Consider the following 56,756-nt stretch of genomic DNA (forward strand, 5'->3'; position numbering starts at 1 on the left):
TCAGCAACCTGCAACAGTCACTGCGGCTGGTTCAGGATGAGCTGCGCCTGACCGAGCCGCTGGTGGCCAAAGGCGCGGCGGGGCAGGTGGAGGTGATCCGTCTGCGCCGCCAGGTCAGTGACCTGCGCGGCAAAATTGATGAGGCGCGTAACGACTATCTGGTCCGCGCCCATGAGGAGCAGGTGAAGAACAATGCGGAGCTGGATGCGCAGTTGCAGGTCGCGGCAGGCAAAGAAGATCAGCTGACGCGCGCCACGCTCTACTCGCCGGTGCGCGGTATCGTGAAGGATATTCAGGTGACCACCGTCGGCGGCGTGCTGGAGCCGGGCGGCAAGCTGATGGAGATCGTGCCGCTGGAAGATCAGCTGCTGATTGAGACGCGGATTAATCCGCGGGATATTGCTTACATCCGCCCCGGTCTGGCGGCGATTGTAAAAGTCACCGCCTATGACTCCTCCATTTATGGCGATCTGCCCGGCGAAGTTGAAACCGTCTCGCCCGATACGTTGCAGGATGAGGTCAAACGCGACCAGTATTACTATCGCGTCTACGTCCGCACCCAGAAAGCGGAGCTGACCAACCGCGCGGGTCGAAAATTCCCGATTGTGCCCGGCATGGTAGCCAATGTGGAAATCAAAACCGGTCAGAAATCGGTGATGGATTATCTGCTTAAGCCTCTGAATAAAGTTAAAGAATCGCTGCGCGAGCGCTGAAAGGCAGCGGCGCAATATTGCTTCAGACGCTTAATTACGGTGATAAATTAACATGGCGGATATTTGCGCTGAGGCCAGGCAAAGCGTGCTGAATTTAACGATATGTGCGGTGAACAGGCGCAGTTAATTTAACCCGCTAAAACAGGTTTACAAAGATATAGCGATGCGGCCAGGCAGGGGCAAAAAAAATGCCGGGCAAACTGCCCGGCGGGAATAAATAAGTTGTACATCTCATTCGGGGAGAATGAAGGTAATAACGGAATAAATGATGATAGCGGGATCTATTCTATTACCTGATAAGCTAAGAGTTTTATCATTCAGTGCTTCAGATTACTCTTATATAAACTGTTGATAACAAACAGATGAAAATCAGATTGGCGATTCGTGCGCTATTTTTATCCATCCGTGCTGGCTAATAGTTCCCCTCAATTTACACTTAGAAATAACTATTTCTACTGATGAAACACTTTTGGCGATTTAGTAGCATTTTCTGGGTGGATTATTGCCCGCCATATAATAACAATGGCCTGCCGACTGAATTTTAAGCATTCAGTTCGCAGTGGCAAATAATAAAAGGCACACAACAGAGGGTAATAACATGAAACGTCGCGTTCTCTCCCTGGTGATCCCTGCAATGCTGGCGGCAGCAGGATCAGCAAGCGCAGCTGAGATCTACAACAAAGACGGCAACAAATTAGACCTGTTCGGCAAAGTCGATGGTCTGCACTATTTCTCTGACAACGATAGCTCAGATGGCGACCAGTCCTACGTGCGTTTTGGCTTCAAGGGCGAAACCGAAATCAGCGACCAGCTGACCGGCTACGGCCAGTGGGAGTATCAGGCGGCGCTGAACAACGCCGAGTCTGAAGGCACCGCGAACAGCTTTACCCGTGTGGGCTTTGCTGGCGTGAAATTTGGTGATGCGGGTTCATTCGACTACGGTCGTAACTACGGCGTGGCCTACGACATCGGCGCATGGACCGACGTGCTGCCGGAGTTCGGTGGCGATACCTATGGCGCGGATAACTTTATGTTCCAGCGCGGCAACGGCATGGCGACCTACCGTAACAACAACTTCTTCGGCCAGGTAGAGGGCTGGAACTTTGCGGTGCAGTATCAGGGTAAAAACGGCAACAACACCGAATCCGCCAATGGCCGTGACGTACTGGGTCAGAACGGTGACGGCTGGGGTCTGAGCACCACTTATGATCTGGGTTCAGGCTTTGGCATCGGTGCGGCGGCTTTCCAGTCTGATCGTACCAACGATCAGAACGGCGCGGTTGCTGGCGTGCTGGGACGTGGCGATAAAGCAGAAGCCTATACCGGCGGTCTGAAATATGACGCGAACAACATCTACCTGGCGGCGATGTATTCACGTGCCTATAACGCGACCCGTTTTGGTAGCCGCGATGCCTCTGCCTTTGGTTATGCGGATAAAGCGGATAACTGGGAACTGGTTGCGCAGTATCAGTTCGACTTCGGCCTGCGTCCTTCTCTGGCCTATGTCACCTCACGCGGCACCGATGTGCAGAACTGGGGCAAACAGAACCTGAAAAAGTATATCGACGTTGGCGCGACTTACTACTTCAACAAAAACATGTCCACCTATGTTGATTACCAGATCAACCTGCTGGACGACAACGCCTTCACCGACGCCGCCGGTATCAATACCGACGACGTAGTGGCTCTGGGACTGGTTTACCAGTTCTGACGGGTCAGGGAGCGCGGCTACGGCTGCGCTCCTGCCTGCGGTTTCGCGCTGACCTCTTCAGCGCTTCGCCATTTCTTCGCCTGCGGCGCGGTTGTCACTGACGACACCACACTGCCAAATCGTGCCCCTTCAAATGCCACCCCTGCCAGGGTGAACGCTGAAAAGCTCAGCCAGTGCTGCCAGGCTGACTGCCACATCGTGGAATTTTTCATTCTGCACCTCCCGGAGATAAACACCGTTTCAACAGTGCAGAATTCATGCCAGCTATACCGCTCTCACAGCCACAGACTTTACGCCCGCTTTGGTACACTTTGCGCGCCTACCCGGATCGGGCTGCCCCATTCCGGTGCAGGCGTGCCGGTTAATGGCGCGGCCGTGAGAGAGTCATGTGACGCAGACGGCGCTGATGCCAGACTTTATAGCTACTGAAGATAAACAGACCCAGGGCGATGGCCAGAATCGCGTAAATCATCTGCTGCTCCTTAATTGGTTAAAAGGTTGTCGCCGGACTAAAGGCGAAGAGAGAGTCGATAGTCGTGAATACTGTCGTGATTCAGGAAAAGATTCAACTCTCTTTAAGTCTCTTTACCCGAAGTTTATGCTTTGTAGCAGAATTGAATAATGGGTTACAAGTGAGGAATGATGCGTTCTCAGATTAATCTGCTGTTTATAATAATTTTAACGTTTTTGTTAGCAGCATGTGACAAGCCAGCCGCGACACCCTCAATGGTGCTGGAAGGGAAAACCATGGGCACGGTCTGGCGGGTGAGCCTGGCAGGGGTGGATAGCGCCCGTCACGCGGAGCTACAGCAGCGCATTCAGCAGCAGCTGGACGCTGATGATGCGGAACTCTCTACCTGGAAACCGACCTCGGTCCTGTCGCGCTTCAATCAAAGCCGTGACCTGACGCCGCAGCCGGTAAGTGAAAATATGGCTGATATTGTCACCACCGCGCTGCGGATTGGCAAAAAGACCGGTGGGGCGATGGATATTACCGTCGGACCGCTGGTTAACATCTGGGGCTTTGGTCCGGTAAAACAGCCCGACCATATGCCCGACGCGGCACAGATCGCCGCCGCGCGGGCGCAGACCGGCCTGCAACATCTGCGGGTAGTGCAGGGCGCTGAAGGGCAGTGGCTGCAAAAAGATCTGCCCGACCTCTATGTCGATCTCTCTACCATGGGTGAAGGCTTTGCCACCGATCATCTGGCGCGCCTGATGGAGCAGCTGGGGATTAACAATTATCTGGTCTCGGTGGGCGGGGCGGTGCTGAGTCGCGGCCTCAACGCGCAGCAGCAGCCGTGGCGGGTCGCTATCCAGAAACCCACCGATCGTGAAAATGCGGTGCAGGCGCGTGTCAGCCTCCAGGGGCATGGCATCAGCACCTCCGGCAGCTATCGCAACTATTATGAACTGGATGGCAGACGGATTTCCCATGTGATCGATCCCGCCACCGGACGGCCGATTGAGCATAAGCTGGTCTCCGCCACGGTGATCGCCACCACCGCGCTGGAAGCGGATGGCTGGGACACCGGGCTGATGGTGCTGGGCACGGAAAAAGCTAAAGCGCTGGCGCTCGAACAGCACCTGGCGGTCTATCTGATCAGCAAGCAGGGTGATAAGTTTGTCAGCTGGATGTCGCCGCAGTTTGCCGCATTCCTGATCCCCGCTGAATCTCCCGGAGGCCCCTGATGTTAGATCTCTTTAGTGAAGAACAACCCTGGCAGGAGCCGCTGGCTGAAGGCGCGGTGATCCTGCGGCGTCGTGCCCGCGAGGACGCAGAGACGCTTTACCAGCAGATAATGGCGATTGCGGAACAGAACCCGTTTGCCCATCGCATCACGCCGGGCGGCCATCGCATGTCGGTGGCGATGACCAACTGCGGCGACTTTGGCTGGTCCGTGGATTCACGCGGCTACCACTATCAGCAGCAGGACAATCTGAATGGCCGCAAATGGCCGGCGATGCCGCCGCTGTTCCGCAGCCTGGCGCAGCAGGCGGCAACGGAAGCGGGCTTTCCCGGCTTTAATCCCGATGCCTGTTTACTTAACCGCTACGAGCCGGGGGCAAAGCTGACGCTGCATCAGGATAAAGATGAGAAAGATCTGCGTCAGCCGATCGTTTCGGTGTCGCTGGGCCTGCCGGCGGTCTTTCAGTTTGGCGGCTTTGAACGTGGCGACAGCACGCAGCGGGTGCTGCTGGAACATGGCGATATTGTGGTGTGGGGCGGGCCTTCCCGCCTGCGCTATCACGGTATCCTGCCGCTCAAGGCTGGCATCCATCCGCTGGTGGGAGCCTGGCGCTATAACCTGACCTTTCGCCGCGCCTTTTAACCGGCAGCCGCGGCAGCGGGGCAGTGCGAATAACTATTGCTATCATTTCGCATCCCATTACACTGCATGCTGTTTTTTCGCTGCCGGGTAGCCTGCATGACGTTGTTGAGCGTTGTTTTTCGCCAGTTCCGCTGGCCCTTTATCGCGGTAATCGCGCTGACGCTGTTAAGCGCCGCGCTGGGTATTGGCATGATCGCCTTTATCAACCGTGAAATGATCGTCGCCATTAACAGCTCTTTTGCGGTGCTGCCGCAGTTCCTGTTGCAGCTGGTGCTGCTGATGGCGGTGACGCTGGGCGCCCAGCTGGCGCTGACAATGCTGGGACATCAGTTTGTCTGGCGACTGCGCGGCGAGTTTATCAAACGTATTCTTGATACCCGCGTTGAACGCATCGAGCAGCTTGGCAGTGCGCAGCTGCTGGCGGGACTCACCAGCGACGTGCGGGCGATTACCCTGGCCTTTGTGCGTCTGCCGGAGCTGTTTCAGGGCATTATTATTACTCTTGGCTCCGCCCTCTATCTGGCCTGGCTGTCGCCGAAAATGCTGCTGGTGACCAGCCTCTGGCTGGCTGTCACGCTGGTGGGTGGCTGGATGCTGGTGTCGCGGGTCTATCAGCACATGGCAAAGCTGCGGGAAATTGAAGATAACCTCTATCGCGATTACCAGACGGTGATTGAAGGGCGCAAAGAGCTACAGCTCAACCGCGCACGCGCGCAGCAGGTCTATGACAGCGTCTATCAGGAGGATGCGCGCGCCTGGCGGCACCATATCGTGCGGGCCGACACCTTCCATCTCAGCGCGGTGAACTGGTCAAATATCATGACGCTGGGCGCGATTGGCATGGTCTTTTTTATGGCCAACAGCCTGGGCTGGGCCAATACCGCCGTCGCCGCCACCTTTTCCCTGACGCTGCTATTTTTACGCACGCCGCTGCTCTCCGCGGTCGGCGCGTTACCGACGCTGCTCAGCGCCCAGGTGGCGTTTCGCAAGCTCAACGCTTTTGATCTCGCCCCCTATCAGCCCGAGTTCCACACCGGTTCCGCATCCGCTGAGTGGCAAACCCTGGAACTGCGTGACGTCTGTTTTCATTATGGTGAGAACGGCTTCCAGGTCGGCCCGATTAACCTGACCCTGCGCCGGGGTGAACTGATATTTCTCATCGGCGGCAACGGCAGTGGAAAGTCGACGCTGGCCATGCTGCTGACCGGCCTCTACCAGCCTCAGTCCGGTACGCTGCTGCTGGATGGCAGGCCGATAGCGGCAGCTGAGTTGGATCTGTGGCGCAGTCAATTCTCGGCGGTCTTTACCGACCTGCATCTGTTCGATCGGCTGCTGGGGCGGGGCGGGCAGCCCGCTAATCCGGCGCTGGTGCAGCAGTGGCTGGAAAGGCTGAAGATGCAGGACAAGCTGAAGATTGAGGGCAATAAGGTGCTGAATCTGCGGCTCTCCAAAGGGCAGAGCAAGCGGCTGGCGCTGCTGCTGGCGGTGGCTGAAGAGCGTGACGTGCTGCTGCTGGATGAGTGGGCGGCGGATCAGGACCCCCATTTCCGCCGTATCTTCTATCGTGAACTGCTGCCGTGGTTGCAGCAGGCGGGCAAAACGGTATTTGCCATCAGCCATGACGATCACTACTTCATTCATGCCGACCGGCTGCTGGAGATGCGTGAGGGCAGGTTAACTGAGCTGACCGGCAACGAACGCGATCTCGCCTCGCTCGATTCCGTGCAGCGAACCGATACCGGACTTTAAGCTCAGCGGACAGCGTCCAGTCTCATCAGCCAGATTCATGCCGATGCACGATCCGGGTGATCACCCGGTTCTCGTGCCAGAGATATTCGGCATGCAGCAGGGTTCCCGCCGGGTAATCCGCGCGGAACGGTTGCGTCAGACGCAGGATGGCGCGCTGCTGCGCAGTGTCCACTGAAACCAGCTCCGCCTGATGAAACTCCATCGGCTGATGCAGCCGTGGCCACAGGGCTTTGTAGAGGCTCTCTTTCAGCGAGAACAGCAGGGTCGCGGCGGCGCTGAACCTCATCGGCAACGTCTGTAGCCGCTGCTGCTCCTGCTGGTTCATCAGCATATCCGCCATCTCCTCTGCCGTTCTCTCTGACATCACCTGTTCGACATCCACGCCGAGAGCATAAGGCTGACGACTTACCGTCAGCACCACCAGATCGTTGCTGTGCGACAGCGACGCCTGAACGCCGGCGGGCCAGCAGGGTGAGCGGTCGGGCGCATTGGTCAGGATAAAATCAGCGATCCCCAGTTCGGCCATCACCGACCGCACCAGATAGCGGCTGGCGAGGTACTCGGCGCGCCGTTTGCTGACCACCTGTTGCAGCCGGGGAGGCAGCGGGATGCCCCAGGCGTCAAAAAGCGCGTCATGGTAGTTTTGCGGGTCGAAGTGACTCACCGCCAGCCAGGGCTCGTCGCGGTTCAGCTGCCGGGAAAGGATAAAGCCGCCAGCGACCGGCGGCAGAGGAATGTCGGGATAGCGCATGCAGAGCCATGATTAAAGCGAAAAAGGCATTAAATCAGGCGTTCCGGCTCAGGGCAAGCCAGCTGCGGGGATCAGTCGTTGGGTGGAATGGCAAACGTCTTCAAAGAAACAACAAAATGGTGGTGGCCTTTGCTGATGCGTGCACCACGGTCACACCAGTGACTCGCCAGGCGGAAGAAATCGTCGCTGCCGATGTCATACGCCAGTTCCACTTTGCTAATGCCTGAGTGCAGTAACGCCTCTGCGTCCTTCAGGCTTTTCGCTTTGATCGCCATAAAAATTATCCATCAATTTTTGGGGACTCCAGAGTAAGCAACTTCTGTGACGGTTTTGTTTCAGTTTGATGAAATGGTGGGGCGGGGTGCTGTTTTTGTGAGGCCGATCGACGCTGGCTGCAAGTGTTAACCTGCTGAAAGAATGAATCATGTTACCGGTCGCCGGAAGTTTTCTGATAGTTGAGTAGCCGACAGAGAAAGGGCCACGTCAGACGCGGCCCCGGTGGGTTACTTCTGGTCTGGCGGGGAAGGTTGCTTGTCGCCGGACTCAGGTGCTTCGGTTGGATCGTCTTTTTCGATAAATGTCATGAACTCTCCTGTTATTACCCACGTAAAGTGAAGTATAGGCCGGATTTCGGGAGAGGGGGCAAGAAAAGGGAAGACGGGATGACAGAAATGAAAAAAGCAGCCTTTGCGGGCTGCTTTCAGGGAATTTGGTCGGCACGAGAGGATTTGAACCTCCGACCCCGGACACCCCATGACCGTGCGCTACCAGGCTGCGCTACGTGCCGAACACTGGAGGATTAGTCTACTGGTTCCTGCACTGAATGCAAGATACCGGTCGTCTATTTGCCTGATAATTAATCAGTTAGCGATAAACCGCTTCTCTTCCGTCAACACCTGCAACAGCAGCGTCAGTTCCGGCTTGTGATCTTTCAGCGCATTGCCCTTGGCGTCATAAGCGCGATAGCTGCCGTTATTGTTCAGCACCAGCGTCACCTGCGGCGTAGTAATCACCAGCTTATTCTCTTCGCTGCTCACCACCCACTCATGGCGACGACGCGCCGCGAAAAGATCTTCACCCTGCGAGTAGTTCACCGGATTGGTTCGCACATGCAGCAGACGCTGCATCAGCGTGGTCATCACATCCTGATGATCAGAGAGGCGATCCACCGTTTGTGCCGGCGTATCCGGCCAGTGGATCACTAACGGCACCTGCAAGGTCTGACGGTTGCCCGCGCTGTCAGGATCCCCCTCCAGCGCCAGACCACGCTGCGCGGTAATCACCACCACCGTATTCTTCAGCAGATCGCGCGCCTGAAGTTGGTTAAGCACCGCATGGATCTGCTCATCCACCGCCGGGGCCTGGCGCAGGTAGCTGCGCTGACGCGCTTTCGCATTATCCCCGGTCACGTCCGGGCCGTTCAGGGCAACCCATGAGAACCACGGTGCCTGACTGCCATTCTGCTTATCCAGCCAGTTCTGCCACTGCGCCACGGTACTGGCGTTGGACTGGCTGGTGGTCGCTGGCAGTGAATAATCCGTCAGCAGCGCCTGCCGGTAGAGCGGCGGATTAAAGCCCTCTGAAGAGAACAGACCAAACTGATAGCCCTGGGTGCTGAGCGCGCCGAGCAGTGCCGACGGCGTACGTGACGCCAGAATACCGTTCATATAGCTGGAGGAGATACCGTAGAACAGGCCAAACAGCCCTTTCTCTGGCGTATCACCCGCGCTGTAGTGCTGAGTAAAGCGCACGTTCTCACTGGCAAACTGATTGAGTTCCGGCAGCGCTTTCGCCAGCGTGGCGTTGTTCAGACCATCCACGGTCAGCACCAGCAGGTTATTGCGGGTGCCGGCATCGCGGAAGGTAATGTCGCTCAGCGGATACTCCACCGCCACGGCTTCCGGGTCGCCCTGCTGAATCAATCGGCGCTGATACTCCTGCGCATCCAGCAGGCCATGACGCTCAAGGAAGCGACGGGCCGTCATCGGATAGGAGAGCGGCAGGTTGGCGCGCTGCATGGTAATCGGGCGATAGAAATTGGCATCGGCCCAGATATACATCAGATGGCTGGCAAAGAAGGCACAGATAAACAGCACGGCGATTGGCTTACCAAACGAACGGCGGTTCAGGCTGCGCAGTTTCTGCCAGCTCCAGGTGGCAAACAGCATCTCCACCAGGAAAATCAGCGGCACGCTGATAAACATCAGCTGCCAGTCGCGCGCCATCTCGCTCTGATCGGGGTTGATCACCAGCTCCCACACCACCGGATTGAGGTGCAGATGGAAGCGGCTGAACACCGCGCTGTCGACCATCACCAGCGTCAGCCCGGCGGTAGCCACCACCGCGGATAACACCCGCATCAGCCGTTGCGACATCACCACAAAGGTCAGCGGGAAGATAATCAGCAGATAGGCGGCAAAAACGATAAAACTGAAGTGGCCAACCCAGCTGGTATAGGCGTAGATGCGCCCCGCCAGCGAAGAAGGCCAGTCGGCGACCAACAGGTAGCGACTGCCTAAAATCAGCGCGAAGAAGATGTTAAACAGAGCAAACCAGTGCCCCCAGCTAATCATCTGGGAGACTTTTTCGCGGTAGCGCTGCCGGTTGGTTACCATATTATGAAATCAAATCAGCAAATTAATGGGCGTTATCGTCACGCACCGACGCCTGGAGGGCATCGGCAAAAGAACGGGCCAGGGAGCGACGCTGCGCCGGAGCGACATCGCTATTGATTAAGTTAGTCACCATATTTCCCAGTACCATCAGGGAGAGATCGGTGGGGGCTTTGTCCTTGTGCAGGACCTGGGCCATTTCCGCGAGGAGTTGTTCCACGCGTTCGTCACTGTAACGGGATGATTGTGCCATATCGTCGTCTGAGCTCATTTCAAAAGGCGATATATTACCGGAACAGCGCGCTTTTTTCTGCAAATTTATCGAAAGCGCACCGTTCGCCCCCTGCATGGTGTTGAAAGCCGATGCTGGCGGTGTTTGAATACGCGCCTGTGCTAAAAGGAGAGTCTACCATGAGTCTGGATATCGACCAGATTGCCCTGCATCAGTTAATTAAACGCGATGAAAACCAGCTGGAACTGGCGCTGCGAGATTCGCTGCTGCCCGCCACCAACACGGTCAGCGCGATGGTGGAGGAGTTACACCGGGTCTACAGTGCGAAAAGCAAAGCCTACGGCCTGTTTAACGCCGGGAGTGAACTGGCCGACGCGCTGCGTAATTGTCGCCAGGGCAACGATGATTTTCTGGCATTTAGCCGGGCTGCCACCGGTCGTCTGCGCGACGAGCTGGCAAAATATCCGTTCGCTGAAGGCGGCGTGGTGCTGTTTATTCACTATCGCTATTTGGCGGTGGAGTATCTGATGATTGCCGTGCTGAACAGCCAGTCCAGTATGCGCGTCAATGAGCAGATGGACATCAGCAGCACCCACTATCTGGACATCAATCATGCCGACATCGTGGCGCGCATCGATTTAACGGAGTGGGAAACCAACCCAGAGTCGACCCGCTATCTCACCTTCCTGCGTGGTCGCGTCGGGCGTAAAGTGGCTGACTTCTTTATGGATTTCCTCGGTGCCGAAGTGGGCCTGGACACCAAAGCGCAGAACCGCGGGCTGTTGCAGGCGGTGGATGACTACTGTAGCGAGTCCGATCTGGATAAGCAGGAGCGACAGAACTATCGCCAGCAGGTTTACAGCTACTGCAACGAGCAGTTGCAGGCGGGCGAGGAGATTACGCTGGAGGAGCTGTCAGGCGAGCTGCCGCCGCTGGGTGAAAAGAGTTTCCAGGCCTTTACCCAGGAGCAGGGGTATGAGCTGGAAGAGAGCTTCCCGGCCGATCGCAGCACGCTGCGTCAGCTGACCAAATTTGCCGGCAGCGGCGGGGGACTCACCCTCAACTTCGATGCGATGCTGCTCGGCGAGCGCATCTTCTGGGACCCGGCCACTGACACCCTGACCATCAAAGGCACGCCGCCGAACCTGCGCGATCAGCTTCAGCGTCGCACCGGCAGCAAATAAAAAAACCGGGCCTGGCCCGGTTTTTTAGTGCGCGTTGCTCACTGGCAGGCGCGCAGCAAAATAAAAGGGCCGGTTTCGCAACCGGCCCTTCTACATTTCAACGTAATTCGCGATTAAGCGCGAACGAAGTCGATGTGAAACAGTTTTGGCTTGAACGGGTGACGCTGAACAGCCTGAACTTTCACTTTGGTTTCTTTACCGTCAACTGACAGGGTCAGCACTTCGTCGTAGAAACCTGGCTTAGCTTGCAGGTTCATTACGGAGTCGTGATCCAGGTCGATGGCAACAGCCGCTTCAGAACCACCGTAGATGATGGCCGGGAAACGGTTTGCTGTACGCAGGCGGCGGCTCGCACCCTTACCCTGCTCTTTACGTTCTACTGCATTGATAGTGAACATTAATACGTCTCTTTATTTAATTCCTGCTACAGGCGACCCAGTAACAGGCAGGTTATTCAATACCGCTGATGCACATGCAAAAGCGGGCGGCAGTATAGCCGTTATGCCAATGGGTAGCAAACGATATACCCGTCTGCCTACCGCGCATTGCCTTTGTCGCGCTTATCGCAGCTCATTGGCGCGGCGATAGCGGCCCTGATAATCAAACATCTTCTCGCGGATTTGCCAGAACTGGCCTTTGGCCCGCGCCACCACAAAGTCGGGGTGGCGCAGCAGGGGTTGCAGCGCCACAACGTCCGCGGCGGTCTGCCAGCCGAGCGGTACGCCAGGCGCGCGCTGATGCGGTCGCATAAACAGCTGTTCAAAGGCTTTGCGCTGGGCCGGCGTCTGGAGCCGGAACCGTTCGCTGACGCTGGTGCCGTCCTCATCGTAATAGGTGGCTTTCAGCCACTCGCCTTTGGCGTCACGACCCTGTTCCAGCGTCATGCCACCGCAGCGCAGCACCAGCGCATCCTTGAGTTTCAGGGCCGCTTTCAGCATATCGTCGGGGTCGACCAGAATTTTGTCGCACTGGTGACAGCGCCGGGCGGCAATATCATTTTCCGCGCCGCAGTCGGGGCAGCTTTTGAAGCGGAAGCGGTAGTCGCACTGTTCGCGCTCGCCCTCATCATCTTCCAGCACACCCTGGCAGCGCCGGCCAAAATGCTCAATCACCATGCCATCTTCGGTCGCTTTGCCCCAGAAGGTGTTGGCGAATCCGCAGGCGGGGCAGAACACCTGCACCGGCTGATTATCGCTGGCCCCTTTGGGCGCGCCCACTTCCGGGGTAAAGAGATCGTGCGGATTACCGGCGTAGTCGAGGATCAGGCAGCTGGTTTTACCGGGCGACAGTCGCAGCCCGCGTCCGACGATCTGCTGATAGAGACTCACCGATTCGGTCGGTCGCAGAATAGCGATCAGATCGACGTGCGGCGCGTCGAAGCCGGTGGTCAGCACCGCGACGTTGACCAGAAATTTCAGCTGCTGCGCTTTAAACGCCAGAATCAGGGCATCGCGCTCTCTGGCCGGGGTCTCAGCGGAGACCAGCGCGCTGTTTTCCGGCAGCAGCCGCAGGATCTCCCGCGCATGTTCCACGGTGGAGGCGAAGATCATCACCCCCAGTCGATCTTCGGCGAACTCCACAATCTGCCGGATAATGTGAGGTGTGACGCGCTGCTGCTGCTTCAGCTCACGATCGAGATCGGCTTCGCTGAACAGGCCATTCGCCTGCGCCGTCAGGCGGCTGAAATCATACTGCACCACCGGCATATCCAGCCGTTCCGGCTCCACCAGAAACTGATGCTTGATCATGTAACGCAGTGGCAGCTCATAGATACAGTCGCGGAACAGCGACTTTTCATCGCCGCGCACCATGCCATGATAGTGAAACTGGTAAATCCAGCCTTTACCGAGGCGGAAGGGCGTGGCGGTCAGCCCCAGCAGACGCAGCTGCGGATTGTGCTGGCGCAGATGGTTGAAGATCTGCTGATACTGGCTCTCTTTATCATCGCCGATGCGATGACACTCATCGACAATCACCAGCGAAAAGGCGCTGTCGAACTGGTCGAGATTCCGCGCCACCGACTGCACGCTGCCAAACACCACTTTGCGCTGGCTCTCTTTGCGCTGTAAACCGGCGGCAAAAATATCCGCCTCCAGCCCGTACGCCTGATATTTGCTGTGGTTCTGCGCCACCAGCTCCTTGACGTGCGCCAGCACCAGCACCCGGCCACGCGCCAGCCGTGCCAGCTCGGCGATCACCAGACTCTTGCCGGCACCGGTCGGCAGCACAATAACCGCAGGCTCCTGATGACGACGGAAATGGGCGACGGTGGCGTTAACTGCATCCTGTTGGTAGGGACGTAAGGTAAAAGACATGACGATCACTTTTGCAAAACCGGCGGTAATTATGCCATGAAAGTGCGGTAAACGCGCTGTCAGGCTGGCGCGGATCACGTTATACTTCCCGCACATTTTCAACGGTTAACCAGGCCGTTTCAGATTCCCTCCGCAGTAACAGGCAAAACGAATTCATGCGACTCGACAAATTCATCTCTCAGCAACTGGAAGTCAGCCGTGCCATCGCCCACCGCGAGATCCGCGGTCAGCGTGTCACCGTCAACGGCGAAGTGGTGCGCGATACCGCGTTTAAACTGCTGCCCGACCACGAAGTGGTCTATGACGGTAACGTGCTGCATATGCAGACCGGTCCCCGCTACTTTATGCTGAACAAACCGCAGGGCTACGTCTGCTCAACCGACGATCCCGACCATCCCACCATCATCTATTTCATCGAAGAGCCGATGGCGTTCAAACTGCACGCGGCGGGGCGTCTCGACATTGACACCACCGGCCTGGTGCTGCTGACCGATGATGGCCAGTGGTCACACCGCATTACCTCGCCTCGTCATCACTGCGAGAAAACCTACCGGGTGACGCTGGAGTCGCCGGTTAGCGAGGAGACGGCCGCGCAGTTCACCGCGGGCGTACAGCTGCATAATGAGAAGAGCCTGACCAAACCGGCGCAGCTGGAGGTGATTACCCCGACTGAAGTGCTGCTCACCCTGAGCGAAGGGCGGTATCACCAGGTGAAACGGATGTTTGCGGCGGTAGGGAATCGGGTGACTGAACTGCATCGCGAGCGGATTGGCGACATCGTGCTGGACGCCGATCTGGAACCGGGTGAATACCGGCCGCTGACCGAAGAGGAGATCGCCAGTATCGGTCTGCCTAAAGAGCTACAGGCAAAATAAACCGCCACGCCAGCGGTAGCGGTCTGGTCTGCAATCACAACGGCAGGAGAAAGAGTGCGTAAGGAAAAGAATTCGCCGATAGGGTTAGTGGTGATCCTCGGTCTGTTAGCCATGCTGATGCCGCTGTCGATTGACATGTATCTGCCGGCGATGCCGCAGATTGCGCGGGAATTTGGCGTCTCTGCCGGTAGTGTGCAGATGACGCTTAACCTCTATATTCTCGGTTTCGCGATAGGTCAGCTGGTCTACGGGCCGCTGGCCGACAGCTACGGCCGCAAGCCGGTGATTGCGCTCGGCACGCTGATCTTCGCGGTCGCGGCGGCGGCCTGCGCGCTCTCCCAGTCGATCGACCAGCTGATTACCATGCGCTTCCTGCACGGGCTGTCGGCTGCCGCAGCCAGTGTGGTGATCAATGCACTGATGCGTGACAGTTACTCGAAAGAGGACTTCTCGCGCATGATGTCCTTTGTGATGCTGATCACCACCATTGCCCCGCTGCTGGCCCCGATCATCGGCGGCTGGCTGCTGTTGATCTGGAACTGGCACGCCATTTTCTGGGCGCTATCGGCGGCGGCGATTGTCACCACGCTGCTGGTGACCACCCAGATCCGCGAAACCCTGAAGCCGGAGCAGCGACAGCGCTTTCACCTGCGCACCACGCTGGGCAATTTCGTGACGCTGTTCCGTCACAAACGCGCCTTCAGCTACATGCTGTCGAGCGGCTTCTCCTTCGCCGGACTTTTCACCTTTCTCAATGCCGGCCCGTTTGTCTACATCGAGCTGAACCACGTGTCGCCGCAGAACTTTGGTTACTACTTTGGCCTCAACGTGGTGTTTCTGTTTTTGCTGACGCTGCTCAACAGCCGGGCCGTACGGCGTTTTGGCCCGGTGGCGATGTTCCGGCTGGGTCTGCTGATCCAGTTCTGTATGGGGATCTGGCTGCTGCTGGTCAGCGCCTTGAACCTCGGCTTTTTACCGCTGGTAATGGGCGTGGCGCTGTTTATCGGCTGCGTATCGATGGTTTCGTCAAATGCGATGGCGGTGATCCTGGATGAGTTTCCTCATATGGCAGGCACGGCGTCATCCCTGGCGGGCACGCTGCGTTTTGGCGTCGGGGCGCTGGTCGGCGCGCTGCTGTCGCTGGTGAGTTTTAACAGCGCCTGGCCGATGGTGGCAACCATCGCGCTGTGCGCCACACTCTCTCTTCTGCTGTTTTTCTACGCTTCACGTCCCCGCGCCGCGTCCCGATAACCGGGCGCGCTGCTCTCTCTGCACCTCGCCGCCTGACGGCGAGGTTGCTGCGCTGTTTGTTTCTATAATGTGAAAACTTTTAGATAAAAAAGTAATCATCTTGCATCTAAAATGATTGTTAACAGCGGTTGAACGCGGTACATATAGCCTGAAGTGCGAGGTAAGTCGCAAAAATGCGCTTCGGCGAGCTGCGCAGAGCGGCAGGGTGATACCTGATGCCAGGGGCCCGACGCCCTGAAATCGCGGCATTTTCCCGGTGGCGTATCGCCGGTTGCGACATGAATTCTTCTGGGGATACCTAAACTATGCTGCAACTTTCGATTGTGCATCGTCTGCCACAGCGTTTCCGCTGGACCCGCGATCATCACAGTGCCATCGATAGCGATGACACCACCCCGGATGAGCTGGACTTTATTGCGCTGCGTCTGCTCAGTCATGATGGCATTCCGGCGTGGGAGATCCTGCAACAGCTCAAAGAGGTGCTGGCGGATATTCAGGTTGATTGCACCGTGGCCGAGTGCGAAGGGCAGCCCTGTCTGTTTATCCTGCGGCGTGACGAAAGCGCCACCAACTGCTGTCTGAAAAACCAGGGCGTGGCGATCGCTGAAACTTTTATCGCGGGTTGAGCGACAGCGGTGGCCGCAGAGCGCGGGGATAGCGCGCCGGGAGCGGAAGGAGCCCTCTCCCGGCGGTTTAAGCCCGCTGTTGCATCAGGCGTTGTGCCGCCGGAAATAGTCTATCAGCCTCTCCGGGCGCAGCGGACGGCTGAAAATATAACCCTGTAGATGGGTTACGCCACGATTGACCAGCCAGGCGGCCTGCTCGCCGGTTTCGACTCCTTCCGCCACGCTTTTCAGGTTCAGTTTCTTCGCCAGCTGTAACACGGTATCCAGCACCGGTGAGGTCAGGTTCTCTGTGCCGATACTCTGCACGAAGCCGCGATCGATTTTCAGGTAATCAAAGGCGTAGCGCTCCAGATAGATCAGCGCACTGTGTCCGGTACCAAAATCATCAATCGCAATATGGATCTGCTGCTGATGCAGCCAGTCAAACAGCTCGCCGACATTCTCATCGCGCACCATCGCGCGTTCAGTGATTTCAAACACGTAGTTAAAATGACCGGCGGGCATGGTATCAAGCCAGCGCAGCACATCCTGACGAAAGCCGCTGTCAGCAAGATGCAGCGGCGAGATGTTCAGGCTGAGGCTGGCGTGACGCGGTATGGTGTGGCACAGCAGATGCGCGTCGCGCGCCACCAGCTGAAACAGATGGCGGGTCAGCGGAATAATCAGGTTTTGCGACTCCGCATAGGTAATAAACAGGTCTGGTGCAATCGCTCCCTGGGTCGGATGGGTCCAGCGCAGCAGCGCCTCCATGCCATAAGGCTGACCATCATGCGAAGTGACCAGCGGCTGATACTCTACGTGGAACTCCCCGCGCTTCATCGCCTGAATCAGCTCCCGGCCGGGCCGCCGGACAATCGACAGCAGCAGCCAGCAGCCGCCCGTCACCAGCAGCGACAGCAGCAGGCTGCTCAGCAGAAGGGTCTGATAATCACTGAACGCCAGGGTAGAGCCGTAGAGCACAAACCGCAGCGGATAGCCGGTCAGCGCCAGCTGGCGCAGCGCGGGGGGCAGATGCAGCGTCTCTGTGACGCCTGACTGCCAGCTGGTTAAGGCATCATGATCTGTCACCAGCGCGATGCCGCTAATCTCCGGCCGCGAAGAGGCGAGTAGCTGATAGGGGGCGAGGCTGATATTGAGAGTGGCAAACACGCCGCTCTGGGTGCTGCCCGGATTTTTCACCCACAGCGCCAGCGCCGGGGTATTGGGCTGTAAAGGCGTGCCGCGCATCAGTTGCAGATCGCTCTCGCGGGAGGTATCACTCTGCGGCGCAATGACGCTGAGCGGCAGATTAAAACTGCCGGTGGCCGAGGAGCAGAAGGCGTTACCCTCATTCACCAGCAGGATAGCGCGCAGATTGCCGGCAAAGGCGGCGCGTGAGGTAAGTTCACGATTGATGTCATGGCACGGGGTGCGGGTAAACGGAAGCAGGGGAGTGAGGGTGCTGTTGATCAGGCTGGCGAGCGTTTGCTGTAATGCGTTGCGGCTGTTTTCCAGCAGCTGCTGATGCTGCCGTTCGCGCTGCTGGCAGAGGTGGTAAAGCGATAGCGCGGTGAACAGCAGAAAGAATAAGCCGCCTGCTATCGCACTGTTCCATGCGATTCGACGCGGATAGATTGCGTGACGCCTTAGCGTCCCCGACAGTGGCATGAGGTGTTTCCCCTGATCAAATTATTATTATGTTATTGCACACGACGGCTTCGGTTTAAGCGACCGAGAATATAACGAGATTGCAGAATCTGTCTTGTTATTATTTTGAATTACAATGCTTTTATCTTATATAACCGTAGCCCGCCCGAATAAAAAGCGAAAAAAAACGCTGCGTAAGCAGCGTTTTCATGTTCTCTGGCTGAGAAGGAGATCCAGGACGGCGATCAGGTTGGGTTACGACTCAAAACACGTCGTCCTTCACGGTAACGCTTTTTCCAGTAATCGTCGTTCAGACTGGAGATCATCACCCCACTGCTGGTGGAGGCATGAACGAAATTGTCGTTGCCGAGATAGATACCGACATGACGGCCGGTAGAGCCTGCGCGGAACAGCACCAGGTCGCCGGGACGCAGTTTATTGCGGGTAATCTCTTTGCCGGTGTCCTGCTGCTCAGAGGTTGAACGCGGTAATTCTAAGCCAAACTGATCGCGGAAGGTGCGTTGTACAAAAGCGGAACAATCGATACCGCGTTTGGTATCGCCACCCAGGCGATAGCGCACACCTTTCCAGACGGCGTATTGTTCCATGATGCGCGACTTAACGTCGACGTTACGCACCATTTCTTCAAACTCATCCTGAGACGCCTGAAGTAAAAAACCATTGTGGTTGTTAACTTCATGATTCTCGTTATTGGCGTTTTGACTACCATGGGTACTGCTACAAGCTGAGAGGAGTGTTGCCAGCGCCAGTGCGGGCACGATGCGCAAAATATATCTCAGTATTGGTTGAGACTTGACCATTATTCGGGTTTTCCTTCGATGTCCTTACGACAAGATGTCGCCAGCCAGATGACAAAACAGGGAGATTAATAAGCGAAACAGACTAAGACAATTCCTTAATTACTAAAATGTGTTAATGGACACATTTTAACGGTAAAAAAAACGAATTTTCTGCTGCTGTTGCCTCACTGCGACTGAGGTTAACTGATTACAGACGCCGTTGCGAGTGCTTTTGATCAAATTCTTATAGGTTTTTTTGATGTGAAATCAAACCTTAACACACTGACTACTTTAGAAACAATTATGCTCAAATGATGGAGAGAACAGGCGTGTAAAGGGGCGCTAATTCGGCGCATAGCCTGAAGTTTGGGAATTTTCAGCATAGACAGGGGAGGCGGCGGCTATTTAACCAGTGAGCTGGGTCATAACCTTTTCTTTTACGTGAATCTGGTTAGCAGGCTAATAATCAGAAGGGGTTTTTAATAAGCGCGGAGGGTTCAGAATATCGCCATTAAATCCTCCGCGCTTAACATTTACCTCACGGGCTTATATTTGCCCGGTAATTTGCGATAAAACCAGTTTACCAACAGGTCGCTGGCCGGGGTTAATAACCACCAGCTCAGTCCCACTAATATTACTGAGAGTGAACCGACCGCAATATCGGTAAACCAGTGAGCGCCCGCCATCACCCGTGGCAGCGAGAAAATAACCACAATCGCCGCGGCAATTAAAAAACGGCGGAAACCAAAATAGCGCCAGATAAAGCAGGCGAAGATGATCAGCATCATGCCGTGGTCGCCGGGAAAACTGTCTTTCGACGCATCTTTCGCCGGAATACCGGTTAGCTCACTGACGCGATGCACATTTTCAAAGAAGAGCGTCGGGCTGGAATGCTTCACCGGCAACAGATGGCCGAGCTGGTTAAGGATGACAGCGGTGAACAGCATGGTAATGCCGATCGCCAGCATCCGCCGCCGCGCCTGTGGCGTTTCCTGCCGCCAGATCGACAGATAGAGCAGGCCCATCGCCAGCAGGGAGACGGCATCAAAGCCACGAAAGTTAGTGATAGCCACGATCAGCGCGAACAGCGGATGAGCGACCATCTGATTATTGAAACCGAAGAAAACCGATTTATCGATGCCGAACCAGAAACCATGTTCGGGGGGCAGGTACCATGAAAGAAAAAGGACGACGCCCAGTGCATTAAGCAGCAGGATAGTGACAAGGCGGGTTGCGCGCATAATAAAACTCATTTTTAAAAAAATAACCGCAGACAATAACCGTATTAACGTAAACGGCACTTCAACAGTGCCGATTGTAGTCTATTCCAGTCAGCCTGCTGAGAATGAATGATCTCGATGCGGCTATCAGAAGATGGGAGGGTCTGGCGCTCACTCTGCACCTCTTTTCCCTGGCCGTTAATACGCAATGTGCCTTCCGCGGTGTTCATCACCCCTTTGATGCGATCAACCTCCGCCTGGCGCGCCCACGCCAGCAGTGCCGTCTGGTCGAACAGGGTGTCGCTATCAAACAGCCAGCCACAGGCGCTGTAGCCCTGACCATGATTCAGCGCGCGCCGCCAGCGTGCCTCACCCGCCAGTCGCAGGGTCGCTACGCCGCTGGCTGGCTGGGCAGCGTGATGATGCTGTGGCGTCGGAAGTTCACGAGGCTGATGTGGGGTATCAAGCAGCGACAGCGGGATATTGCCATATTCAGTGGTAATCAGCGGTCGCCCGTCTGAACTCTGCTGTTGCCACTGCGCCAGCCGCTGATGATCCTGCTCACTCCAGCCATCGCGCTTGTTGGCAATAATAATGTCGGCGGCGGCCAGCTGATCGCGGAAGTTTTCATTGGCGAGGATGCGTTCATCAGCCAGCTGGCGCGCATCCAGCAGCGTCAGTGTCGCATTCAGTTGCAGCCAGCTCTGATAGACCGGCGCCGTCAGCATCTGTAATACCTGACGCGGATGCCCGAGGCCGGTTGGCTCAATCAGCAGCCGATCGGGCTGGCTTTTCAGCAGCATGTTCAGCCCGACCTGCATCGGCAGGCCATTGACACAGCAGAGGCAGCCGCCGGGGATCTCCTTTAAGGTGGCACCGCGATCGGCCAGTAGCGCGCCGTCGATCCCGATCTCGCCAAATTCGTTCACCAGCACCGCCCATTTTTCATCCGCTGGCCTGGCCGCCAGCAGATGACATAACAGCGTAGTTTTACCGCTGCCTAAAAAACCGGTGATCAGATTAACCCGCGTCATAAATCTGGCTCCTGTGAGAGAGTGTCAGTGTTTTGTTATATTATAACACCAACATCACCGCGAGCAGCGTGTCAGGTTAGTCAGCACGGCCCATGTAGCGACGTTCGGCAATATGGATACGGATGCGATCGCCATTGCTCAGGTACTCCGGCACCTGAATAGAGAGGCCCGTACTCATTCCGGCCGGTTTCGTCCGGGCGCTGGCGGAGGCCCCTTTAATGCCCGGTGAGGTATCGACAATCTCCATATCCACGGTCTGTGGCAGCTCCAGCGCCAGCAGCTGGCCATCCATCGTCAGCACGTGAATGCCCGGAATGCCACCTTCAGGGATAAACAGCAGCTCTTCTTCTATCTGCTCCTGCTTGAAGGTGTAGGGCGTGTAATCTTCGTCATCCATAAAGATATACTCATCACCATCTATATAGGAGAAGGTGACGCTGCGGCGGCTGAGCTGAATGGCATCGATAATCTCGTCGCCCTTAAAGCGCTCTTCAACCTTCAAACCGGTGCGGACATCGGTAAAGCGCATTTTATACAGGGTGGCGGCACCGCGCGCGCTGGGGCTCTGGACATCAATATCTTTAACCAGCAGCAGTTTGCCGTTATGGGTAACGGCCATCCCTTTTTTGATCTCATTGGCTTTTGGCATTGCTGTTCTCGCTATCTCTGAGAGTGAAGTGCGCGCAACGTTACCCGCGCCGGGGAAAACTGGCAATATGGCGGGTGCGAAATTTTGCGCCAGCGAGCGCCAGACATAGCAATTGCGCGGCCTGGCTGTTATTGTCGCCGCGACTTTTTCTGCCGGAGCGCACGATGCAATGCCGTAGCCAATGCGGTGCCTGTTGTACGGCGCCCTCCATCTCTTCACCGATCCCCGGCATGCCTGAGGGCAAGCCCGCCAACACGCCCTGCGTTCAGCTTGACGATCAGCTGCGCTGTAAGCTGTTTGGTTCCCCTTTGCGTCCCGCGGTCTGTGCCGGTCTGCAACCGGCGCGGAGCATGTGCGGCGAGTCGCGCCAGCAGGCGATGACCTATCTGTTACAGCTTGAAGCTGACACCGCGCCCTGACGCGCTGACGCGGCTGAAATTTTTGCCAGCCTGAAGCTGCCTTACAGCAACAGTGTCAGCACGCTGTCAGCCTGGCGCGGAAAACCAGCACGAAATGTGCGTAACGTCAAAAATCTGCTACGCCGTTTGCGCATTCTCTTGCCTGCTGAAACGCGCTGTACCACAATCCTTGAAACGTTTCAGCGGTGACTGCGCCACCTCTCTTCAACAGTGTGGCGTAATAATTTCCCCACTGGCTGAAACGATTCAATCTCAGCAAGCGAGGAGAATTATGTTCCAGCTCGAATTGCAGGCCATCCATACCGGAGCCAGCGCCCAGAATAAAGAAGAGGCCATTCGTCAGGTAGCCGCCGCGTTAACCGCCGCGGGCAACGTGACGGAAGGCTATGTCAACGGCATGCTGGCGCGTGAGCAGCAGACCTCCACTTTTCTTGGTAACGGCATCGCCATCCCGCACGGCACCACCGACACCCGCGACATGGTGCTGAAAACCGGCGTTCAGGTATTCCAGTTCCCGCAGGGCATCGCCTGGGGCGACGATCAGACTGCCTACGTGGCTATCGGGATTGCCGCGAAATCGGATGAGCATCTGGCGCTGCTGCGTCAGCTGACCCATGTGCTGAGCGATGATTCGATCGCTGAGCAGCTGAAAACCGCCTCTGCTGAAGATCTTCGTGCGCTGCTGATGGGCGAGAAACAAGCCGCTGAATTCAGCTTCGATACCTCATTAATCACCCTGAATGTGGCCGCCAGCGACCTGATCACCTTACAGGCAATGAACGCCGGTCGTCTGCAATCGGCGGGCGTGGTAGACGCGAGTTATGTGGCCGATGTGGTCTCTAACACGCCGCTGAATCTCGGCCAGGGTATCTGGCTCAGCGACAGTAGCCTCGGCAATCTGCGCAGCGGCGTGGCCGTCAGCCGTGCCGAACATCCGTTTGATCATCAGGGTGAAGCGGCGGCGCTGTTAATCAGCGTGGCGGCAACCGATGAACGTCCGCTGGAAGTGCTGGGCTATCTCAGCGCACTGCTGCAACAGGGCAAAGCGGATCGCCTGCTGAAGGCCGATGCCGCCGGTGTTTATGCGCTGCTGACCAGCGAAGTGGATGAGCAGGCGGAAACTCTGACCGCGGAATTCACCATCCGCAACGAACATGGCCTGCATGCCCGTCCGGGCACGGCGCTGGTCAGCGTGATCAAGCAGTTCAACAGCGACATCACCGTGACCAATCTCGACGGCAGCGGTAAACCTGCCAATGGCCGCAGCCTGATGAAAGTGGTCGCGCTGGGTGTGAAAAAAGGCCATCGCCTGCGCTTTACCGCCAGCGGTGACGATGCGCAGCAGGCGCTGAACGCCATTGAAGAAGCAATCACCAGCGGTTTAGGTGAGGGGGCAGCATGAGCAGACGTGTCGCCACCATTACGCTGAACCCGGCGTATGACCTGGTGGGATATACCCCGGAAATCGAACGGGGTGAAGTCAACCTGGTGAAAACCACCGGGCTGCACGCGGCGGGCAAGGGCATTAACGTCGCCAAAGTGCTGAAAGATCTCGGCATTGATGTCACCGTCGGCGGTTTCCTTGGCAAAGAGAACCAGGACGGCTTTCAGCAGCTGTTCAGCGAACTGGGCATTGCGAATCGTTTTCAGGTGGTGCCAGGCCGTACCCGTATTAACGTCAAACTCACCGAGCAGACCGGTGATGTCACCGACCTGAACTTCTCCGGTTTTCAGGTGACGCCGCAGGAGTGGGACCGCTTCACCAGCGACTCCCTGACCTGGCTGGGCCAGTTCGATATGGTCTGCGTCAGCGGCAGCCTGCCAGAGGGTGTGGATCACGACGCCTTTACCCGCTGGATGACCGAACTGCGCACCCACTGCCCATGCATCATTTTTGACAGCAGCCGTGAGGCGCTGGTGGCGGGTCTGAAAGCCGCGCCGTGGCTGGTTAAACCTAACCGCCGTGAACTGGAAATCTGGGCCGGTCGCAAACTGCCCACGTTACAGGACGTGATTGGTGCTGCACACGAGCTGCGCGAACAGGGCATCGCCCATGTCGTGATCTCGCTGGGCGCAGAAGGGGCGTTGTGGGTCAACGCCTCAGGCGAATGGATTGCCAAACCCCCGGTGTGCGAAGTGGTCAGCACCGTGGGAGCCGGAGACTCTATGGTCGGCGGCCTGATCTATGGCCTGTTGATGCGTGAATCCAGCGAACACACGCTGCGTCTTGCGACTGCCGTGGCGGCGATGGCCGTCAGCCAGAGTAACGTTGGCGTTTCCGATCGTACCCAGTTGGCCGCAATGATGGCGCGCGTCGACTTACAACCCGTTAACTGACAGCAGGAGAGCGATAATGAAAACGCTGCTGATAAAAGACCCTACACTGGGACTGGCTTCCGCTTACATGGCGCAACAGCGTCTGGCTGCTGCCGCAGCCGCTGCGGGTCTGACCCTGACTGAGAATCCGGCGGACGCTGAACTGGCGATTGTGCTGGGCAAAAAGGTGCCGGACGATGCGGCACTGAACGGCAAAGCGGTCTGGCTGGGCGATACCCAGCTGGCGCTGCATCAGCCAGAAAATTTCCTGAACCGGGCTAAAGCGGAAGCCAAACCCTGGCAGGCGGCGGCGGTGGCAACACCGGCGGCACCACCGGCGCAGGCTGGCGCGCAGAAACGGGTTGTCGCTGTTACCGCCTGTCCGACCGGCGTGGCGCACACCTTTATGGCCGCCGAGGCGATTCAGGCTGAAGCGACCCGTCGCGGCTGGTGGGTGAAGGTCGAAACCCGCGGTTCAGTGGGTGCCGGTAACGCCATCACCCCGGAAGAGGTGGCCGCCGCCGATCTGGTGATCGTCGCCGCAGATATTGAAGTTGATCTGGCGAAGTTTGCCGGTAAGCCGATGTACCGCACTTCAACCGGCCTGGCGCTGAAGAAAACCGCGCAGGAGCTGGATAAAGCGGTCGCCGAAGCGAAGCCTTATAAAGGCACAACTTCCGGGCAAAGCAGTGACAGCCAGGATGAGAAGAAAGAGAGCGCAGGCGCCTATCGTCACCTGCTGACCGGCGTCTCCTACATGCTGCCGATGGTGGTGGCGGGTGGTCTGAGCATCGCGCTGTCGTTCGCCTTTGGTATCACGGCGTTTAAAGAACCGGGTACGCTGGCCGCTGCGCTGATGCAGATCGGTGGTGGCAGCGCCTTCGCCCTGATGGTGCCGGTGCTGGCGGGCTTTATCGCCTTCTCGATTGCTGACCGTCCGGGTCTGACGCCAGGCCTGATTGGCGGCATGATCGCCACCAGCATCAACGCCGGCTTCTTAGGCGGGATTATCGCGGGCTTCATCGCCGGTTATGCGGCGAAGCTGATCAGCGGCAAGGTTAAACTGCCGCAGAGTATGGAAGCGCTGAAACCGATACTGATTATTCCGCTGTTCGCCAGCCTGATCACCGGTCTGCTGATGATCTACGTGGTGGGTAAACCGGTTGCCGGTATCATGAGCGGCCTGACGCACTGGCTGGCTAACATGGGTACCGCCAATGCGGTGCTGCTGGGTGCGATTCTGGGCGGCATGATGTGTACCGATATGGGTGGTCCGGTGAACAAAGTGGCATACGCCTTTGGTGTTGGCTTACTGAGTTCGCAGACCTATGCGCCGATGGCCGCGATCATGGCGGCCGGTATGGTGCCACCGCTGGCGATGGGTCTGGCGACGCTGGTTGCCCGTCGTAAATTCAACAAAGGTCAGCAGGAAGGCGGCAAAGCGGCACTGGTACTGGGTCTTTGCTTTATCTCTGAAGGTGCGATTCCGTTTGCGGCGCGTGACCCGATGCGTGTTCTGCCCTGCTGCATCATCGGTGGCGCAACCACCGGCGCTATCTCGATGGCAATTGGCGCGAAACTGATGGCACCGCACGGTGGTCTGTTTGTGCTGCTGATCCCTGGCGCGATTACCCCGGTTATCGGCTATCTGATGGCGATTGTGGTGGGTACAGCGATTGCCGGTCTGAGCTATGCGGTACTGAAACGTCCTGAAGAGCAGCTGGCGAAAGCCTGATTTGCTGAAGTAAGAAGTAAGAAAATCAGGGAGCCTGCGGGCTCCCTGATGGCTTTTTCAGGCGGCAATCAGGCTCCCTGAGCCCGTACCTTATCAGCAACACGGTTGCCAAAAAGAAAAGGGAGCCAACCGGCTCCCTTTGTTATCCCTGCTGCTCAGCTTTCAGCCAGGCGATCTCATCCTTCCAGATGTCGGGATTGATGGTTTCCAGAATCAACGGAATGCCATCGAATCGCGGATCTTTCATCAGCCAGCTGAACACCGTCTTACCGATATTCCCTTCACCCAGGCTGTGATGACGGTCAACGCGGCTATCGAAAGCGCTTTTGGCGTCATTCAGGTGCATACCGCGCAGATAGTTAAAGCCGACCGTACGTTCAAACTCTGCGAAGGTCGCTTCGCAGTCCGCTTCGGTACGCAGATCGTAACCGCCAGCAAAGGCATGGCAGGTATCAATGCAGACGCCGACGCGCGACTTATCTTCAACCTGCTCAATAATGGTGGCGAGATGTTCAAAGCGGAAACCGAGGTTGCTGCCCTGGCCTGCGGTATTCTCAATCACCGCGGTGACGTTCTGGCTCTGGTCGAGGGCGATGTTAATTGACTCCGCAATCCGCGCCAGGCACGCCGGCTCATCAATCTGATGCAGATGGCTGCCCGGATGGAAATTCAGCAGCGTCAGACCGAGCTGATCGGCGCGATGCAGTTCGTCAATAAAAGCGGCGCGGGACTTCTCCAGCGCGTCCGCCACCGGATGACCGAGGTTAATCAGAAAACTGTCGTGCGGCAGGATCTGCTGCGGGCCGAAGTTATAGGTTTCACAGGCGGCGCGAAAAGCGTCAATCACCTCAGTGGAGAGCGGGGCAGCCTTCCACTGGCGCTGATTTTTAGTAAACAGGGCGAAGGCGGTGGCTTCTAACTCATGGGCGCGGATCACTGCCTGATCCACGCCGCCTGCCGCACTGACGTGTGCGCCGATATATTTCATGCCATTCTCCTGGGGGCTGTGCACGGATGAACGGGCATGATACCCGATGCCGTCAGCCCATGAAATGTTGCACCAGCAGATTGATGGCACCGCCGCCCGCGATCAGCCAGCTGAACACCAGCGCCCCCAGCAGCAGCGGTTTTATTCCCGCCTCACGCAGCGCCCCGAAGCGGGTGGTTAACCCCAGTGCCGCCATCGCCATCGCCAGCAGCAAACCGGCCAGCTGATTCAGCCCGCTGACCACCACCGCTAGCATCAGTTGCAGCGAGTTAAACAGCGCGACCGCAATAAACAGCAGGGCGAACCACGGAAAGGTCACGGGCTGCCGCGCCTGGCTGCCGCTGCGCTGACCGCGTAACAGGGCGCTGAGGCAGAGCAGGAACGGGGCCAGCATCATTACCCGCAGCATCTTGGCGATCACCGCGCTGTTCTCGGCGTCCGGGCTGATGCTGTGTCCGGCGGCCACCACCTGCGCCACCTCGTGCACGGTAGAGCCGGTAAAAATACCAAACTGCGCTTCACTGAGCTGTGGCAACAGGTGATGCGCCAGCGGCCAGAGCAGGGGATAGATAAATATCGCCAGCGTGCCGAACAGCACCACGGTGGCGATCGCCACCGCGACTTTCGACGGCGCGGCTTTCACTACCGGCTCGGTCGCCAGCACAGCGGCGGCCCCGCAGATGCTGCTGCCCGCGCCAATCAGCCAGACGGTATCGCGATCCAGCTTCAGCAGCCGGATCCCCAGCAGACAGGTAATAAAGAAGGTGCTGCTCAGCGTCAGCGCGTCAATCAGGATGCCGCTGAAACCGACGTCCGCGATCTGTTGCAGCGTAATGCGAAAGCCAAACAGGATAATTCCCAGCCGCAGCAGCTTCTGTTTAGCCAGCAGTACGCCACTGTCACAGCGCGACGCCAGCGGCGTATAGACGCTATTGCCGACCAGAATGCCCAGCATAATCGCCAGGGTCAGCGAACCCAGCCCCAGTCCGGCAATCGCCGGTTGCTGGGCCAGCCAGCTGGCGGCGGCGGCAAGCAGGGCGGTCAGCAGCAGACCGGGGACCCAGAGCGCAACGGGATGATGATGTTTAGTGATGCTCAGTTCGGCCATAATGGTCACTCCTTTTCTCTGAGAACCGATCATGGCGCGCACTGGCTTAAAAGTGAAATTGATAATATATTTATAATTAACCAGAATAAACGATAAGGCAGCCACAATGATTTTTTCGCGACTGCGCCGCTGGGCGACGCTGATCAAAAGAGATGTGCTGGTACTGGGGTTCGCGTTTCGCGACCCGCGCACGCCGTGGTGGAACAAGCTCGCCATGCTGGGCCTGGTCGCCTACGGCATCAGCCCGATCGACCTGATTCCCGATGTGATCCCGTTTGTCGGCCTGCTGGATGACGCGGTGATCATTCCCACTGGCGTGATGCTGCTGTTGCGGCTGCTGCCGCGCGAGGTGCGCATCAGCAGCAGCGAGCGGGCGCACTCTCAGCGGGCGCGCGGTAAAAAGATAGCGGGCTGGGTGGTGCTGGTTGGGCTGATCTGGCTGGCGCTGGTGATCTACCTCCTCCGGCAGTAACGCAATTAAGGAACCGCGATGCACATTACCCTGCGTCAGATAGAAGTTTTTACGGAAGTATTAAAGAGCGGATCGACCACTCAGGCTTCACAGCAGCTGTCGCTGTCGCAGTCGGCGGTCAGCGCGGCGCTGGCCGATCTGGAGAGCCAGCTGGGGGTACAGCTGTTTGATCGGGTCGGAAAACGGCTGGTGCTGAATGAGCATGGACGACTGCTCTATCCCCGCGCGGTGGGGCTGCTGGAGCAGGCGGGCGAAATTGAGCAGCTGTTTAAAGAGGACAACGGCGCTATCCGCATCTTCGCCAGCAGCACCATCGGCAACTACCTGCTGCCCGGCATGATGGCCGCTTATCGGCGCGATTTTCCCGGCCTGCCGCTGGAGCTGAGCGTCGGCAACAGTCTGGATGTGATCCACGCCGTCTCCGATTTTCGCGTGGATGTCGGACTGATTGAGGGTCCGTGCCACATGACCGAACTGGTCAGTGAACCCTGGCTGGAGGATGAGCTGGTGGTGTTTGCCGCACCGGACGCCGCGATCCTGCAACAGCCGGTGACGCTGGAGACGCTGGCGGCGGCGCCGTGGATCCTGCGTGAGCGCGGCTCCGGCACCCGCGAAATCGTCGATTATCTGCTGCTGTCCCATCTGCCTACCTTTCAGCTGGGTATGGAGCTGGGTAACTCAGAGGCGATCAAACATGCGGTGCGGCACGGTATGGGCATCAGCTGCCTCTCGCGTCGGGTGATTGCCGATCTGCTGGAGGCGGGCACGCTGGCCGAAGTGGCGATTCCGCTGCCGCGTCTGACCCGTACCCTCTATCGCATTCATCACCGACAGAAGCATATCTCTAAGGCCCTGACGCGCTTTTTGTCCTATTGCCGTGAGTGATTGCTAATAATTCCGGCGCGATCATGAACTTAACTTATAACAGCGTGGCATTCCCTATACAGCGTCGATCTGGCTGCTACAATCGCGCCTCATTTTTACCCAGCGTAGCGTTAACACATGCATAATGACTCAAATACAACACAACAACCTGCGTTACGACGTGCGTTAAAAGCCCGTCATCTGACGATGATCGCCATTGGCGGTTCAATTGGCACCGGCCTGTTTGTCGCTTCAGGTGCCACCATTGCCCAGGCGGGACCGGGCGGGGCACTGCTCTCCTATATCCTGATCGGCCTGATGGTCTACTTCCTGATGACCAGCCTCGGTGAGCTGGCGGCGTTTATGCCGGTATCGGGTTCCTTCGCCACCTATGGCGCGAAATATGTTGAAGAGGGCTTTGGTTTCGCTCTCGGCTGGAACTACTGGTACAACTGGGCGGTGACCATCGCGGTCGACCTGGTGGCGTCCCAGCTGGTGATGAACTACTGGTTCCCGGATACCCCTGGCTGGATCTGGAGCGCGCTGTTCCTCGGTCTGATGTTCCTGCTCAACTACATCTCAGTGAAAGGCTTTGGTGAGGCGGAATACTGGTTCTCGCTGATCAAGGTCGCCACCGTGATTATCTTTATCGTGGTCGGTGTGCTGATGATTACCGGCATTATGCGCGGCGCGGAAAACGCGGGCTGGCATAACTGGCAGGTGGGCGAAGCGCCGTTTGCCGGCGGCTTTGCCGCGATGATTGGCGTGGCGATGATTGTGGGATTCTCTTTCCAGGGCACCGAGCTTATCGGTATCGCGGCCGGGGAATCGGAAGATCCGGCAAAAAACATTCCGCGCGCGGTGCGGCAGATTTTCTGGCGTATTCTGCTGTTCTACGTCTTCGCCATTCTGATTATCAGCCTGATCCTGCCCTATACCGATCCGAAGTTGCTGCATAACGACATCAATGACATCAGCGTCAGTCCGTTTACCCTGGTGTTCCAGAACGCCGGGCTGCTCTCTGCGGCAGCGGTGATGAACGCGGTGATCCTGACGGCCGTGCTGTCAGCGGGTAACTCCGGCATGTACGCCTCCACCCGCATGCTCTATAACCTGGCCTGCGAAGGTAAAGCGCCGCGTATTTTTGCGAAGCTCTCAAAGGGCGGCGTGCCGCGTAACGCGCTGTGGGCCACCACCGTGGTCGCCGGGCTCTGCTTCCTGACCTCAAAATTTGGCAATCAGGAGGTCTATCTCTGGCTGCTGAATACCTCAGGCATGACCGGCTTTATCGCCTGGCTGGGAATTGCCATCAGCCACTACCGCTTCCGTCGCGGCTATGTCGCCCAGGGACGTGACCTGAACGATCTGCCTTACCGTTCCGGCTTCTTTCCGCTGGGACCGATTTTCGCCTTTGTGCTCTGCCTGATTATTACCTTAGGGCAGAACTATCAGGCGTTTCTCAATGACAGCATCGACTGGTACAGCGTAGCGGCAACCTACATCGGTCTTCCGCTGTTTCTGATTATCTGGTTTGGCTACAAGCTGACGCGCGGCAGCCGTTTCGTGAAGTACAGCGAAATGGAGTTCCCGGTTCATAAAGATTAAGCCAGCGCGCTAACTGCTGTGCACGGTGCCCGCCAGGAATGGCGGGTTTTGTGTCTTTGTGAAAGGCGCAGGCTCCCTGAGCCACTCTCCCGCCTGTCACACCCTTTTTTACGGTTTTTCACGTCTCGCTTAATTTAACGAATTGATAATTATTATCACCTGCACTATTGTGGCTGCGTTTTCTGAAAGGATAGCCACACAGGGTTAAAACATGACGACTGAAACTTCGCTGCTGACGGGGGAAGAGACGCTTCAGCACACCATGCAGAACTACCATCAGGTGCTGCGTCGCCGGCTGGTATGGATCGGCGTGCTGCTGCTGGCGATCCTCGCCTCGCTGATCCTCGACTTCACCCTGGGTCCGGCCGGACTCACGCTGGATACGCTGTGGAACACGCTGCTCAATCCCGACAGCGTCGATGCCGGCACCCGCGTTATCGTCTGGGACATTCGTCTGCCCTACGCGCTGATGGCGATTGTGGTTGGCCTGTCGCTGGGCCTGGCGGGCGCAGAGATGCAGACCATCCTCAACAACCCGCTGGCCAGCCCGTTTACGCTCGGTGTGTCATCCGCCGCCGCCTTTGGTGCCGCGCTGGCGATCATCCTCGGCGTCGGTATTCCCGGTATTCCCGACCAGTGGTTAATCTCCGCTAACGCCTTTGTGTTTGCGCTGTTTGCCGCACTGATGCTGGATGCGGTGACCCGCTGGACGCAGGTCTCCTCAGCGGGCGTGGTGCTGTTCGGCATCGCACTGGTCTTTACCTTTAACGCGCTGGTTTCGATGATGCAGTTTATCGCCAGCGAAGATACCCTCCAGGGGCTGGTGTTCTGGACCATGGGCAGCCTGGCGCGCGCCTCCTGGGAGAAGCTGGGGGTGCTGAGCGTGGCGCTGGCTATTCTGGTGCCGTTCTCGATGATGAGCAGCTGGAAACTGACGGCGCTGCGGCTGGGCGAAGACCGCGCGGTGAGCTTTGGCATCGACGTGCGTCGTCTGCGCCTCACCACGCTGCTGCGCATCAGCATCCTGTCGGCACTGGCGGTGGCTTTTGTCGGACCGATCGGTTTTATCGGCCTGGTCGCGCCACACATCGCCCGTATGATGTTCGGTGAAGATCACCGCTTCTACCTGCCCGCCAGTGCGCTGGTCGGCGCGCTGGTGCTGTCGCTGGCGTCGGTCGCCTCGAAAAATCTGCTGCCCGGCGTGATCATTCCGGTCGGCATTGTCACCTCACTGATTGGCGTGCCGTTCTTCCTGAGTATTATTCTGCGTCATCGGGGGAGTGTCTGATGCAACAGGGTCTGACCTTACGCGGCTTCAGCGCCGGTTATCCGAAACAGAAAGTCATTGAGAATCTCAATGTGGCGACGCTGCCGCGTGGGGAGATCACCGTGCTGCTCGGACCGAACGGCTGCGGTAAATCGACGCTGCTGCGGGCGCTGGCCGGGCTGAACAAAGGCCAGGGCGAGATGTGGCTCAATGGTGAAGATCTGATGAGCCTGCCGTTTGCCCGTCGGGCGAAGCAGGTCGTCTATCTGCCACAGTCGCTGCCGGCGGGGGTGCATCTGCATGTGCTGGAGTCGATTATCGTGGCGCAGCGCGCCTCTGGCGGCCTGCACAGCGCCAGCAGCGAAGCGGAAATCATGCGCCTGCTGGAGCAGCTTGGCATCGCCCATCTGGCGATGCGCTACCTCGATCAACTCTCCGGCGGACAGAAACAGCTGGTCGGGCTGGCGCAGTCGCTGATCCGTCGTCCGGCATTGCTGCTGCTGGATGAACCGCTCAGCGCGCTGGACCTCAACTATCAGTTTCACGTCATGGACCTGGTGCGGCGCGAAACCGCCCTGCGTAACATCGTGACGGTGGTGGTGGTGCACGACATCAATATCGCACTGCGTCATGCGCAACATGCGTTAATGCTGAAGCAGGGCACGCTGGTGGCGGAAGGGCAGCCGGATCGGGTGATTACGCCCGCGACGCTGGCACAGGTCTATGGCGTAGAGGGACGTATCGAACACTGTTCGCGCGGCATTCCGCAGGTGATGATTGACGGGCTGGTGGATTCAGCGCTGGTCTGAGTGATGACTGGGGCAGGGCCGCAATCAAAGCGTCCGGTGGCGGTCAGTGACAAAAATATCAGGGCCGCAACGCGGCCCTGATTGACTACACCAGCAGATGCTGTGCGTGGAAACGCAGGTGATCTTCCACAAAGCTGGCAATAAAGAAGTAGCTATGGTCATAACCCGGCTGAATGCGCAGCGTCAGCGGGAAGCCATTCTCCTGCGCCACCGCCTCTAACCGCTCCGGTTGCAGCTGATCCGCCAGGAACTGATCGCTGTCGCCCTGATCGATCAGCATCGGCAGCCGATGCGACACCTCCGCCATCAGCTGACAGCTGTCATATTCGCGCCAGGCCGCACGATCGTCGCCCAGATAAGCCTGAAACGCTTTCTGACCCCAGGGAACGTCCATCGGGTTAACGATGGGGGCAAAGGCGGAGGCCGAGGCAAAACGGTTCCCCAGACGCAGCGCCAGCATCAGCGCGCCGTGTCCACCCATCGAGTGACCCATAATCGACTGACGTTCACTGACCTTGAAGTTATCGGCAATCAGCGCCGGCAGCTCGCTGCTCAGATAGTCGAACATGCGGAAATGGCTCGCCCAGGGCTGCTGCGTCGCATTGAGATAAAATCCCGCGCCCTGACCGAGATCGTACCCTTCATCATTGGCGACCCCGTCACCGCGCGGGCTGGTATCCGGCATAATCAGCACCAGACCCAGCTCCGCCGCGACGCGCTGCGCGCCCGCTTTGGTGGTGAAGTTCTCATCATTGCAGGTCAGCCCGGCCAGAAACCAGACCACCGCCGGTGGCGCATCGTCGTGCGGAGCCGGCAGATAGATGCTGAAGGTCATCGGGCAGTTCAGCACCGCTGACTGATGACGCCAGCGCTGCTGCCAGCCGCCGAAAATGCGGTGTTCTTCCAGTAGCTCCAGAGTGGATGCCATAACGCCTCCTGATTACTTGTTAAAATGCACCACCGAGCGGATCGATTTTCCTTCGTGCATCAAATCAAAGGCGTCGTTAATCTCTTCCAGCGGCATGGTGTGAGTGATGAAATCATTCAGGGCAAACTTCCCGTCGAGATAATCCTGCACAATGCCCGGCAGCTGCGAACGGCCTTTGACGCCGCCGAACGCGGAACCGCGCCAGACGCGACCGGTCACCAGCTGGAATGGACGGGTCGAGATCTCCTGACCGGCCCCGGCGACGCCGATAATCACCGATTCGCCCCAGCCTTTGTGGCAGCACTCCAGCGCTGAACGCATTACGTTGACGTTGCCGATACACTCAAATGAGAAATCGACGCCGCCATCGGTCAGTTCGACGATCACGTCCTGGATTGGCTTGTCGTAATCTTTCGGGTTAATCAGATCGGTGGCACCCAGCTTGCGCGCCAGATCGAATTTGCTGGTGTTAATGTCGATAGCGATGATGCGGCCCGCTTTCGCCATTTTCGCGCCAATCACCGCCGAAAGGCCGATGCCGCCGAGACCGAAAATCGCCACGGTATCGCCTTCCTTCACTTTGGCGGTGTTCATTACCGCGCCCATGCCGGTGGTGACGCCGCAGCCCAGCAGACAGACCTCTTCCAGCGGTGCTTCTTTGCTGATTTTGGCCAGCGAAATCTCCGGCACCACGGTGTATTCGGAGAAGGTTGAGGTGCCCATGTAGTGGAAAATCGGCTTGCCATCTTTAAAGAAGCGGGTGGTGCCGTCCGGCATCAGTCCTTTACCCTGGGTGGTACGGATCGCCTGGCAGAGGTTGGTTTTGCCCGACAGGCAGAACTTACATTTGCCACACTCCGGGGTGTAGAGCGGAATAACATGGTCGCCCACCTCAACGCTGGTGACGCCTTCGCCCACGGCTTCCACCACGCCGCCACCTTCATGGCCGAGGATCGCCGGGAAAACGCCTTCCGGGTCGCTACCGGACAGGGTGTAAGCGTCAGTGTGGCAGACGCCGGTCGCGACGATACGCACCAGCACTTCGCCTTTCTGCGGTGGCATTAAATCCACTTCTTCGATTTTCAGCGGTTCGCCAGCAGCCCAGGCAACAGCGGCACGGGTTTTGATCATATTCATGCAATCCCTCTTCCAGTCAGATTGTGACGCACGGTGGCGTCGGGTGGTCGTGATGATTCAGGGCCGGGTGGGCCAGACTTTTAAACATAGCGTGGAACGCCTATTCCGCCGCCTGTAAGGGGTGGATCAGCTCATCGTTGAGCGGTCGATCGTCAAATTGTTCAATAATCAGGTACTTCAGCGCTTCCACATTGGGCGTAAAGGCGTCGCGTCGCCACATCAGCCAGGTCGCCGTGTCGCGATAGGCTGGCGGCAGCGTATGCGCCTGCACCCGTGAGCGGTCCGCCATCTGCTTCAGCACCGAGGCCGGGATCATCGCCACTCCCGCACCGCCCGCCACGCAGGCCAGCATGGCGTGATAGGACTGAATCTCCATCACGTTGTCGGGCGCGGTCTGGCTGTCGCGATACCAGGTCTCCAGCTTCACCCGGTAGGAGCAGCTGTTGCGAAAGGCGAACAGGGTGTCTTCCTGGACGTCGCGCGCGCTGATGATCGGCGCATGGTCAAGCCCGGTGATCAGCACCATCTCTTCACGAAAGGCGATGCAGCCATTCAGATCGTCATGGGCCACCGGACCATCCACCAGCGCGGCGGCTAAGGTGCCTTCACGCACCCGATCGATAATTTCGCCCGAGGTGCCGGTGATCAGCGACAGCGCCACTTTGGGAAAACGCTGGTGATAGGCGGCCAGCAGGCCGGGCAGTCGGGTAGCGGCGGTGCTCTCCATTGAACCGAGTGCGAAGTTGCCCGCCGGTTCACCGGTGCGGGTCATGCTCATCGCTTCTTCGCTCAACGCCAGGATACGCTGCGCATAATTCAGGAAATTATGGCCCATTGGCGACAGGCGAATGCGCTGCTTCTCACGAATAAACAGATCGACACCCAATTCTTCTTCCAGCTGCCGCAGCCGCGTGGTGAGATTAGAGGGGACACGGTGCAGCTGCTCTGCCGCGCGCGCCAGTGAGCCGGTTTCGGCCACGGAACAGAACATACGCAACTGAACTAAATCCATATCTTCTCTTCCTGTAAACAACTTGGTTAATATTATTCACTTTTCGTGATTCTAAACATCCCGCATGCTGTTAGCAAGTCAGAAGAGATCGCAGAACAGCACAACAGGAGTTCAGTCATGGCGTTTCGCGTGGCGCTCAGCGCTTTTTTAACCCTATTTGTCGCGATGGGCATTGGCCGCTTCGCCTTTACGCCCCAGGTGCCGCTGATGATCCAGGCGCATCAGCTGACGCTGACCAGCGCCAGTCTGGTCGCCGCGCTCAACTATCTCGGCTATCTCTGTGGCTCGTTTGACGCGATGCGGGCGCACCGGCGGGTGGAGCTGCGGTTACAGGCGGGAGTATGGGGCGCGGTGATCCTGACGCTGCTCTCGGCGCTGGCCAGCGGTCCGTGGCTGCACGGCGCGATCCGCTTTCTGATTGGCTGCGCCAGCGGCTGGGCGATGGTGCTGGTAGCCGCCTGGAGCAACGAGCAGCTGCATCGCTGCGGCCGGGCCGGTCTGTCGGCGGCGGTGTTTGCCGGACCGGGCTGCGGTATTCTGGTCAGCGGCCTGCTGGCGGTGGCGCTGCACGGTTTGCAGCTTTCGGCGGCGCAGGCCTGGGTCGCCTATGGCGCGCTGGCTCTGCTGCTGATTGCGTTGATCAGCCGAAATCTGCCGCGGCGTGGTGAACTGCATCGCCCGGATCAGGCGCCGCAACCGCTGGTGCTGGATCGTAACCTGCGGCGGCTGGTGCTGAGTTACAGCCTGGCGGGCTTTGGCTACATTCTGCCCGCCACCTTCCTGTCGCAGATGGCCGCCACGCGCTTTCCCGCCAGCGCCTTCGCGCAGTTTGTCTGGCCGATTTTTGGCGGCGCAGCGGTGATCGGCATTGCGCTGGGCATCCTGACCCGGCACCGGGGACGCAGCCACGTCCGCTTAGCGCTGGTGCTCTGGGCGCAGGCGCTGGGCGTTTTCGCCGCGGCGCTGCTGCCAGGTTTCAGCGGCCTGCTGGCGGGAGCGCTGCTGGTGGGCGGCGGCTTCCTGAGCGTGGTGCAGCTGTCGCTGCTCTGCGCCCGTGAGCTGGCACCCAATCATCTGCGCTATATGGCTGGTCTGCTGACCACCGGCTACGCGCTGGGACAGTTAATCGGTCCGCTGCTCTCTTTTCTTTCCACCGCGCTGCTGCACCGGCTGGAGCCGGCTTTATGGGTGGCCGGTGCCGCACTGGTGTGGGCGGGGCTGCTGGTCTGGCGGCGAACCGCCTGAAACCCTTTCATCACCAATCTGATTGATTGCTGGATTCCACGCAAAGAAAGTTTCACAATACGCGCCTGATTACAGGGCCTGCTGGCGAAAACCGCAGGCGCAATACCAGCCGGAGAAGAGTTACGATGAGCACCCTAAGTCAGGAAGCTGCCCTGGTTCATGAAGCGCTGCTGGCGCGTGGCCTGGAAACGCCGTTGCGTGCACCGACGCGCGATATTGATAACGAAACGCGCAAGAGCCTGATTGCCGGGCACATGACCGAGATTATGCAGCTGCTGAATCTCGATCTGGAAGATGACAGCCTGATGGAAACCCCGCATCGCATCGCCAAGATGTATGTGGATGAGGTCTTTTCCGGTCTCGATTACGGCAACTTCCCGAAAATTACCGTCATTGAGAACAAAATGAAGGTCGATGAGATGGTGACGGTCCGTGACATCACCCTGACCAGCACCTGTGAACACCATTTTGTGATTATTGATGGCAAAGCCACCGTCGCCTATATCCCGAAAGAGAAGGTGATTGGCCTGTCGAAAATCAACCGTATCGTCCAGTTCTTCGCCCAGCGCCCGCAGGTTCAGGAGCGGCTGACGCAGCAGGTACTGGTGGCGTTACAGACGCTGCTCGGCACCAACAATGTGGCGGTCTCTATCGATGCGGTACACTACTGCGTGAAAGCGCGCGGCGTGAAAGATGCCACCAGCGCCACCACAACCACCTCACTTGGCGGTCTGTTCAAGTCGAGTCAGAATACCCGGCAGGAATTTCTGCGCGCGGTGCGCCATAGTTGAGTTAATGGCGGGCGCATACGGCGGCCCGCCCGGTCAATGCAGGGTGTCGCATGCAACGCTATCACGCGCTGGATTTCATTCGTGGCTGTGCCATTCTCGGCATCCTGCTGCTCAATATCGTCGGTTTCGGTCTGCCCGCTGCCGCCTATCTCAATCCCGCCTGGCAGGGCAGCGTCAGCCTCGCTGATGCCTGGACCTGGGCGCTGTCCGATGGACTGGCGCAGCTCAAATTCCTCACCCTGTTCGCGCTGCTGTTTGGCGCGGGACTGCAATTGCAGCTGCCGCGCGGCAGTCGCTGGATCACCGCCCGGCTGTCACTGCTGGTGCTGTTCGGCTTTCTGCACGGCGTATTTCTCTGGGAAGGGGACATCCTGCTGGATTACGGCATTATCGGGCTGGTGGTGTGGCGGGTGTTGCGGGATGTGCCCTCCACCCGCAGTCTGATGCATACCGGCATTCTGCTCTACCTGGTGGGCTGCGGCGTGCTGCTGGTGTTTGGTTCCATCTCCGATCCTGAGCCAACCCGCTCCTGGCTGCCCGGTGCGGCGGACCTGCAATATGAACAGTACTGGAAACTCACCGGCGGCTGGGAAGCGGTGCAGAACCGGCTGGATCATCTCTCCTCCGGGCTGATGGCGCTGGCGGCGCAGTATGGCTGGCAGCTGGCGGGGCTGATGATGATTGGCGGCGCACTGCTGCGCAGCGGCTGGCTGACTGGCGAGTTTCCGGCGCGACACTATCGCCAGGCGGCGATGCTGCTGCTGACCATGGGCGGCTTGATTGCGGCGGCCGGTGTGGCCGCGCAGTGGCTGTTACACTGGGAGTTCCGCTGGACCAGCTTTTATCTGCAACTGCCGCGCGATCTCGCCAGCCCGCTGATCAGCCTGGGCTACGCCGCGCTCTGTCTGGCGTACTGGCCGCAGATTGCGCGCTGGCGCATCAGCTATGCGATCCGTTGCGTGGGGCGCATGGCGCTCAGCAACTATCTGCTGCAAAGCCTCATCTGCACCACGCTGTTTTACCGGTTTGGCTTCTATATGCACTTCACCCGGCTGGAACTGGTGCTGATGGTGCCTGCGGTCTGGCTTATCAATATCCTGTTTTCACTCATCTGGTTACATTTCTTCGCACAAGGCCCGCTGGAGTGGCTGTGGCGGCGGCTGACCCGGCTGTCGGCCGGTAAACCGCAGGTCGCCGATCGCGCCAGATAATGACCGCCATCACAAAGGTTACAGAATTGTATGTAACCGTTTTCATTGGTGTGACGTAATTCACGCTGCACGCGCTTTACCCCTGCCAGAATAGCGCCGGTATTCATCCCGGCGTGATGCCCTATTTTTCCTCTGTGGAACTGCTGCATGATAACAATTCGTGATGTTGCTCGTCAGGCTGGCGTCTCGGTGGCGACCGTGTCGCGCGTACTTAACCAGAGCAGCGCCGTCACCTCTGACACCCGCGACGCCGTGTTGCTGGCGGTCGAAGCGCTGGGATACCGCCCTAACGCCAACGCCCAGGCGCTGGCGACGCAGGTCAGCGATACCATCGGAGTGGTGGTGATGGATGTTTCCGATCCCTTCTTCGGAGCGCTGGTGAAAGCGGTGGATACCGTGGCACAGCGCGTGCACAAGCATGTGTTGATCAGCAATTCCTGGCATCAGGAAGAGAAAGAGCGTCATGCCATTGAGGTGCTGATCCGTCAGCGCTGTAGCGCGCTGGTGGTGCATGCGAAAACCCTGCCGGACGCGGAGCTGGCGGACTTTATGCAGCATGTGCCCGGCATGGTGGTGATCAATCGCATCGTACCCGGATTTGAACAGCGCAGCGTCAGTCTGGATAACGTCACCGGCGCATTGATGGCGACCCGCACCCTGTTACAACAGGGGCATAGCCGCATCGGCTATCTCTGCTCCAGCCACCCGATTGAGGATGTGACGCAGCGCCGCGAAGGCTGGTTACAGGCGATGGCGGAGCAGGGCATCCGGCCGCAGGAGAGCTGGATCGCCAGCGCCGAGCCAGATATGCAGGGCGGTGAGGCGGCGATGGTGGAGCTGCTGGGCCGCAATCTCAACCTCAGCGCGGTGTTTGCCTACAACGACGGTATGGCCGCCGGCGCCCTCACGGCGCTGAAAGACAACGGCATTCAGGTGCCACAGCATTTTTCTGTCATTGGCTTCGATGACATCCCAATCTCCCGTTACACCGACCCGCAGCTGACAACCGTTCGTTATCCTATTGTTTCTATGGCAAAAGTCGCGACTGAGCTGGCGTTACAGGGCGCAGCAGGGCTGCTGGATGACACCGCAACGCACATCTTTATGCCGACCCTGGTGCGCCGTCATTCGGTGGCGCAGCGGCAAAATGTGGAGTCCGTCACTAATTCAGGCGATTCAGCCATGTAACCGTTTTCAATCTGTGATTACATTCACAGTTAATTAACATTGCTCTCTCTATGATGGCAGCGTATTACCGGACTGAAACATTATGTAACGCCGTTGTAAATGATTCAGGTGTGGTCTCAGTCGCCGGTTAAAGGGGGTTCCCCCTGTTTATGGACGTATTCTGGCACAGGGAAGTCAGGTTTTAGACGGCGTTCCGTGGTTCAGCACCCTCATTACGCTGACCGACGCGCCGCTCTGTTTTACCGATTGCTCTCCCGCCTCTGTGGCGCGGTAGCGCTAAAAGACCCTGCATAAAAAAACCGGAGATACCATGAATAAGAAGGTTTTCACGCTCACAGCACTGGTTGCCAGCATGATGTTTGGTGCAACCGCTCACGCCGCTGACACCCGTATCGGTGTGACCATTTACAAATATGATGACAACTTCATGTCAATGGTGCGCAAAGACATCGAGAAAGAGGCGAAAACCATCGGTGGCGTTCAGTTACTGATGAATGACTCTCAGAACGACCAGTCTAAACAGAACGATCAGATTGACGTGCTGATGGCAAAAGGCGTGAAAGCGCTGGCGATTAACCTGGTTGACCCGGCTGCTGCGGCGGTGGTGGTCGATAAAGCGCGTGCCAACGACGTGCCGGTGGTGTTCTTCAACAAAGAGCCTAACGCCAAGGTGCTGGCCGGTTATGATAAAGCCTACTATGTCGGTACTGATTCTAAAGAGTCCGGGATTATTCAGGGCAAGCTGATTGAGAAGCACTGGAAAGCGACCCCAGCCTGGGATCTGAACAAAGATGGTGAGATTCAGTTTGTGCTGCTGAAAGGCGAGCCAGGCCACCCGGATGCGGAAGCCCGTACCAAATATGTGATCGATACGCTGAACAAAGATGGCCTGAAAACCCAGCAGTTAGCGATGGATACGGCGATGTGGGACACCGCGCAGGCCAAAGATAAGATGGATGCGTGGCTATCAGGCCCGAACGCCAAAAAAATCGAAGTGGTGATTGCCAACAACGACGCGATGGCGATGGGTGCGGTTGAAGCGCTGAAAGCGCACAACATGACGTCGATTCCGGTGTTCGGCGTCGATGCCCTGCCAGAAGCGCTGGCGCTGGTGAAATCGGGTGCGCTGGCCGGTACCGTGCTGAACGATGCGGAAAACCAGGCGAAAGCCACGCTGGATATTGCTAACAATCTGGCGAACGGCAAAGCCGCCACCGACGGCACTAACTTCAAGATGGTTGATAAGATCGTCCGCGTTCCTTACGTACCGGTTGATAAAGAAAACCTCTCTCAGTTCCAGAAATAAGTTCGATTCCGGGCGCGACCTGTGTCGCGCCTTTTTTATGTCACCACCGTTTTTTAGCCAGGTAAATTATGGCCAGTGATAATACGACCGCGCAGCGAGAATATCTGCTGGAGATGACCGATGTCTCTAAATCATTTCCCGGCGTTAAAGCGTTAGATAATGTGAATTTAAAAGTGCGGCCTCACTCTGTTCATGCATTAATGGGCGAGAACGGTGCCGGTAAATCCACCTTATTAAAATGCCTGTTTGGTATTTATAAAAAAGATACCGGCAGTATTCTCTTTCAGGGTAAAGAGATCGACTATAAAAGCTCCAAAGAGGCGCTGGAAAATGGCGTGTCGATGGTGCATCAGGAATTAAACCTGGTCTTGCAGCGTACCGTGATGGACAACATGTGGCTGGGGCGCTATCCGCGCAAAGGCTTTTTTGTCGATCAGGATAAGATGTATCAGGATACCAAAGCCATTTTTGACGAGCTGGATATTGATATTGATCCGCGCGACAAAGTGGCCAATCTTTCTGTATCGCAGATGCAGATGATTGAAATTGCCAAAGCGTTTTCTTATGACGCGAAAATTGTGATTATGGATGAGCCGACCTCCTCGTTAACCGAGAAAGAGGTGAACCATCTGTTTACCATTATTCGTAAGCTGAAAGATCGCGGCTGCGGCATCGTTTATATTTCTCACAAGATGGAAGAGATTTTCCAGCTGTGCGATGAGATTACCATTCTGCGTGACGGGCAGTGGATTACCACTCAACCGCTGGAAGGGCTGGACATGGACAAGATCATCGCCATGATGGTCGGCCGTTCACTGAATCAGCGTTTTCCTGACCGGACCAACGTGCCGGGTGAAACCATTCTTGAGGTGCGCAACCTGACATCCTTGCGTCAGCCATCGATTCGCGACATCTCGTTTGATCTGCGTAAAGGGGAGATTCTGGGCATTGCCGGGCTGGTAGGGGCCAAACGTACCGATATTGTTGAAACGCTGTTTGGCATTCGCGAAAAATCGGGTGGCACCATTAAACTGCATGGCAAACCGATTAACAATCACACGGCCAACGAAGCGATTAACCACGGTTTTGCGCTGGTCACGGAAGAGCGTCGCTCGACCGGTATTTATGCTTTTCTGGATATTGGTTTTAACTCGCTTATTTCCAATATCAAAAAATATAAAAACAGTATGGGGCTGCTGGATAATAAACGCATGAAGAGTGATACCCAGTGGGTGATCGATTCAATGCGGGTTAAAACACCTGGCCATCATACCCAGATTGGTTCGCTTTCGGGCGGTAACCAGCAAAAAGTGATTATTGGCCGCTGGTTATTGACCCAGCCTGAAATCCTGATGCTTGATGAACCGACGCGCGGTATTGACGTTGGTGCAAAATTCGAAATTTACCAGCTGATTGCGGAGTTGGCGAAAAAAGAAAAGGGCATCATTATTATCTCTTCCGAAATGCCGGAGCTGTTAGGCATTACCGATCGTATTCTGGTAATGAGTAACGGTCTGGTAGCAGGCATAGTGGATACCAAAACGACCACGCAGAACGAAATATTGCGTTTAGCGTCATTACACCTTTAATGAAGCAAGGGCTGTTAACATGAAAGCGACTACAAAAAAGAATGCGCTAACCTGGTTAAAAGAGGGCGGCATTTATGTCGTGCTGCTGGTACTGCTGGCCATTATTATTTTCCAGGACCCGACCTTTTTAAGTTTAATGAACTTGAGTAACATTCTGACCCAATCTTCGGTGCGTATTATTATTGCACTGGGTGTGGCGGGCCTGATTGTGACCCAGGGAACCGACCTGTCAGCCGGACGTCAGGTTGGTCTGGCGGCGGTGGTGGCCGCCACGCTGTTGCAGGCGATGGATAACGCCAACAAAGTGTTCCCGACGCTGGATACTGTGCCAATTCCGCTGGTGATCCTGACCGTCTGCGTGATTGGCGGCGTGATTGGTCTGGTGAATGGGGTGATCATTGCTTACCTGAAGGTGACGCCATTTATCACCACGCTGGGTACGATGATCATCGTTTACGGTATCAACTCACTCTATTACGACTTTGTCGGTGCCTCACCGATTGCCGGTTTTGACGCCGGTTTCTCTAAGTTCACGCAGGGCTTCCTGCGGTTCGGCGACTTTAAACTGTCGTTTATCACTTTCTACGCCGTGATCGCGATCGTCTTCGTCTGGGTGCTGTGGAACAAAACCCGCTTTGGCAAAAACATTTTTGCTATCGGCGGCAACCCGGAAGCGGCGAAAGTCTCTGGTGTTAACGTCAACCTGAACCTGATCATGATCTATGCGCTGTCAGGGGTGTTCTACGCCTTTGGCGGGATGCTGGAAGCGGGCCGTATCGGTTCTGCCACCAACAACCTCGGCTTTATGTATGAGCTGGATGCGATTGCGGCCTGTGTGGTCGGCGGCGTCTCCTTCGCCGGTGGTGTTGGTAGCGTGGCGGGCGTGGTGACCGGTGTGTTGATCTTCACCGTGATCAACTACGGTCTGACCTATATCGGCGTTAACCCTTACTGGCAGTACATCATTAAGGGCGGCATCATTATTTTCGCCGTGGCGCTGGATTCACTGAAATATTCGCGTAAGAAGTAACGTTCTGCCGTACGAAAAAAAGCGACCTCTGGGTCGCTTTTTCTATTTTTGGGGCAGGGTGTTTTAGTCGTTGCTGTCAGGCGGAGCCTGCGCAGGGAACCGGGTCAGATCGGAAAGACGCAAAAGCCGTCATCCCTGACACGCTCGGCCCGCGTCGTCCCTGACGCGGGACGCTTTCCTCTTCTGACCCGGTTCCCTGCGCGTTGAGCTTAGTCATTGCTGTCAGATTCACTTTAGCTCCAGCAAATTTAAACAGACGGCTAACCAACTCAAAGCGATGGGAGCATACGCCTGTAGCAAAGCGTTGGCCCGTTTACGGGCGTACCTCAGGGATGAGGTGCGTAATCGCCTGCACCTGCATCTTATCGATAGCCAAAGAGCGGACTTCAGCGTCGCTCTTTTTACTTCCTCAACTTCTGCTCGAGCTCCAGCAGCTGTTCTGGCGTCACCGCAGGGTAACTCTGCGCGTCCTCAGGCACTTCGCGTACCGCGGGAATCGGCACCAGCGGGCCAAGGAAGCGTGGTTCGCGCTTCAGCAGAAAGAGATCGGCCAGCGCGCCGAGGCGGGCACCCACTTCACGGAAGCGCACGCTGAGCATATTTTTAGGTGAGGGCACCGCATAACACTGCGCCTGAATTCCCAGCTGTAGGGCGATAAACAGCGCGCGCTCACAGTGAAAACGCTGAGTGATGATAATGAAGTCATTGGTATCGAAGACTTTGCGGGTGCGAACAATCGAATCCAGTGTGCGGAATCCGGCATAGTCCAGCACGATGTCGGCTGGATCGACCCCGGCCTTGATCAAATCGCGGCGCATGGTCATCGGTTCGTTGTAACTCTGCTGGGCATTGTCACCGCTCAGCAGCAGATAGTTGACCTTGCCGCTGTTATAGGCGTTCAGCGCGCCCTGCATGCGATAGAGATAATACTGATTGATGACGCCGGTCCGGTAATACTTGGCCGTACCTAACACCACGCCTACCTGACGATGCGGCAGCGAGGCGACGTTTTCGTAGATAAAAGGCGCGGTTTTCCAGCTGATCCAGCGATCAAGGCCGAGCGCGGTTGCCACCATCAGTAAGATGATGAAAAGCAGACCAATGAGAACCCGTTTCAGCATGCGCCTGGAGACTCGATATAAGAATTTTGAGATGGGACAAGGCTACTTGAGCTGCCGCAGCGAAGCAAGTTAGTGCCGGCTGGCTGTGCTCTTTTTGAACACTGCCGGACCCTAAGAGGTCCGGCAGCGGTGGATCAGATCGAGGTACGACGATAATGACGGTATTGCGGCAGCCAGAAATTATTGGCTATCGCCTGTGACAGCACATCTTCAGACGTCACCACGGCGACACCCGCCAGCTGTGCGGCTTTGCCCACTTCCATCGCGATAATCTTCGATACGCCCTGAATATCTTTGATTTCAGGCAGCACCGGACCTTCACCTTCGTTAACCAGCGGCGAGCAGTCAGCAAGGGCGCGACTGGCGGTCATCAGCATGGTGTCGGTAACGCGGCTGGCACCTGAGGCGATTACCCCTAATCCAATGCCGGGGAAGATGTAGGAGTTGTTGCACTGGGCAATCGGATAGGTTTTACCGTTCCAGCTCACCGGCGAGAATGGGCTGCCGGTAGCGACCAGCGCGGCACCGTCGGTCCAGGCGATAATGTCGGCTGGCGTCGCTTCCACTCGTGAAGTCGGGTTCGACAGCGGCATCACAATCGGACGCTTACAGTGTTTGTGCATCTCGCGGATGATCTCTTCAGTGAACAGACCCGGCTGACCAGAGACACCAATCAGAATATCGGGCTGAGCATTGCGCACCACGTCCAGCAGCGAGATTGAATCACTGGTCACATCCCAGTGTTGCAGGCTTTCGCTCTTCTGCACCAGCTTGCTCTGGAAATCGAGCAGGTTTGGCAGCTTGTCGGTCAGCAGACCAAAACGATCCACCATCATCACCCGACCACGCGCTTCCTCGTCGCTCAGACCTTCTGACTTCATCTGCGCGATGATCTGCTCAGCGATACCACAACCCGCTGAACCGGCACCCAGGAACACTACTTTCTGTTCGCACAGACGGCTGCCCGCCGCGCGGCTGGCCGCAATCAGCGTGCCTACGGTGACGGCGGCGGTGCCCTGAATATCATCGTTAAAGCAGCAGACCTCTTCACGGTAGCGGTTCAGCAGCGGCATCGCGTTCTTCTGGGCGAAGTCTTCAAACTGCAACAGCACCTTCGGCCAGCGGCGTTTTACCGCCTGAATAAATTCGTTAACGAATTCATCATACTCTTCGCCGGTGATGCGCGGATGACGCCATCCCATATAGAGCGGATCGTTCAGCAACTGCTGGTTGTTGGTGCCGACATCCAGCACCACTGGCAGGGTGTAGGCCGGACTGATGCCGCCACAGGCGGTATACAGAGAAAGTTTACCAATCGGGATACCCATCCCGCCGATCCCCTGATCGCCCAGTCCCAGAATGCGTTCGCCATCGGTCACCACAATCACCTTCACATTCTGCTTGGTGGCGTTTTGCAGCATATCTTCGATGCGGTCACGGTTCGGGTAGGAGATAAAGACGCCACGCGCACGGCGGTAGATTTCTGAGAAGTGCTCACAGGCCGCGCCGACGGTCGGGGTGTAGATAATCGGCATCATCTCTTCGAGATGGTTATCCAGCAGCCGATAGAACAGCGTTTCGTTGGTGTCCTGAATGTTACGCAGGTAGACGTGCTTATCGTTATTGTTTTTGAAGTCCTGAAACTGACGCCAGGCACGCTGCGCCTGCTCCTCAATCGATTCCACCGCTTCGGGCAGCAGACCATTGAGGTTGAATTCGTTGCGTTCTTCGAGGGTAAAGGCGCTGCCTTTGTTCAGCAGGGGAAATTCCAGCAAAATCGGGCCAGCATAAGGGATATAAAGCGGGCGTTTACTTTCGTAGTCGAGTTCCATGCGGTGATGCTCCGGTTGCAGTGTTGTCTGGCGTCACGCCGGAAAGGTAGCGCCAGTTTTCTTACCCGTTATAGCTCAGAATGCAGGTGCGGCAGCGACGGGGTCGCCGCTGCGAAAAATTCACGTCCCTGCTGCCATCCTGCAACCTGAATTATTCAGAGTAATTTGTAATGACGTGAATTCTGCCGCCAGATCCTATGAAATTTCCCGCAGAAGTACAGCGTTTGTTCATAAAAGCTCACAAAACTGTGCTCTCTCTGACAGCGGGTTATGCTTTATACAGCGTCACCGGCAGCAGCTCACTGCAACCCAAAGTCTGTAACGTCGCCTGCGTGGCGGCGAACTGGCTTAATGTGGCATTTTCCACTTCGGCGATTGCCGCTTTTTTTATCTGGCGCGCATCGCCACCCTGCATATTCAGCAGTACCAGCGCGGCCTGAAGCGGCGGAAAGCTCGGGTTAAAGGCGGCGTTTTCCGCATAGCGACCAGCGACTATCGAGCCGTCAGCGGTCAGCAGCGCGACGCCGCAGTGGGACTGGCTGTAAGGCGCGTGGCTAGCATTGGCTGCCGCGACAGCGGCCTGTACCAGCGCATCCCCCTCGGCCACATAGCCGTGATCCACCTCGTCCATCAGCAGAGTGGTGATGTCGAGATCGCGCGGGCCAAAGGCATCCGGCAGATAATCGGCCAGGGTGCTGATGGCGCGCTGAGGCAGGCTGATTCGAATAGCGGTGCCGCTGTTCAGTTCGTTCATGAACTGACGGCAGTGTCCGCACGGCGTGTAATTAACGGTGATGGTCTCCAGCTGCCGCTCGCCGCGCAGCCAGGCGTGGGTGATCGCGCTCTGTTCAGCGTGCACCGTCTGCTGCATCGGAACGCCGACAAACTCCATGTTGGCACCGAAATACCAGTTGCCACTGACGCCACGGGCGATGGCGCCGACGTTGAAATGCGACACGGTCGCCACCGCACAGGATGCCGCCAGCGGCAGCAGCGCCAGCGCCAGGCTGTCCGCGTCCATCTGCGTCTGTTGCTGGAGCAGAGCGACCTGATCGGCGCTCAGCACCGCCTGAAAGCTGGCATCGTTCAGCAGCGGCGCCAGCGCGGTTTGCAGGGTTGACGGTAACGCCTCGAAGGCAGAGAGAAAACGAGAGTGCATGATAGCCTCATAAATTCAGCAGGACGATGTACCAGTCACCGGTTTATATGTGATCTGTATCGCTCTGACAATGTAACCTCTGTTGCATGTTTCAACTTTGCGAGATCTCTCGCAAAGTTTTAGCTGAACCAGTGCAGCAGCAGCGGAAAAATAAACGGTGCCAGCAGGGAAGTGATAATGCCGCAGATCACCAGCGCCAGTGAGCTGAACGCCCCTTCCTGATAATCGAGTTCGGCGGCGCGTGCGGTGCCGAGCGCGTGCGACGCATTGCCGATGGCCAGCCCGCGCGCAGCTTTGGATTTCACGCCCAGCAGATTCAGCAGCATATGGCCGAACACCGCGCCCAGCACCCCGGCAATCAGCACACAGATCGCGCTGATGGCAGGAATACCGTGCAGTGAACCAGCGACCGCCATCGCGATAGGCGTGGTCACTGACTTCGGCATAATGGTGGCGGCGATTTCCGGCGTAGCCCCGAGCCACAGGGCGATGGCTGTGCCGGAGATCATGGCGGTCAGGCTGCCGATAAAGCAGACGCCAATAATCGATTTCCAGCGGGCGCGGATCTGATGCATCTGCTCATAGAGCGGCAGCGCCAGCGCCACCACCGCCGGTTGCAGCAGCTGATTCAGAATCTGACTGCCGGCAAAATAGCGCGAGTAGGGCAGCTGCAACAGCAGCAGGATCGGGATGATTATCGCTATCGCCACCAGCAGCGGATTCAGCAGCGAAATCTTCAGCCGCATCGCCAGCCTGCGCGCCAGAAAAAAGGCCGCCAGCGTCAGCGGCAGTGACCACCATATTTCACTCATCCCCTGGCTCCCTGACCGGACGGCGGCTGTGTAGCTGATGGGCGCTGAGCCCGACGATGGAGAGTACCAGGAAGGTGCTGACCACGCAGGAGATGACGATAGGGCCAAACTGCGCGGAGAGAATATCGGTGTAGCTCATCACGCCCACGCTGATCGGCACAAACAGCAGCGCCATATAGCGAATCAGCAGATGACAGCCCGGTTTAACCCAGCTGACCGGCAGGATCTGCGAGGCGAGCAGGGCAAACAGAATCAGCATCCCAAGGATGCTGCCAGGCAACTTGATCGGCAGCAGCGCGGCGATGCCCATTCCGCTGTACAGGCAGAGATAAATAATCAGAAAGGCGCGAAGATAGCGGCCGCAGAGAGAGAGTACGGTCAGCATGGCAGGCTCCTGTTTTTACTGAGCTTCATCATACGCATTAACCGCTTAGCGTGCTAGCGATCACATTCAGGAGGCGCTGTCGGACAGGGGCGTCGGGAGAAGAGGTCAGAGAGAGGAACGCGGACGGGAAACGCCCTTCGCGCCTGCGGGAGGCGCGAAGGGCTAAACAATCTTACTTAACCGGCATACCCGGTACGGCACCGCTATCAACCGACAGCACGAACAGATCTTTCCCGCCCGGACCCGCTGACAGCACCATCCCTTCAGAGATGCCAAAGCGCATTTTACGCGGCGCAAGGTTGGCCACGATAATGGTCATTTTACCGACCAGCACAGAGGGATCGGGATAGGCGGCACGGATGCCGGAGAAGATCTGACGCTTTTCACCACCCAGGTCGAGTTGCAGACGCAGCAGCTTGTCTGAACCCTCCACCAGTTCCGCCTGCTCAATCAGCGCCACGCGCATATCGACTTTGGCGAAATCGTCGATGGTGATGGTGTCACCCACTGGCGACTCCGCCAGCGGACCGCTCGCGGCTGGCGCACTGGCTGCGGCGGCATCCTCTTTCGACGCCTCAATCAGTCCCTCAACCTTCGCCATCTCAATGCGGCTGTAAAGCGCTTTAAATGGCGCAACCTGATGATTCAGCAGCGGCTGGGCAATCGCGTCCCAGCTCAGTTCGCTGTTGAGGAAGCCCTCGGCACGGGCGCTCAGGGATGGCAGCACCGGCTTCAGCCAGGTCATCAGAATGCGGAACAGGTTGATCCCCATTGAGCAGATCGCCTGGAGGTCGGCGTCGCGGCCTTCCTGCTTCGCCACCACCCACGGAGCCTGTTCGTCGACATAACGGTTCGCCAGGTCAGCCAGCGCCATGATCTCACGGATGGCACGGCTGAATTCACGGCTTGCCCAGGCGTCACCGATCTTCTCTGAGGCGTCGACAAAGGTCTGGTAGAGCGCCGGATCGGCCAGCTCGGCGGCCAGCTTACCGTCAAAGCGTTTGGTGATAAAACCGGCGTTACGGGAAGCCAGGTTAACCACTTTGTTCACGATGTCGGCATTCACCCGCTGGACGAAATCTTCCAGGTTGAGGTCAATATCGTCGATGCGCGAAGAGAGTTTCGCCGCATAGTAGTAGCGCAGGCTGTCGGCATCCAGATGTTGCAGCCAGGTGCTGGCCTTGATGAAGGTGCCACGCGACTTCGACATCTTGGCACCGTTGACGGTGACATAGCCGTGAACAAACAGGTTGGTCGGCTTGCGGAAGTTGCTGCCTTCCAGCATCGCTGGCCAGAACAGGCTGTGGAAGTAGACAATATCCTTACCGATAAAGTGATACAGCTCGGTGGTGGAATCTTTGCGCCAGAATTCGTCAAAATCGATGTCGCCACGCTTGTCGCACAGGTTCTTGAAAGAACCCATATAGCCGATAGGCGCGTCCAGCCAGACATAGAAATATTTACCCGGCGCGTCGGGAATTTCAAAGCCGAAATAGGGCGCGTCGCGGGAGATGTCCCACTGTTGCAGACCCGATTCAAACCACTCCTGCATCTTATTGGCAACCTGCTCCTGTAGCGCACCGGAGCGGGTCCAGGCCTGTAACATGGCGCTGAACGACGGCAGATCAAAGAAGAAGTGCTCGGAGTCACGCAGTTCCGGGGTCGCGCCTGAAACCACCGATTTTGGCTCAATCAGCTCGGTCGGGCTGTAGGTCGCGCCGCACACTTCGCAGTTGTCGCCATACTGATCGGCGGATTTACATTTCGGGCAGGTGCCTTTAACAAAACGGTCCGGCAGAAACATCCCTTTTTCCGGGTCATAAAGCTGAGAGATGGTGCGGTTCTTGATAAAACCGTTCTCTTTCAGACGACCGTAAATCAGCGCAGAAAGCTGACGGTTTTCGTCGCCGTGGGTCGAGTGATAGTTGTCATAGCTGACGTTGAAACCGGCAAAGTCAGCTTCATGCTCACTCTTCATCTCAGCGATCATCTGCTCCGGCGCAATACCCAGCTGCTGCGCTTTCAGCATGATTGGCGTACCGTGTGCATCATCGGCGCAGATGAAATAGACCTGATTGCCACGCATTCGCTGATAACGCACCCAAATGTCTGCCTGGATATGCTCGAGCATGTGGCCGAGGTGAATTGAACCGTTCGCGTAAGGCAGCGCGCACGTTACCAGAATTTTTTTAGCGACTTGAGTCATAGTTTGCGTAGCTTTCTGTTGATTGAAAAAACGGGCTTAGATGGTAACTGAAGGCTTCTGCTGCGTAAACACAAGGGATTCGCCGCGAAGCCGTGGTCATCTGATATTATTGACAATACCTCGCTGAAATACAGCGTAAGCACAGCAGAAATAAGGAGTGGGGGATGACAGGACAATCCCGGGAACCGCATACGCCTGAAGCATTGCGCGCCATCGTAGCCGGCGTGTTAAGAGGCTTTGAGCATCCGACCCTTAAACAGAATCTCACCGCGCTGAAGGCGCTGCATCACGTGGCGCTGCTCGACGGTACGCTGCACATTGAGCTGATGATGCCGTTTGCCTGGGCCAGCGGTTTCGACGAGCTGAAGGCGCAGGTTAGCGCAGATCTGCTGCGACGCACCGGCGCGCGCGCCATCGACTGGCGGCTCAGCCATGAGATTGCCACCCTGAAGCGGGTGAAAAACCAGCCAGGCGTCAACGGCGTTAAAAACATTATTGCGGTCAGCTCCGGTAAAGGCGGCGTCGGCAAGTCAAGCACCGCGGTGAACATGGCGCTGGCGCTGGCGGCAGAGGGCGCGCGGGTGGGTATTCTCGACGCCGATATTTATGGCCCCTCCGTGCCGAATATGCTTGGCACCGAGGATCAGCGGCCGACCTCGCCCGATGGCACCCATATGGCTCCGATTATGGCGCACGGCCTGGCGACCAATTCGATTGGCTATCTGGTCACGGATGACAATGCGATGGTGTGGCGCGGGCCGATGGCCAGCAAGGCGCTGATGCAGTTGCTGAACGAAACGCTCTGGCCGGAGCTGGACTATCTGGTACTGGATATGCCGCCCGGCACCGGCGACATTCAGCTGACGCTGGCGCAGAACGTGCCGGTCACCGGCGCGCTGGTGGTGACCACGCCGCAGGACATCGCCCTGATTGATGCCCGTAAAGGGCTGGTGATGTTTGAGAAAGTCAGCGTGCCGGTACTGGGCGTGGTGGAAAATATGAGCCTGCATATTTGCAGCCAGTGCGGATTCCATGAGCCGATCTTCGGTACCGGCGGCGCGCAGAGGCTGGTGGAGGATTACCATACCCAGCTGCTGGCGCAGTTGCCGCTGCACATTGACCTGCGCGAAGATCTCGATGAGGGTCAGCCCACGGTGATCCGTCGGCCGGAGAGTGAATTTACCGCGCTCTATCGCCAGCTGGCTGGCCGGGTCGCGGCCCAGCTTTACTGGCAGGGCGAAGTGATCCCCGGCGACATCGCCTTCCGCGCGCTTTAAGCCCGCCCCGACCCGCTGGTGTATTCAGACGCCAGCGGGTAGTGCATCAGCACATAGCCGCCATGCTCGCCTTCCCCCTGTGAAATCATCTTCCAGCCATGTTGCAGATAGAACGCCTGTGCCGCCTTATTCTTTTGCAGGCACTTCAGCGCCCCGGTTGAGGTGAAGCGCGCCTGAACCGCTTCCAGCAACGCGCTGCCCGCGCCGCGTCCCTGCCAGTCGGGATCAACATAGAGACTGTGCAGAAAATTATCGTTCTCCAGCAGGCCGGCAAAGCCGACGCGCTGGCCGTCACATTCGGCCACCAGCACGGTTTCGCCGAGGATCACACTATCAAAATCTTCCAGTTGCCACTCGCTGCCATCCAGCCAGCGCCAGTTATGCCGCCGCGTCGCCAGAAACAGCGTGCGCAGAAAAGGACGATCGGCTTCAGTAAACGGACGAATCTCCACAGGTCAGCTCCCTTTTAATCCGGTCTTACAAAGCTAGCAGCGATCCGCGCAAAAAGGTAAAGCGGCCTGGTAAATCGCGGTACACTGTCCGCTGGGCCAGAAAGCATGAGGCTTTCAGCGTTTGATAGCTTTCGTGAATCAGATTGATAACGTCTGCGTATTAGATGTTGGCCCGAAAATTATGTAACCTGCATCACATATTTTAACGGAGGCCACAGATGTCTATTATCAATACCAAAATTAAGCCGTTCAAAAACGCAGCATTCAAAAACGGCGAATTCATCGATGTAACCGAGAAAGACGTTGAAGGTAAATGGAGTGTGTTCTTCTTCTATCCTGCTGACTTCACCTTCGTCTGCCCGACCGAACTGGGCGACGTGGCGGATCATTATGAAGAGTTCCAGAAACTGGGCGTAGACATCTACTCCGTTTCAACCGACACCCACTTTACCCATAAAGCCTGGCACGGTTCATCTGACACCATCGCGAAGATCAAATACGCGATGATCGGCGACCCGACTGGCGCGCTGACCCGTAATTTCGAAATCATGCGTGAAGCTGAAGGTCTGGCTGACCGTGGTACCTTCATCGTTGACCCGGAAGGCGTTATCCAGGCGATCGAAATCACTGCGGAAGGCATTGGCCGTGACGCCTCTGACCTGCTGCGTAAAGTGAAAGCGGCTCAGTACGTCGCTTCACACCCAGGTGAAGTCTGCCCGGCAAAATGGAAAGAAGGTGACGCAACGCTGGCTCCGTCTCTGGACCTGGTTGGCAAAATCTAATTCCGCTGCGGCCTTTCGACCGACCATTCTTCTATCGGGTGCTTCGGCACCCGATTTTTTGACCAGGACATCACTATGCTCGACACAAATCTGAAGACGCAACTCAAGGCTTACCTTGAGAAACTCACCAAACCCGTTGAGTTGATCGCCACCCTGGATGAAGGCGAAAAATCAACCGAGATCCGTGAACTGTTGGTTGATATTGCCGGATTGTCTGACAAGGTCAGTTTCCGCGAAGAGAACGATCGTCAGGTCCGCAAGCCTTCATTTTTGATCACCAACCCAGGCTCGAACAGCGGTCCGCGTTTTGCCGGTTCGCCACTGGGTCACGAATTTACCTCACTGGTGCTGGCGCTGTTGCAGACCGGTGGGCATCCCTCCAAAGAAGCGCAAAGTCTGCTGGACCAGGTTGCGGCGCTGGACAGCGATCTGCACTTCGAAACCTACTATTCGCTCTCCTGCCATAACTGTCCTGACGTGGTTCAGGCGCTGAACCTGATGGCAGTGCTTAACCCGCGCATCAGCCACACCGCGATTGACGGGGGTCTGTTCCAGAACGAGATCCAGGAACGTAACGTAATGGGCGTTCCGGCGGTTTACCTTAACGGTAAAGAGTTTGGTCAGGGCCGCATGAGCCTGGCGGAAATCGTCAGCAAAGTGGACACCAACGCGGACAAGCGTGCGGCGGAAGAGCTGAACAAACGTGACGCCTATGACGTGCTGATTGTCGGCAGCGGCCCGGCGGGCGCAGCGGCGGCGATCTACTCGGCGCGTAAAGGTATCCGCACCGGACTGCTGGGCGAGCGCTTTGGCGGCCAGGTGCTCGACACCGTGGATATTGAAAACTATATCTCCGTGCCGAAGACCGAAGGGGCAAAACTGGCAGGTGCACTGCGTGCGCACGTCGATGATTACAGCGTTGATGTGATTGAGAGCCAGAGCGCGATCAAACTGATCCCGGCCACGAAAGAGGGCGGAATGCACGCCATCGAAACCGCGTCAGGCGCGGTGCTGAAATCACGCAGCATCATCCTGGCGACCGGTGCGCGCTGGCGTAACATGGGTGTGCCGGGTGAAGAAGAGTATCGCACCAAAGGCGTTACCTACTGCCCGCACTGTGACGGTCCGCTGTTTAAAGGCAAGCGTACGGCGGTGATCGGCGGCGGTAACTCCGGTGTGGAAGCGGCTATCGATCTGGCTGGCATCGTCGAACATGTCACCCTGCTGGAGTTCGCCAGTGAAATGCGCGCTGACAAGGTATTGCAGGATAAGCTGCGTAGCCTGAAAAACGTTGATGTCATCCTCAACGCGCAGACCACCGAAGTGAAAGGCGACGGCAGCAAAGTGACCGGGCTGGACTATCTTGATCGGACCACCCAGACCAGCCATCATCTGGCGCTCTCCGGTATTTTCGTCCAGATCGGCCTGCTGCCTAACACCCCGTGGCTGGAAGGGTCGGTCGAGCGCAATAAAATGGGCGAGATCATTATCGACGCCAAATGCGAAACCAGCCTGAAAGGCGTCTTCGCCGCAGGTGACTGCACCACCGTGCCGTACAAACAGATCATCATCGCCAGCGGCGAAGGCGCAAAAGCCTCGCTGAGCGCCTTTGATTATCTGATTCGTACCAAATCCACTGACTGAGTGCAGCGATAAGCCTGATAACAGCCCTCCGACAGCGATGTCGGGGGGCTTTTTTTTAATAGCCCGCCAGCGTCATCAGCATCATCCAGAGTGGCGTGGTCACTGCGGCAAACAGGGTAGAGAAAAGCATGCTGGCCGCCGCCGGGCCGGTAATCACATTGAATTTCTGTGACATCAGGTAGACATTGACCCCCACTGCCATCGATCCCAGCAGCACCACCACTTTACTCTCCAGCGGCGGCAACCCGATCAGCCAGGCGATCGCCCATACCGTCATCGGTTGCAGCACCAGCTTCAGCAGACAGAGGGTGTAGCTCTCTTTCAGCCCATCCCGCACCCGATAGTGCGCCAGACTCATCCCCAGCGTCACCAGCGACAGGGGCGC

General features: G+C 57.3%; 54 protein-coding genes and 1 tRNA gene (2 of these 55 running past the window's edge). 28 read left to right on the forward strand and 27 right to left on the reverse strand.

Annotation, left to right across the window (positions count from 1 at the left end; translation table 11 throughout):
- Together ACCW71_RS04250 and ompC are read left to right on the forward strand one after the other, a co-directional pair.
- A protein-coding gene (locus ACCW71_RS04250; protein WP_436369839.1) for an HlyD family efflux transporter periplasmic adaptor subunit crosses the window boundary here: on the forward strand, positions 1-713 show its 3' portion. It extends 457 nt beyond the left edge of the window; the window shows 713 of its 1,170 coding nt (coding positions 458-1,170); its start codon lies beyond the left edge, outside the window; the stop codon is at positions 711-713.
- 598 nt (positions 714-1,311) lie between these two features.
- Complete coding sequence (ompC, locus tag ACCW71_RS04255) at positions 1,312-2,424, forward strand: porin OmpC (RefSeq protein ID WP_436369840.1); 1,113 nt, start codon at positions 1,312-1,314, stop codon at positions 2,422-2,424.
- 17 nt (positions 2,425-2,441) lie between these two features.
- On the opposite strand, the gene ACCW71_RS04260 is transcribed toward ompC, so the two are convergent.
- Complete coding sequence (locus ACCW71_RS04260) at positions 2,442-2,636, reverse strand: hypothetical protein (protein WP_436369841.1); 195 nt, start codon at positions 2,634-2,636, stop codon at positions 2,442-2,444.
- 149 nt (positions 2,637-2,785) lie between these two features.
- On the reverse strand, positions 2,786-2,896 hold the full coding sequence (locus ACCW71_RS04265; RefSeq protein WP_436369842.1) for a response regulator: 111 nt from the start codon (positions 2,894-2,896) through the stop codon (positions 2,786-2,788).
- A gap of 167 nt (positions 2,897-3,063) precedes the next feature.
- On the opposite strand from ACCW71_RS04265, the gene apbE reads away from it, so the two are divergent.
- From apbE to ACCW71_RS04280, 3 genes are all read left to right on the forward strand, one after another.
- On the forward strand, positions 3,064-4,116 hold the full coding sequence (apbE, locus tag ACCW71_RS04270) for an FAD:protein FMN transferase ApbE (protein WP_436369843.1): 1,053 nt from the start codon (positions 3,064-3,066) through the stop codon (positions 4,114-4,116).
- Positions 4,116-4,757 carry a DNA oxidative demethylase AlkB gene (gene alkB / locus ACCW71_RS04275; protein ID WP_436369844.1) on the forward strand — a complete coding sequence of 214 codons (642 nt, stop codon included), beginning with the start codon at positions 4,116-4,118 and terminating at the stop codon, positions 4,755-4,757. Before apbE ends, alkB begins: the two co-directional genes overlap by 1 nt.
- A gap of 96 nt (positions 4,758-4,853) precedes the next feature.
- On the forward strand, positions 4,854-6,506 hold the full coding sequence (locus tag ACCW71_RS04280; protein WP_436369845.1) for a multidrug ABC transporter permease/ATP-binding protein: 1,653 nt from the start codon (positions 4,854-4,856) through the stop codon (positions 6,504-6,506).
- A 25-nt stretch (positions 6,507-6,531) separates the two neighbouring features.
- Here the strand turns inward: ACCW71_RS04280 and ACCW71_RS04285 are convergent, their stop codons facing one another.
- From ACCW71_RS04285 to ACCW71_RS04305, 5 genes are all read right to left on the reverse strand, one after another.
- Positions 6,532-7,257 (reverse strand): 4'-phosphopantetheinyl transferase family protein, encoded by a 726-nt coding sequence (locus ACCW71_RS04285; RefSeq protein ID WP_436369846.1) that lies wholly within the window; start codon positions 7,255-7,257, stop codon positions 6,532-6,534.
- Positions 7,258-7,328: 71 nt separating this feature from the next.
- Positions 7,329-7,532: a hypothetical protein gene (locus ACCW71_RS04290; protein WP_436369847.1), complete on the reverse strand. Its 204-nt coding sequence runs from the start codon at positions 7,530-7,532 to the stop codon at positions 7,329-7,331.
- 435 nt (positions 7,533-7,967) lie between these two features.
- Positions 7,968-8,044: transfer RNA gene (locus ACCW71_RS04295), tRNA-Pro, on the reverse strand.
- Between the two features lie 73 nt (positions 8,045-8,117).
- A complete protein-coding gene (yejM, locus tag ACCW71_RS04300; protein ID WP_436369848.1) occupies positions 8,118-9,872 on the reverse strand; it encodes an LPS biosynthesis-modulating metalloenzyme YejM in 1,755 nt (584 codons plus the stop codon).
- A gap of 22 nt (positions 9,873-9,894) precedes the next feature.
- Positions 9,895-10,122, reverse strand: a complete 228-nt coding sequence (locus ACCW71_RS04305; protein ID WP_436369849.1) for a YejL family protein — start codon at positions 10,120-10,122, stop codon at positions 9,895-9,897.
- A gap of 158 nt (positions 10,123-10,280) precedes the next feature.
- On the opposite strand from ACCW71_RS04305, the gene yejK reads away from it, so the two are divergent.
- A complete protein-coding gene (gene yejK, locus ACCW71_RS04310; protein ID WP_436369850.1) occupies positions 10,281-11,285 on the forward strand; it encodes a nucleoid-associated protein YejK in 1,005 nt (334 codons plus the stop codon).
- A gap of 113 nt (positions 11,286-11,398) precedes the next feature.
- On the opposite strand, the gene rplY is transcribed toward yejK, so the two are convergent.
- Positions 11,399-11,683, reverse strand: a complete 285-nt coding sequence (gene rplY, locus ACCW71_RS04315) for a 50S ribosomal protein L25 (protein WP_098052785.1) — start codon at positions 11,681-11,683, stop codon at positions 11,399-11,401.
- A 162-nt stretch (positions 11,684-11,845) separates the two neighbouring features.
- Positions 11,846-13,600 (reverse strand): DEAD/DEAH box helicase, encoded by a 1,755-nt coding sequence (locus ACCW71_RS04320; protein ID WP_436369851.1) that lies wholly within the window; start codon positions 13,598-13,600, stop codon positions 11,846-11,848.
- A gap of 155 nt (positions 13,601-13,755) precedes the next feature.
- Here ACCW71_RS04320 and rsuA point away from each other — a divergent pair, with 155 nt between their 5' ends.
- The 3 genes from rsuA (at position 13,756) to ACCW71_RS04335 (ending at position 16,352) form a co-directional block, all read left to right on the forward strand.
- On the forward strand, positions 13,756-14,475 hold the full coding sequence (gene rsuA / locus ACCW71_RS04325; RefSeq protein ID WP_436369852.1) for a 16S rRNA pseudouridine(516) synthase RsuA: 720 nt from the start codon (positions 13,756-13,758) through the stop codon (positions 14,473-14,475).
- Positions 14,476-14,529: 54 nt separating this feature from the next.
- Positions 14,530-15,726, forward strand: coding sequence for a Bcr/CflA family multidrug efflux MFS transporter (locus tag ACCW71_RS04330; RefSeq protein ID WP_436369853.1), 1,197 nt, complete (start codon positions 14,530-14,532; stop codon positions 15,724-15,726).
- A gap of 305 nt (positions 15,727-16,031) precedes the next feature.
- Entirely contained in the window at positions 16,032-16,352 is a 321-nt protein-coding gene (locus ACCW71_RS04335) for a hypothetical protein (protein WP_436369854.1), read from the forward strand.
- 84 nt (positions 16,353-16,436) lie between these two features.
- Here ACCW71_RS04335 and ACCW71_RS04340 read toward each other — a convergent pair whose 3' ends face one another.
- The 5 genes from ACCW71_RS04340 to yeiP all read right to left on the reverse strand — a co-directional run bounded on the left by ACCW71_RS04340 (position 16,437) and on the right by yeiP (position 21,681).
- Entirely contained in the window at positions 16,437-17,999 is a 1,563-nt protein-coding gene (locus ACCW71_RS04340; protein WP_436369855.1) for a cyclic di-GMP phosphodiesterase, read from the reverse strand.
- A gap of 224 nt (positions 18,000-18,223) precedes the next feature.
- Complete coding sequence (gene mepS, locus ACCW71_RS04345) at positions 18,224-18,799, reverse strand: bifunctional murein DD-endopeptidase/murein LD-carboxypeptidase (protein ID WP_436369856.1); 576 nt, start codon at positions 18,797-18,799, stop codon at positions 18,224-18,226.
- 512 nt (positions 18,800-19,311) lie between these two features.
- A complete protein-coding gene (locus ACCW71_RS04350; RefSeq protein ID WP_436369857.1) occupies positions 19,312-20,019 on the reverse strand; it encodes a phosphatase PAP2 family protein in 708 nt (235 codons plus the stop codon).
- A gap of 44 nt (positions 20,020-20,063) precedes the next feature.
- Positions 20,064-21,032, reverse strand: coding sequence for a CobW family GTP-binding protein (locus tag ACCW71_RS04355; protein WP_436369858.1), 969 nt, complete (start codon positions 21,030-21,032; stop codon positions 20,064-20,066).
- A gap of 76 nt (positions 21,033-21,108) precedes the next feature.
- A complete protein-coding gene (gene yeiP / locus ACCW71_RS04360) occupies positions 21,109-21,681 on the reverse strand; it encodes an elongation factor P-like protein YeiP (RefSeq protein WP_436369859.1) in 573 nt (190 codons plus the stop codon).
- Positions 21,682-21,845: 164 nt separating this feature from the next.
- Between yeiP and ACCW71_RS04365 the strand changes: the two genes are divergently transcribed.
- The 4 genes from ACCW71_RS04365 to fruA all read left to right on the forward strand — a co-directional run bounded on the left by ACCW71_RS04365 (position 21,846) and on the right by fruA (position 26,151).
- Positions 21,846-22,100 carry a YkgJ family cysteine cluster protein gene (locus tag ACCW71_RS04365; RefSeq protein WP_436369860.1) on the forward strand — a complete coding sequence of 85 codons (255 nt, stop codon included), beginning with the start codon at positions 21,846-21,848 and terminating at the stop codon, positions 22,098-22,100.
- A gap of 271 nt (positions 22,101-22,371) precedes the next feature.
- Positions 22,372-23,502, forward strand: a complete 1,131-nt coding sequence (gene fruB / locus ACCW71_RS04370) for a fused PTS fructose transporter subunit IIA/HPr protein (protein ID WP_436369861.1) — start codon at positions 22,372-22,374, stop codon at positions 23,500-23,502.
- On the forward strand, positions 23,499-24,437 hold the full coding sequence (gene fruK, locus ACCW71_RS04375; RefSeq protein WP_436369862.1) for a 1-phosphofructokinase: 939 nt from the start codon (positions 23,499-23,501) through the stop codon (positions 24,435-24,437). Before fruB ends, fruK begins: the two co-directional genes overlap by 4 nt.
- 16 nt (positions 24,438-24,453) lie before the next feature.
- Complete coding sequence (gene fruA / locus ACCW71_RS04380; RefSeq protein WP_436369863.1) at positions 24,454-26,151, forward strand: PTS fructose transporter subunit IIBC; 1,698 nt, start codon at positions 24,454-24,456, stop codon at positions 26,149-26,151.
- Positions 26,152-26,293: 142 nt separating this feature from the next.
- Here the strand turns inward: fruA and nfo are convergent, their stop codons facing one another.
- Together nfo and ACCW71_RS04390 are read right to left on the reverse strand one after the other, a co-directional pair.
- Positions 26,294-27,139 carry a deoxyribonuclease IV gene (nfo, locus tag ACCW71_RS04385; RefSeq protein ID WP_436369864.1) on the reverse strand — a complete coding sequence of 282 codons (846 nt, stop codon included), beginning with the start codon at positions 27,137-27,139 and terminating at the stop codon, positions 26,294-26,296.
- A 52-nt stretch (positions 27,140-27,191) separates the two neighbouring features.
- Positions 27,192-28,247 (reverse strand): YeiH family putative sulfate export transporter, encoded by a 1,056-nt coding sequence (locus ACCW71_RS04390; protein ID WP_436369865.1) that lies wholly within the window; start codon positions 28,245-28,247, stop codon positions 27,192-27,194.
- A gap of 106 nt (positions 28,248-28,353) precedes the next feature.
- Between ACCW71_RS04390 and ACCW71_RS04395 the strand changes: the two genes are divergently transcribed.
- The 5 genes from ACCW71_RS04395 (at position 28,354) to ACCW71_RS04415 (ending at position 33,264) form a co-directional block, all read left to right on the forward strand.
- Positions 28,354-28,719: a YkvA family protein gene (locus tag ACCW71_RS04395; protein ID WP_436369866.1), complete on the forward strand. Its 366-nt coding sequence runs from the start codon at positions 28,354-28,356 to the stop codon at positions 28,717-28,719.
- 18 nt (positions 28,720-28,737) lie between these two features.
- A complete protein-coding gene (gene yieE / locus ACCW71_RS04400) occupies positions 28,738-29,604 on the forward strand; it encodes a DNA-binding transcriptional regulator YeiE (RefSeq protein ID WP_436369867.1) in 867 nt (288 codons plus the stop codon).
- Between the two features lie 117 nt (positions 29,605-29,721).
- Positions 29,722-31,188, forward strand: a complete 1,467-nt coding sequence (locus ACCW71_RS04405) for an amino acid permease (protein ID WP_436369868.1) — start codon at positions 29,722-29,724, stop codon at positions 31,186-31,188.
- 211 nt (positions 31,189-31,399) lie between these two features.
- Positions 31,400-32,476 (forward strand): FecCD family ABC transporter permease, encoded by a 1,077-nt coding sequence (locus tag ACCW71_RS04410; protein ID WP_436369869.1) that lies wholly within the window; start codon positions 31,400-31,402, stop codon positions 32,474-32,476.
- On the forward strand, positions 32,476-33,264 hold the full coding sequence (locus ACCW71_RS04415) for an ABC transporter ATP-binding protein (RefSeq protein WP_436369870.1): 789 nt from the start codon (positions 32,476-32,478) through the stop codon (positions 33,262-33,264). The genes ACCW71_RS04410 and ACCW71_RS04415 overlap by 1 nt, the downstream gene beginning before the upstream one ends.
- Before the next feature lie 85 nt (positions 33,265-33,349).
- On the opposite strand, the gene fghA is transcribed toward ACCW71_RS04415, so the two are convergent.
- The 3 genes from fghA to ptrR all read right to left on the reverse strand — a co-directional run bounded on the left by fghA (position 33,350) and on the right by ptrR (position 36,341).
- Positions 33,350-34,192 (reverse strand): S-formylglutathione hydrolase, encoded by an 843-nt coding sequence (fghA, locus tag ACCW71_RS04420; protein WP_436369871.1) that lies wholly within the window; start codon positions 34,190-34,192, stop codon positions 33,350-33,352.
- Between the two features lie 12 nt (positions 34,193-34,204).
- On the reverse strand, positions 34,205-35,329 hold the full coding sequence (locus ACCW71_RS04425; RefSeq protein ID WP_436369872.1) for an S-(hydroxymethyl)glutathione dehydrogenase/class III alcohol dehydrogenase: 1,125 nt from the start codon (positions 35,327-35,329) through the stop codon (positions 34,205-34,207).
- A gap of 100 nt (positions 35,330-35,429) precedes the next feature.
- Positions 35,430-36,341 (reverse strand): putrescine utilization regulator PtrR, encoded by a 912-nt coding sequence (ptrR, locus tag ACCW71_RS04430; protein WP_436369873.1) that lies wholly within the window; start codon positions 36,339-36,341, stop codon positions 35,430-35,432.
- Between the two features lie 117 nt (positions 36,342-36,458).
- Between ptrR and ACCW71_RS04435 the strand changes: the two genes are divergently transcribed.
- The 7 genes from ACCW71_RS04435 (at position 36,459) to mglC (ending at position 44,701) form a co-directional block, all read left to right on the forward strand.
- The gene (locus ACCW71_RS04435; protein WP_436369874.1) at positions 36,459-37,586 is read left to right on the forward strand and encodes a YbfB/YjiJ family MFS transporter; all 1,128 of its coding nucleotides are present in this window, start codon (positions 36,459-36,461) and stop codon (positions 37,584-37,586) included.
- A 125-nt stretch (positions 37,587-37,711) separates the two neighbouring features.
- Complete coding sequence (gene folE, locus ACCW71_RS04440) at positions 37,712-38,377, forward strand: GTP cyclohydrolase I FolE (RefSeq protein WP_436369875.1); 666 nt, start codon at positions 37,712-37,714, stop codon at positions 38,375-38,377.
- 50 nt (positions 38,378-38,427) lie between these two features.
- Positions 38,428-39,588 (forward strand): DUF418 domain-containing protein YeiB, encoded by a 1,161-nt coding sequence (gene yeiB / locus ACCW71_RS04445; RefSeq protein WP_436369876.1) that lies wholly within the window; start codon positions 38,428-38,430, stop codon positions 39,586-39,588.
- 147 nt (positions 39,589-39,735) lie between these two features.
- Positions 39,736-40,776 (forward strand): HTH-type transcriptional regulator GalS, encoded by a 1,041-nt coding sequence (gene galS / locus ACCW71_RS04450; protein WP_436369877.1) that lies wholly within the window; start codon positions 39,736-39,738, stop codon positions 40,774-40,776.
- Between the two features lie 310 nt (positions 40,777-41,086).
- A complete protein-coding gene (mglB, locus tag ACCW71_RS04455) occupies positions 41,087-42,082 on the forward strand; it encodes a galactose/glucose ABC transporter substrate-binding protein MglB (RefSeq protein WP_436369878.1) in 996 nt (331 codons plus the stop codon).
- Between the two features lie 68 nt (positions 42,083-42,150).
- The gene (gene mglA, locus ACCW71_RS04460) at positions 42,151-43,671 is read left to right on the forward strand and encodes a galactose/methyl galactoside ABC transporter ATP-binding protein MglA (protein ID WP_436369879.1); all 1,521 of its coding nucleotides are present in this window, start codon (positions 42,151-42,153) and stop codon (positions 43,669-43,671) included.
- Between the two features lie 19 nt (positions 43,672-43,690).
- The gene (gene mglC, locus ACCW71_RS04465; RefSeq protein ID WP_436369880.1) at positions 43,691-44,701 is read left to right on the forward strand and encodes a galactose/methyl galactoside ABC transporter permease MglC; all 1,011 of its coding nucleotides are present in this window, start codon (positions 43,691-43,693) and stop codon (positions 44,699-44,701) included.
- 401 nt (positions 44,702-45,102) lie between these two features.
- On the opposite strand, the gene sanA is transcribed toward mglC, so the two are convergent.
- The 6 genes from sanA to metG all read right to left on the reverse strand — a co-directional run bounded on the left by sanA (position 45,103) and on the right by metG (position 52,216).
- Positions 45,103-45,822 (reverse strand): outer membrane permeability protein SanA, encoded by a 720-nt coding sequence (sanA, locus tag ACCW71_RS04470; protein ID WP_436369881.1) that lies wholly within the window; start codon positions 45,820-45,822, stop codon positions 45,103-45,105.
- Positions 45,823-45,956: 134 nt separating this feature from the next.
- On the reverse strand, positions 45,957-47,654 hold the full coding sequence (locus tag ACCW71_RS04475; RefSeq protein ID WP_436369882.1) for an NAD-dependent malic enzyme: 1,698 nt from the start codon (positions 47,652-47,654) through the stop codon (positions 45,957-45,959).
- A gap of 268 nt (positions 47,655-47,922) precedes the next feature.
- Positions 47,923-48,813, reverse strand: a complete 891-nt coding sequence (cdd, locus tag ACCW71_RS04480; protein WP_436369883.1) for a cytidine deaminase — start codon at positions 48,811-48,813, stop codon at positions 47,923-47,925.
- A 119-nt stretch (positions 48,814-48,932) separates the two neighbouring features.
- Positions 48,933-49,625: a CidB/LrgB family autolysis modulator gene (locus ACCW71_RS04485; RefSeq protein WP_436369884.1), complete on the reverse strand. Its 693-nt coding sequence runs from the start codon at positions 49,623-49,625 to the stop codon at positions 48,933-48,935.
- Positions 49,618-50,010, reverse strand: coding sequence for a CidA/LrgA family protein (locus ACCW71_RS04490; protein WP_436369885.1), 393 nt, complete (start codon positions 50,008-50,010; stop codon positions 49,618-49,620). Before ACCW71_RS04490 ends, ACCW71_RS04485 begins: the two co-directional genes overlap by 8 nt.
- Positions 50,011-50,182: 172 nt before the next feature.
- A complete protein-coding gene (gene metG, locus ACCW71_RS04495; protein ID WP_436369886.1) occupies positions 50,183-52,216 on the reverse strand; it encodes a methionine--tRNA ligase in 2,034 nt (677 codons plus the stop codon).
- Positions 52,217-52,380: 164 nt separating this feature from the next.
- Between metG and apbC the strand changes: the two genes are divergently transcribed.
- A complete protein-coding gene (gene apbC / locus ACCW71_RS04500; RefSeq protein WP_436369887.1) occupies positions 52,381-53,493 on the forward strand; it encodes an iron-sulfur cluster carrier protein ApbC in 1,113 nt (370 codons plus the stop codon).
- Here the strand turns inward: apbC and ACCW71_RS04505 are convergent.
- Positions 53,490-53,945, reverse strand: a complete 456-nt coding sequence (locus tag ACCW71_RS04505) for an N-acetyltransferase family protein (RefSeq protein WP_436369888.1) — start codon at positions 53,943-53,945, stop codon at positions 53,490-53,492. The two genes, apbC and ACCW71_RS04505, sit on opposite strands and share 4 nt — an antisense overlap.
- A 218-nt stretch (positions 53,946-54,163) precedes the next feature.
- On the opposite strand from ACCW71_RS04505, the gene ahpC reads away from it, so the two are divergent.
- A complete protein-coding gene (gene ahpC, locus ACCW71_RS04510) occupies positions 54,164-54,727 on the forward strand; it encodes an alkyl hydroperoxide reductase subunit C (RefSeq protein ID WP_436369889.1) in 564 nt (187 codons plus the stop codon).
- 75 nt (positions 54,728-54,802) lie between these two features.
- Positions 54,803-56,371 carry an alkyl hydroperoxide reductase subunit F gene (gene ahpF / locus ACCW71_RS04515; RefSeq protein ID WP_436369890.1) on the forward strand — a complete coding sequence of 523 codons (1,569 nt, stop codon included), beginning with the start codon at positions 54,803-54,805 and terminating at the stop codon, positions 56,369-56,371.
- Between the two features lie 55 nt (positions 56,372-56,426).
- On the opposite strand, the gene ACCW71_RS04520 is transcribed toward ahpF, so the two are convergent.
- Positions 56,427-56,756 carry the final stretch of an AEC family transporter gene (locus ACCW71_RS04520; protein ID WP_436369891.1) on the reverse strand. The gene runs 630 nt beyond the window's last position, so only the last 330 of its 960 coding nucleotides appear in the window; its start codon lies off the right edge, out of view; the stop codon is at positions 56,427-56,429.

Source organism: Pantoea sp. C2G6 (genome assembly GCF_051336815.1).
Classification (GTDB): Bacteria; Pseudomonadota; Gammaproteobacteria; order Enterobacterales; family Enterobacteriaceae; genus Pantoea.

Coding starts and splice junctions, on each gene's coding strand:
- ompC (WP_436369840.1), top strand. CDS start 1,312: ATGAAACGTCGCGTTCTCTCCCTGGTGATCCCTGCAATGCTGGCGGCA.
- ACCW71_RS04260 (WP_436369841.1), bottom strand. CDS start 2,636: ATGAAAAATTCCACGATGTGGCAGTCAGCCTGGCAGCACTGGCTGAGC.
- ACCW71_RS04265 (WP_436369842.1), bottom strand. CDS start 2,896: ATGATTTACGCGATTCTGGCCATCGCCCTGGGTCTGTTTATCTTCAGT.
- apbE (WP_436369843.1), top strand. CDS start 3,064: ATGATGCGTTCTCAGATTAATCTGCTGTTTATAATAATTTTAACGTTT.
- alkB (WP_436369844.1), top strand. CDS start 4,116: ATGTTAGATCTCTTTAGTGAAGAACAACCCTGGCAGGAGCCGCTGGCT.
- ACCW71_RS04280 (WP_436369845.1), top strand. CDS start 4,854: ATGACGTTGTTGAGCGTTGTTTTTCGCCAGTTCCGCTGGCCCTTTATC.
- ACCW71_RS04285 (WP_436369846.1), bottom strand. CDS start 7,257: ATGCGCTATCCCGACATTCCTCTGCCGCCGGTCGCTGGCGGCTTTATC.
- ACCW71_RS04290 (WP_436369847.1), bottom strand. CDS start 7,532: ATGGCGATCAAAGCGAAAAGCCTGAAGGACGCAGAGGCGTTACTGCAC.
- yejM (WP_436369848.1), bottom strand. CDS start 9,872: ATGGTAACCAACCGGCAGCGCTACCGCGAAAAAGTCTCCCAGATGATT.
- ACCW71_RS04305 (WP_436369849.1), bottom strand. CDS start 10,122: ATGGCACAATCATCCCGTTACAGTGACGAACGCGTGGAACAACTCCTC.
- yejK (WP_436369850.1), top strand. CDS start 10,281: ATGAGTCTGGATATCGACCAGATTGCCCTGCATCAGTTAATTAAACGC.
- rplY (WP_098052785.1), bottom strand. CDS start 11,683: ATGTTCACTATCAATGCAGTAGAACGTAAAGAGCAGGGTAAGGGTGCG.
- ACCW71_RS04320 (WP_436369851.1), bottom strand. CDS start 13,600: ATGTCTTTTACCTTACGTCCCTACCAACAGGATGCAGTTAACGCCACC.
- rsuA (WP_436369852.1), top strand. CDS start 13,756: ATGCGACTCGACAAATTCATCTCTCAGCAACTGGAAGTCAGCCGTGCC.
- ACCW71_RS04335 (WP_436369854.1), top strand. CDS start 16,032: ATGCTGCAACTTTCGATTGTGCATCGTCTGCCACAGCGTTTCCGCTGG.
- ACCW71_RS04340 (WP_436369855.1), bottom strand. CDS start 17,999: ATGCCACTGTCGGGGACGCTAAGGCGTCACGCAATCTATCCGCGTCGA.
- mepS (WP_436369856.1), bottom strand. CDS start 18,799: ATGGTCAAGTCTCAACCAATACTGAGATATATTTTGCGCATCGTGCCC.
- ACCW71_RS04350 (WP_436369857.1), bottom strand. CDS start 20,019: ATGCGCGCAACCCGCCTTGTCACTATCCTGCTGCTTAATGCACTGGGC.
- ACCW71_RS04355 (WP_436369858.1), bottom strand. CDS start 21,032: ATGACGCGGGTTAATCTGATCACCGGTTTTTTAGGCAGCGGTAAAACT.
- yeiP (WP_436369859.1), bottom strand. CDS start 21,681: ATGCCAAAAGCCAATGAGATCAAAAAAGGGATGGCCGTTACCCATAAC.
- ACCW71_RS04365 (WP_436369860.1), top strand. CDS start 21,846: ATGCAATGCCGTAGCCAATGCGGTGCCTGTTGTACGGCGCCCTCCATC.
- fruB (WP_436369861.1), top strand. CDS start 22,372: ATGTTCCAGCTCGAATTGCAGGCCATCCATACCGGAGCCAGCGCCCAG.
- fruK (WP_436369862.1), top strand. CDS start 23,499: ATGAGCAGACGTGTCGCCACCATTACGCTGAACCCGGCGTATGACCTG.
- fruA (WP_436369863.1), top strand. CDS start 24,454: ATGAAAACGCTGCTGATAAAAGACCCTACACTGGGACTGGCTTCCGCT.
- nfo (WP_436369864.1), bottom strand. CDS start 27,139: ATGAAATATATCGGCGCACACGTCAGTGCGGCAGGCGGCGTGGATCAG.
- ACCW71_RS04390 (WP_436369865.1), bottom strand. CDS start 28,247: ATGGCCGAACTGAGCATCACTAAACATCATCATCCCGTTGCGCTCTGG.
- ACCW71_RS04395 (WP_436369866.1), top strand. CDS start 28,354: ATGATTTTTTCGCGACTGCGCCGCTGGGCGACGCTGATCAAAAGAGAT.
- yieE (WP_436369867.1), top strand. CDS start 28,738: ATGCACATTACCCTGCGTCAGATAGAAGTTTTTACGGAAGTATTAAAG.
- ACCW71_RS04405 (WP_436369868.1), top strand. CDS start 29,722: ATGCATAATGACTCAAATACAACACAACAACCTGCGTTACGACGTGCG.
- ACCW71_RS04410 (WP_436369869.1), top strand. CDS start 31,400: ATGACGACTGAAACTTCGCTGCTGACGGGGGAAGAGACGCTTCAGCAC.
- ACCW71_RS04415 (WP_436369870.1), top strand. CDS start 32,476: ATGCAACAGGGTCTGACCTTACGCGGCTTCAGCGCCGGTTATCCGAAA.
- fghA (WP_436369871.1), bottom strand. CDS start 34,192: ATGGCATCCACTCTGGAGCTACTGGAAGAACACCGCATTTTCGGCGGC.
- ACCW71_RS04425 (WP_436369872.1), bottom strand. CDS start 35,329: ATGAATATGATCAAAACCCGTGCCGCTGTTGCCTGGGCTGCTGGCGAA.
- ptrR (WP_436369873.1), bottom strand. CDS start 36,341: ATGGATTTAGTTCAGTTGCGTATGTTCTGTTCCGTGGCCGAAACCGGC.
- ACCW71_RS04435 (WP_436369874.1), top strand. CDS start 36,459: ATGGCGTTTCGCGTGGCGCTCAGCGCTTTTTTAACCCTATTTGTCGCG.
- folE (WP_436369875.1), top strand. CDS start 37,712: ATGAGCACCCTAAGTCAGGAAGCTGCCCTGGTTCATGAAGCGCTGCTG.
- yeiB (WP_436369876.1), top strand. CDS start 38,428: ATGCAACGCTATCACGCGCTGGATTTCATTCGTGGCTGTGCCATTCTC.
- galS (WP_436369877.1), top strand. CDS start 39,736: ATGATAACAATTCGTGATGTTGCTCGTCAGGCTGGCGTCTCGGTGGCG.
- mglB (WP_436369878.1), top strand. CDS start 41,087: ATGAATAAGAAGGTTTTCACGCTCACAGCACTGGTTGCCAGCATGATG.
- mglA (WP_436369879.1), top strand. CDS start 42,151: ATGGCCAGTGATAATACGACCGCGCAGCGAGAATATCTGCTGGAGATG.
- mglC (WP_436369880.1), top strand. CDS start 43,691: ATGAAAGCGACTACAAAAAAGAATGCGCTAACCTGGTTAAAAGAGGGC.
- sanA (WP_436369881.1), bottom strand. CDS start 45,822: ATGCTGAAACGGGTTCTCATTGGTCTGCTTTTCATCATCTTACTGATG.
- ACCW71_RS04475 (WP_436369882.1), bottom strand. CDS start 47,654: ATGGAACTCGACTACGAAAGTAAACGCCCGCTTTATATCCCTTATGCT.
- cdd (WP_436369883.1), bottom strand. CDS start 48,813: ATGCACTCTCGTTTTCTCTCTGCCTTCGAGGCGTTACCGTCAACCCTG.
- ACCW71_RS04485 (WP_436369884.1), bottom strand. CDS start 49,625: ATGAGTGAAATATGGTGGTCACTGCCGCTGACGCTGGCGGCCTTTTTT.
- ACCW71_RS04490 (WP_436369885.1), bottom strand. CDS start 50,010: ATGCTGACCGTACTCTCTCTCTGCGGCCGCTATCTTCGCGCCTTTCTG.
- metG (WP_436369886.1), bottom strand. CDS start 52,216: ATGACTCAAGTCGCTAAAAAAATTCTGGTAACGTGCGCGCTGCCTTAC.
- apbC (WP_436369887.1), top strand. CDS start 52,381: ATGACAGGACAATCCCGGGAACCGCATACGCCTGAAGCATTGCGCGCC.
- ahpC (WP_436369889.1), top strand. CDS start 54,164: ATGTCTATTATCAATACCAAAATTAAGCCGTTCAAAAACGCAGCATTC.
- ahpF (WP_436369890.1), top strand. CDS start 54,803: ATGCTCGACACAAATCTGAAGACGCAACTCAAGGCTTACCTTGAGAAA.